This window comes from Sphingopyxis sp. (assembly GCF_050725655.1).
Taxonomy (GTDB): Bacteria; Pseudomonadota; Alphaproteobacteria; order Sphingomonadales; family Sphingomonadaceae; genus Sphingopyxis.
Genome location: NZ_JBOHHT010000020.1, coordinates 1 through 51987, shown reverse-complemented (window position 1 = coordinate 51987; position 51987 = coordinate 1). Strand labels below are relative to the sequence as shown.

Below are 51987 nucleotides of genomic sequence, written 5' to 3'. Positions count from 1 at the left end.
AAGTCTCGCTGCCCTCCCCTGAAGGGGAGGGCGTAGGTTGTTAACCCGGAATGCCGCTGATCGACTTCACTTCCATGAAATCCTTGAGCCCGAACACGCCGCCTTCGCGGCCGTTGCCCGACGCCTTGTAACCGCCGAACGCCGCGCCCGGGCCGGGGCCCCAGGCGTTGACCGCGACCATGCCGGCGCGCAGCTTCGGTGCCACGTCGGCGGCCTTGGCGGGATCGCCCGAGATCACCGCCGACAGGCCATATTCGGTGTCGTTGGCGATATCGACGGCTTCGTCGAGGTCGCCATAGGCCATGATCGTCGCGACGGGGCCGAAGATTTCCTCGTTGGCGATGCGCATGTCGCGGGTGACGCCCGAGAAGACCGTCGGCTTGATATAATAGCCGCGATTGACGTTCGACGGCAGGCCGGTGCCGCCGGTCTCCAGCGTCGCGCCTTCGTCGATCGCCGACTGGATCAGGCTCTGGATCTTGTCGAACTGCGCCTTGTTGACGACGGGGCCGATATGGCCGCCTTCGCTCATCGGATCGCCGACCGAAGTGCCGTCGAACATCGCCTTGATGACGCCGACCGCTTCGGCCTCGCGGTCCTTCTGGACGAGGATGCGCGTCGGCGCGATGCAGCTCTGGCCGGTGTTGACCAGCACGCCTTGTACCGTCGGCGGCAGCACCGCGGCGAAATCGGCGTCGGGCAGGACGATGTTCGGCGACTTGCCGCCGAGTTCCTGATGGACGCGCTTGACCGTGTCGGCCGCCGCCTTGGCGACGAGGATGCCGGCGCGGGTCGAGCCGGTGAAGCTCACCATTTCGATGCCGGGGTGCGCGCTGATCGCGTTGCCGACGGTCGGTCCGTCACCCTGGACCAAGTTGAACACGCCCGGCGGCACGCCGGCGGCGTCGAGGATTTCGGCGAAGATCGTTGCATTGCCGGGGCATTCTTCCGACGGCTTCAGAACCATACAGTTGCCGGCGGCCAGCGCGGGCGCGACCTTGAGCGCGATCTGGTTCAGCGGCCAGTTCCACGGCGTGATCATGCCGACGACGCCGATCGGCTCGTATGCGATGATGCCCGCGGCATATTTTTCGGTGAAGGCGAAGTCCTTCAAAGCCGCGATGGTGCCGAGGAAGCCGCCGATACCCGCGCCGACCTGCGCCGTGCCCGCGAAGCTGACCGGCGCGCCCATTTCCGATGCCATCGATTTGGCGAGGTCGGGTGCGCGTTTCTTATATTCCTCGACGATGCGGTTCAGCAGCGCGAGCCGCTCTTCGCGTGTCGTCTGCGACCAGCTTTTCAGCGCTTCGCGCGCGGCGACGACGGCGTCGTCGACGTCGGCAGCGGTTCCGAGGACGATCGTCGAGGCGGCTTCTTCGGTTGCCGGATTGATGACGTCGTGCGGCTTGCCGCCCTTGCTGTCGACCCACTGGCCGCCGATGTAATTCTGCTTGAGGTGCGTTTCGGTGCTCATGTCCTGTCTCCCATCGGCGGTGGATCCGTCTCGGATTGCTACCTAATCACTGTGCCTGATGAATCAAGCGCGGCCAACTGCCAAAGACGGCAGTTTAGCGCTTTTCAGCAGAAAGCCGTGACATCAGGATGGCAGCGCGCGTTGCTTGGCGCGCGATGCTGGGGATGTCGACCGCTTCGCCCGGCGCATGGTCGCCGGTCGAATGGGGGCCGAGTCCCGCGAGTCCGTCGACGTCGGCTGCAACAAAGCTGATGTCGCCTGCGCCGCGCTTGAGCGGATCGAGCGGCGCCATTTCGGCAAGGCCGAGGTCGCGGTTCACGCCGTTGAGTTTCGTGAGCAGCGCGCGGTTGCCGTCGGTCGGCGCCATCGAGGGATAGCCGCCGGGGTCGAAGGCGATCTTTGCATCGGTGCCGGGGGCATGCTCGGCGACGATCGACGCCATCTTCGCCTTCACCCGCGCGATCTGCTCAGGCGACAGGGCGCGCAGGTCGCCGCGCGCGATCGCGATCGGGGCGATGATGTTGGTCTTGCCATTTACGGTGGCGCGGATGCCGCCCGCGTCGAGCTCGGCCTGTTGCCCGCCGGCGATCAGCCCGACGTTGAAGGTGAGGTTGGGTTCGGGAAGCTCGGTGCGAAAACGCGCGATGATTCGAGTCAATTCATAGATCGCACCGTCGCCCGCAGCGGCGCTGAAGATACCCGAGCTGTGCGCGCTCTTGCCCGTCGCAGTGACCGTCCAGCTGTCGGAAGAGCGCCGCGCGACCGATCCCATGTCGGCCCCCCCCGAATCTCCTGGGCCATCGCGAACGAGCCCCTCGAAATCGAGCGCGACGTCGCTGCGCTTGCCCGCGGCGATCAGGTCGGCGCGCGCTTTCTCGATCGGGCTGCCCGAATCCTCCTCGTCGCCGGTCATGTGGATTTCGATATTGGCGTCCTTCAGCGTCCCCGCCGTCTGCATCGCGCGCAGCGCCGCGACGATCACGACCATGCCGCCCTTGTCGTCGCTCGCGCCGGGCCCCTCTCCCATATCGCCCTTGCGGGTGAATTTCTGAAAGGGCGAGTCGGGTTCGAAGACGGTGTCGAGATGCGCGATCAGAAGCAGGCGCTTGGTGGCGGGGTTGCCGGCATGGGTGGCGATCAGATGGCCCGCGCGGCCGGTATCGGTCATCGGCTTCCACTCGACCTTGAAGCCGAGGGGTTCGAGTTCGGCGCGCATCATCTGCCCGACCTTCTCCACTCCTTCGAGATTGAGCGAGCCGCTGTTCTGGTTGACGAGTTTTTCGAGCAGCGCGAGGCTGCGTGCCTGCTCGGCCGCGACCGTCTTTGCCATGGCGCTTTCAGCCCTGCTGAGCTTCGCCTGCGCGGCGGGCGCGAGTGCGAGATGAAGGGCGACAAGGGCGGCAAGCGGCAACGATTTCATGGGGAAGACTCCTGTGGACATCGCCCTTGTGACGCCTCCACTTCGCTGCCGCAAGCCGTCAACCTGGGTAGGGCGTTTCTTTCAGCGGCCGGGCAAGAAAGCCGCAGCGCGAGGCTCAGGTTCCTTGGCGAACCATGAAAATGTTGCCACCGAGGCCGACGAGGAAGAGGTTGCCCGCGCTGTCCTCTCCGAAGGACGCGACCTGGTTGATCGTCCCGGCGTCGGGCGCGAAATCTTCGTTGCGCCGCGCAAAGCGCGAGGATGCCAGGGTCTGACCCGGGACAAGGCTGGAGAAAGGGACCGTCCAGATGTTGCCAGAGATGAAGTCGGTGAAGACATATTGGCCCTGCAGCGACGCGACCGGCCCGCGGTAGACATAGCCGCCGGTCACGGTGGCGCCCTGGCGCGGGCCGTTGCCGCGGAAATATTCGGCGACCGGATTGGTCAAGCCGCCCGGCGCCGTTCCCGAAAATGCCTGGGTGCCTTCGCGGAACGGCCAGCCGAAGTTCAGCGCCGGCTGCGCCGTCGTCACCATGTCGATCTCTTCGACCGCGTTTTGGCCGACGTCGCCGATCAGCAGCGTCGATCCGTTGAACGACGCCCGGAAGGGATTTCGAAGGCCGTAAGCGTAAATATAGGGGTCGCCGCCGCCCGCAAGGAAAGGGTTTCCGGGCGCCGGGCTATAGCTGCTGCCGCCTGCTCCGACTGCGAAGCGCAATATCTTGCCGAGCCGCGAATTCAGGTCCTGGGCGTTGGCGAGGAGATTGCCGTCGCCCACCGCGACATAGACATGACCATCAGGGCCGTAGCCGATCCAGCCGCCATTGTGATTGTTTCCGCCCGGGTGGGGGATGTTGAGCACCGTGTCGTAGCTGGTCGACGAATTAGGCTGACTGAGCGTGTAACGCCGCACCTGCACCGCGCCGTTCGTAGCGGTTGCGACCGCGAACAGCCGCTGCGATGATGCGTGGTCGGGGTAGGCGACGAGCCCCAGCAGCCCGCGCTCGCCGTCGGTCGAGATGTCGGTGATGTCGAGCACCAGCGTCCGGCTGCCGTTGGCGGGGTCGAAGCGGTACACATTGCCGCCCTTTTCGACGACATAGACACGGCTGTCGCCAGGGATGGGGGCGACGTAGAGTGGCTGGTCGAAGCCGGTGCCGACACGCACCACCGCGATGCCTTCGCGGCTGTTGGTGACGGTGACGTTGACCGTCTGTGTCGCGCTGGCTTGTCCATCGCTGACGCGGAGCTGGACTGCATAGACATTGTCGCCATCGGCGTCGCCGGGCAGGTCGTAATCGGGCGCTTCATTGAAGCGGAGCGCGCCGGCGGCAGTGATCGAGAAGCGCGCCGTGTCGGCGCCACCGTCGATGGAAAAGATCAGCGTGTCGTTATTGGGATCGGTCGCGGTCGCCTGATAGGCGGCGGCGGTGTTCTCGGCGACGCTGGCGGTCTGGAGCGAGGTGAAGGTTGGCGGTGCGTTGTTGGCGGGTGGCGGGGTGCCGCCGCCTCCGCTTCCGCCGCCGCCTCCGCACGAAGCCAGAATCAACGGGGTAAGGGCAGCAAAAACGCGCATCCGCATGAGAAACAAGCCTTTCGAAATCGAAGGGACCCTGCATGCAGCCTGCCATCCATCTGCAGGGTCCGCAACCTCGCTGATTTACCAACATATATATAAGCATTGACGGCCTCAGGCGGGTTCCTTGGCGCCCTGGGAATCGTCGGGTTCGGCCAAGACGTCGCGGGTGATTTTCTGCCGATCAGATGCGCCGCGCGCGGAATTGCCGCCGGAAACCAAAAGAGAAAAGGCGCCCGGTTCCCCCGAACCGGACGCCCTCCCTTGGTGTTGCTGATCCGGTCGGATCAGGCGCTGTAGTACATGTCGAATTCGACCGGGCTCGGGGTCTGTTCGACGCGATAGACTTCGTCCCACTTCAGCTCGACATAGGCTTCGATCTGATCCTTCGAGAACACGTCGCCCTTCAGCAGGAAGTCGTGGTCGGCCATCAGCGAGTCGAGCGCTTCGCGCAACGATGCGCAGACGGTCGGGACTTCGCTCAGTTCCTCGGGCGGCAGGTCGTACAGATTCTTGTCCATCGGGTCGCCCGGATGGATCTTGTTCTGGATGCCGTCGAGCCCCGCCATCAGCAGCGCCGAATAGCAGAGATAGGGGTTCGCCATCGCGTCGGGGAAGCGGAATTCGACGCGCTTCGACTTGGCGCCTGCACCGTACGGGATGCGGCACGACGCCGAACGGTTGCGGCTCGAATAAGCGAGCAGCACCGGGGCTTCGAAGCCGGGGACGAGGCGCTTGTAGCTGTTCGTCGTCGGGTTGGTGAAGGCGTTCAATGCCTTGGCGTGTTTGACGACGCCGCCGATGAAATAGAGGCACATGTCCGAAAGGCCGGCATAGCCGTTGCCGGCGAAGAGCGGCTTGCCCTTTTCCCAGATCGAGATGTGGGTGTGCATGCCGCTGCCGTTGTCGTCCTTGATCGGCTTCGGCATGAAGGTCGCGGTCTTGCCATAAGCATGCGCAACCTGGTGCACGACGTACTTGTAGATCTGCATGCGGTCGGCGGTTTCGGTGAGCGTGCCGAAGGTCAGGCCGAGCTCGTGCTGCGCGGCGGCGACTTCATGGTGATGCTTGTCGCACGGCAGGCCGAGTTCGAGCATCGTCGAGACCATTTCGGCGCGGATGTCGACGGCGCTGTCAACGGGAGCGACGGGGAAATAGCCACCCTTGGCGCGCGGACGATGACCGAGGTTGCCGCCTTCGTAAGCGCGGCCGGTGTTCGTCGGCAGCTCGATGTCGTCGATCTCGAAACCCGACTTGTTGTAGCCGGTTTCGAAGCGGACATCGTCGAACATGAAGAATTCGGCTTCGGGGCCGACATAGACGGTGTCGCCGATGCCGGTCGAGGCGACATAGGCTTCGGCGCGCTTCGCGGTGGTGCGCGGGTCGCGGGCATAGCCTTCGCCGGTCGAGGGTTCGACGATGTCGCAGAAGATGACGAGCATCGGCGTCGCCGAGAAGGGATCGTCATAGACGGCGTCGAGGTCGGGCTTGAGGATCATGTCCGACTCGTTGATCGCCTTCCAGCCTTCGATCGACGAACCATCGAACATCAGGCCGTCTTCGAGCTCGTCCTCGCCGAGGACCGAGGCGACCATCGTCAGATGCTGCCACTTGCCCTTGGGGTCGGTGAAGCGCAGGTCGACCCACTCGATGTCGTTTTCCTTGATCCGCGCGATGATATCCTTGGGCTTCGTAGCCATCGTCTATGCTTCCTTCTTGCGAAATGGTCCGGCGTGCCGGGGATTGTCGGGTTTTCGATAAGTGCGAGCGATTAAAGCGCGTCCTCGTTGCGTTCGCCGGTGCGGATGCGGAGCGCGGTCTCGACCGGCATGACGAAGATCTTGCCGTCGCCGATGCGGCCGGTCTGCGCGGCGGCGGCGATTGCCTCCACGACGCGTTCGGCCATCGAATCCTCGACGATGACCTCAAGCTTCACCTTGGGCAGGAAGTCGACGACATATTCGGCACCGCGATAAAGCTCGGTGTGACCCTTTTGCCGGCCGAAACCCTTGGCTTCGGTGACGGTGATGCCGCTGACACCGACTTCGTGCAGCGCTTCCTTCACTTCGTCGAGCTTGAACGGCTTGATGATCGCCTCAATCTTCTTCACGCTTTTCGTCCCCCTTTGGGCTGGTCGCCGCTCCTTGCGCGTCGAGCCGGATCAGGCGTGCCTGGTCCGGTCTGCCGTCGAGTCGGTGCGATGTCCCGCCATCTTGCACCAATCAAAAGCCGTGCCAATTGGCGAATCGCGGGGTTTTGGTAAGAAATTTGAAACGAAAACCCGCCGCTGCCCAAAGGGTGGGCAGCGGGGCGGTTGTGGTGCCTAAAAAAGCGGCAGGTGGCGGCCGATAAAGCCCCTCCTCTTCAGGGGAGGGGTTGGGGCGGGGGCTCGCGGCGTTGCGCAAGGCCGCTGGCCCCCACCCGCTGCGACTAAGCCAGCAAGCTGGCCAGTCTCGCTGCCCTCCCCTGAAGGGGAGGGCGTAGCAAGGGTTCAGCGCCCCATCGGCGCCGCGGAGTCCGCCAGATTGGCCTTGGTCCAGTTCGACCGCTCGATGACATAGGCGCGAATCGCCTCGGCATCGGCGGGTGTGAGCACGTTGGCAAAGCTCACCATGCCGCGGTCTTTCAGCGCGCCGCCGATGACGACGCCTTTCCACGCATCGGCGTTGGCGAGCGTGCCCGAGACGCGGAGGTCGGGGGTGAAGCCGTTGCCGATCGCGCTGTCGCCGTGACAGACGATGCAATAGCGGCCGAAACTCGCCTTGCCCGCCGCGACCTGCGCCGGCGAGGCGGTCATCGGGGGCGGGTTCCAAGCGAGCGCCGCCGAGGATGGCGGGGCGGGGAGCTTCACCGTGCCGCCGATCTTGAGTACGATGAGGCGCGGGATGTTCGGGATCTTGCGGGTCGCGCCGCCTGCAACCCCGGCGACGAGCGGGAAGGCGCCGCCTTTGCTCGTCTGGAAGGCGATGTACTGCACCCCGCCGACGCGAAAGGTCGAGGGCGCGCTGACGATCCCCGACTGCATATCGAGGTCGAGCAACTGCTTGCCGGTGTCGGCGGTATAGGCGCGGAAGCGGCCGAGGCTGGTGCCCTGGAAGACGAGGTTGCCCGCGGTGGTCATCGTGCCGCCGTTCCATGCGGCGGGATGATCGACCGCCCAGGCGACCTTGCCGGTGCGCGGGTCGAAGGCGACGAGGCGGCCGGTGGTCGCGGCGACCGCGGCGCGGAATGCCGCCTTGTCGTCGGGCAGCATCGTGCCGGTCAGCGTCGTCCCGATGTTGAAGCCGACGACCTTGCGGCGGTCGAGTTCGGTCATGTCGGCGAGATAGCCCTGCGGGATCTGTTGCGCTGGAATGTAGACGAGGCCGGTTGCGGGGTTGTAGCTCATCGGATGCCAATTGTGCGCGCCGAGCGCGCCGGGGATCGCGATGAAGGGTTTGCCGGTCTTGTAGAAGCGCGAATCCGCCGTCTCGATCGGGCGCCCGGTCGCCATGTCGTAACCCGTCGCCCAGTTGATCCCGTCGACGAAGGGTTTGGCGTCGATCAGCTTGCCGTCATTACGGTCGATCGTGAAGAAAAAGCCGTTTTTCGGCGCGTGGTAGAGCACTTTGGTTGGCTTGCCGTTCACCGCCTGCTCGGCGAGGATGATCGGCTGGGTCGCGGTATAATCCCACGTCTCGCCGGGTGTTTCCTGATAGTGCCACTTATACTTGCCGGTCGAGGCATCGAGCGCGACGACGGCGGAGAGGAACCAGTTGTCGCCTTCGCCATTCGAGCGCGTGCCATGGTTCCACGGATTGCCGTTGCCGACCCCCAGATAGACCTGGTCGAGATCCTTGTCGTAGACGATCGCGTCCCACACGGTGCCGCCGCCGCCCGAGGTCTGCCACTCGCCCTTGTCGGACCAGGTCGCGTTGGCCTTGCTCGCGAAGATGGCGTCGGATGCCGCGCCGTCCTTCGCCTTGGTCGGGTTGGGCGCGGTGTAGAAACGCCAGCGCTCCTTGCCGGTGTCGGCATCGTAAGCGGTGACATAGCCGCGCACGCCGAACTCGGCGCCGCCGTTGCCGATCAGCACCATATCCTTCACGACGCGCGGCGCGCCGGTGATCGTATAGGGTTTCGACGTGTCGAAGGTCTGCGTCGACCACAGCTCCTTGCCGGTCTTCTTGTCGAGCGCGATCAGCCGGCCGTCGAGTGCGCCGACGAAAAGCTTGTCGCCCCAGACGGCAACGCCGCGGTTGACGACGTCGCAGCAGGCCGAAACCGCGCGCTCGCCGGGAACCTTGGGGTCGAATTTCCACAAGGATTTGCCGGTCGCGGCGTCCCATGCGCTGACTTTCGACCAGGCGTGGGTGACGTACATCACGCCGTCGACGACCACGGGCGTCGCTTCCTGCCCGCGCGCATCGTCGAGGTCGGCGGTCCAGGCGATGCCGAGGGTGCCGACATTCTTGTCGTCGATGTCGGTGAGCGGGCTGAAGCGCTGTTCGTCGTAACTGTAGCCGATGCCGCCCCAATCGTCGCCGTTGCCGCCGGTCTTGAGCAGGGTCTCGCTGGCTTTCTCGGCATCGTCGAGCGACCCGCCGCCCGATATGCTATCATTCTTCGATGCGTTGCATGAAGCCAGTGCCAGTGCCGCGCAGCCCAGTAGCGCGGCCGTCCAGACCCGTTTCGCCATCCCTTGCTCTCCCGTTCGACGCCTATGCTTGACGTTAACGTCAAGACTGCGCGCGAAGGGGGGCGGGTGCAAGGGGGAATATGGGGGGTGGAGAGGGGGCTTCTATCCTCCCCCTTGATGGGGGAGGCAGCGAGACTTGTCAGCTTGCTGGCTAGTCGCAGCGGTGGGGGTGTGGTCTCGGCATGAAGCGACGATGTTAATGACGCACCATCACCCTCATCCAACTTCGCCTAACCGCTGTGCGATAAGGCTGCGTATCCTTCTCCCATCAAGGGAGAAGGAATTAGTTCCACGGCGGCGCGTTCAATCCTGTCGGGCTGGCGGTGAAAATCTCGCAGCCGGTTTCGGTGATCCCGATGCTGTGCTCGAACTGCGCCGAGAGCGAACGGTCGCGCGTCACCGCGGTCCAGCCGTCGGTTAGCATCTTCACTGCATATTTGCCGGTGTTGATCATCGGTTCGATCGTGAAGAACATTCCGGGGCGCAGTTCGGGCCCCGTGCCGGGGCGGCCGGCGTGGACGACTTCGGGGGCGTCGTGGAACATCTGGCCGAGGCCGTGCCCGCAGAAGTCGCGGACGACCGAATAGCGGTGGCGCTCGGCGTGCGTCTGGATCGCGTGCGCGACGTCGCCCATCCGGTTGCCGGGCTTCGCCTGCTCGATGCCGAGCATCAGGCATTCATAGGTGACTTCGACGAGGCGCTTCGCCTTTACGCCCACGTCGCCGACCAGATACATGCGGCTGGTGTCGCCGTGCCAGCCGTCGATGATCGTCGTCACGTCGATATTGACGATGTCGCCATCGCGCACCGGCTTGTCGTCGGGGATGCCGTGGCAGACGACATGGTTGATGCTGGTGCAGCAGCTATGCGTGAAGCCGCGATAGCCGAGCGTGGCGGGGATGCCGCCGCCGTCGAGCATCATCGCGCGGACCAGGTCGTCGATCGCGGCGGTGGTCACGCCGGGCTGGATGAAAGGGACGAGCGCGTCGAGGATCTCGGCCGACAGCCGCCCCGCCTTGCGCATGCCGGCAAAGCCCGCCTCGTCGTGCAGCTTGATCGTGCCGTCGCGCACGGGGGTGGGGGTCGCCGCATCGCCAGCGGTCACGGATACATAGTCGTACATGGGGTTTATATAGTCCCGGGGCGCCGAAAAAGCGAGGGGGCCTTAAAGCCCCTCCCGCAGGCGGGAGGGGTTTGGGGTGGGCGGCAACGTTGCTAGGCCCACCCCGCTGCGGCTAGCCAGCAAGCTGGCAAGCCTCGCTGCCCCTCCCGCTTGCGGGAGGGGATAACGGGTTACTCCGCGGCCTTTTTCGCCTTGTCGGCTTTCGGCTTGCCTTTGCTTGCCTTGGGCGGAGCCGAGACGATTTCGAAGGCCAACGGGTTGCCGACATGGGCATCGTCGCCGGTCTTCATCTTCACCTTGACCTCGCCGCCATGGACGAGCTTGCCGAAGAGCAGTTCCTCGGCGAGCGGCTGTTTGATCTTTTCCTGGATCAGGCGGCCCATCGGACGCGCGCCATAGAGCTTGTCATAGCCCTTGCCGGTCAGCCATTCGCGCGCCGCGTCGTCGAGCTGGATATGGACGTTGCGGTCGGCGAGCTGGAGTTCGAGTTCGAGGATGAACTTGTCGACGACGCGCGCGACCACTTCGGGCGGCAGATAGCCGAACGGCACGATCGCATCGAGGCGGTTGCGGAATTCGGGGGTGAAGAGATTTTTCACCGCTTCTTCCTGCACATCCTCACGCGTGAACTGGCCGAAACCGATGCCCTCGCGCGCCATGTCGCTGGCGCCGGCATTGGTCGTCATGATCAGGATGACATTGCGGAAATCGACCGTCTTGCCATGATGATCGGTCAGGCGGCCATGGTCCATCACCTGCAACAGGATGTTGAACAGGTCGGGATGCGCCTTTTCGATTTCGTCGAGCAGCAGCACGCAATGCGGGTTCTGGTCGATCGCATCGGTGAGCAGCCCGCCCTGATCATAACCGACATAGCCCGGCGGCGCCCCGATCAGGCGGCTGACCGAATGGCGTTCCATATATTCGGACATGTCGAACCGCTGGAGCGGAATGCCCATGATGAGCGCGAGCTGTTTCGCAACTTCGGTCTTGCCGACGCCGGTGGGGCCCGAGAACAGATAGTTGCCGATCGGCTTTTCGGGATCGCGCAGCCCCGCACGGCTGAGCTTGATCGCCGACGACAGCACCTCGATCGCGGTGTTCTGACCGAACACGACGCGCTTGAGGTCGGTCTCGAGGCTGGCGAGGGTCGCCTTGTCGTCGCTCGACACCGATTTGGGCGGGATGCGCGCCATCGTCGCGATGACCGCCTCGATCTCCTTCGCGGTGATCACTTTCTTGCGCTTCGACGGGGCGACGAGCATCTGCATCGCGCCGACCTCGTCGATCACATCGATCGCCTTGTCGGGCAATTTGCGGTCGTTGATATAGCGTGCCGACAGGTCGACCGCAGCATTGATCGCATCCTGGGTGTAACGCACCTGATGATGCGCCTCGAACGCGCTGCGCAGCCCGGCGAGGATCTTCTTGGTATCTTCCAAGGTCGGTTCGACCACGTCGATCTTCTGGAACCGGCGGAGAAGTGCGCGATCCTTTTCGAAATGGTTGCGGAATTCCTTGTACGTCGTCGACCCGATGCAGCGGATGATGCCGCCCGACAAGGCGGGTTTCAGCAGGTTCGACGCGTCCATCGCGCCGCCGCTCGTCGCGCCGGCGCCAATCACCGTGTGGATTTCGTCGATGAACAGGATCGCGTGCGGCAGCCCTTCGAGTTCGGTGACGACCTGTTTCAGCCGCTCCTCGAAATCGCCGCGGTAGCGCGTGCCCGCAAGCAGCGCGCCCATGTCGAGCGAATAGATCACCGCGGGCAGCAGCACCTCGGGCACGTCGCCCTCGATGATCTTGCGCGCAAGACCTTCGGCGATCGCGGTCTTGCCGACGCCGGGATCGCCGACATAGAGCGGGTTGTTCTTCGACCGGCGGCAGAGAATCTGGATCGTGCGATCGACCTCGGCATTGCGGCCGATCAGCGGGTCGACCTTGCCGATTTTCGCTTTCTCGTTGAGGTTGACGGTGAACTGGTCGAGCGCGGTTTCCTTCTTGTTCTTGCCGCCGCTGTCCTTGTCCTTCGTCTCTTCCTTTTCCTCGGGCTCGGCCTGCGGCGACGGTTTGCCGCCCTTGCCGACGCCGTGGCTGAGGTAGGACACCGCGTCGAGGCGCGTCAGATCTTGCTGCTGGAGGAAATAGACCGCGTAGCTTTCGCGTTCGGAGAACAGCGCGACGAGGACGTTGGCGCCGGTCACCTCATCCTTGCCCGACGACTGGACGTGCAGGATCGCGCGCTGGACGACGCGCTGGAACCCGCTCGTCGGCGACGGGTCGCTGTGCCCCTCGACCTTCAGGCTGTCGAGTTCGGTATCGAGATAATGGACGACCGCCGATTGCAGGTCGTCGAGCGCGACGCCGCAGGCGCGCATCACTTCGGCAGCATGATCGTCGTCGATCAGTGCGTAAAGCAGATGCTCGAGCGTCGCATATTCGTGATGCCGCTCCGAAGCGGCTTTCAACGCATTGTGTAGAGTCTTTTCGAGGCTTTCCGAAAAGGACGGCATGGTCTTCATCTCCTTGCGGGGACCAGGCCGGGGAGAGCGGCCCCCTTAGAAATTCAACGTGGCGATGCCGCCGCCCCACCGCAAGGGAAAAGCGGATAGCTTTGTGAAATTACGATGACGGAGGTTGCATTATGGTTAACGGAGCGTTGAGAATGGCGTTTCCGGGAGCGCAACTTTATTCCAAAGGTCACGAAGGTCACGCTACGTACCCCCTCATTTCGGCACCTCGCTGCGTCCGACGGGGTCAGGTCCGGCGACGATCGGGGGGAGGCGGCGACGGCTGGCATGGCGGGTGAAGGCTATGAGGGCCAGATGATGTAGGACAGCGGTTTTTCGGGTTTGTGCCCGATGGCGGTTTTGGGGTGGGAAGCGGCCGCCAAAATCCTCCCTGTCGCGAAGCGATGGGGAGGGGGACCGCCGCAGCAGGCGGTGGTGGAGGGGCAGCGACGGTGCGCTAACGCCCCTCCGTCAGCGCTTCGCGTTGCCACCTCCCCATGCCTGCGGCACAGGGAGGACCAAGTGTCCGCAACCGGTCGTTAGCGGTCATTCCTCTTCGTTACGCCGGACTTGATCCCGGGTCTAGCCGCCCGATGTTGCAATGGATCCCGGATCAAGTCCGGGATGACGATAAAGGCATGTCGTCTTCTGGTTGTCCGCTGACTTCCGCGCTCAATCCTCCCCCGCGCGGTCCACCATATCCATGAAGTCGCGCGCCGTGTTGCGCTCGCCCTCATCCTTGAACGCGACATCGAGGTCGGGGGCGACGCCGAGCATGTACATCAGCGCCCACAGCGCGAAGCGGCGGCCGGGGTTGGTCTCCAGGCCGAAGTCGACGCGCATGCGTTCGGTGCCCGCGGCGCGCGCCTCGGGGTGGATCGCCGCGAGGTCGGCGGTGCCGAAATAGCGGCGGAGCTGGTCGTCGAAATCCATGCCGTCCTTTTGGCCGCTTCGCGCCGCTTGGCAAGTCGCGCGACAAAAATCGGACGGTGCGAAAGCCCGCCCGGTTGTCATTCGCGGGGGCGCCCGATAGGGCGACGGCTGTGAAGACCAGCATCGAGATCGGAACCGACAGCACCGGGCAGGGCGTGCATATCAACGTCCAGGAACTGCTGGCGACGCGTCTGCTCGTCCAGGGCAATTCGGGGTCGGGCAAGTCGCATCTTTTGCGCCGCATCCTGGAGGAGAGCGCCACGTTAGTGCAGCAGATCGTGATCGATCCCGAGGGCGATTTCGTGACGCTCGCCGACGCGTACAGCCATGTCGTGATCAACGGCGGCGATTATAACGAGCGCGAGATCGCCGCGATGGGCGCGCGCATCCGCGAGCATCGCGCGTCGATCGTCCTCAGCCTCGAATCGCTCGACATCGAGGCGCAGATGACGTGCGCCGCGGCGTTCCTCAATGCGTTGTTCGATGCGCCGCGCGAGCACTGGTTTCCCGCGCTGGTGGTGGTCGACGAGGCACAGATGTTCGCGCCGAGTGTCGCGGGCGATGTCGCCGACACGGTGCGCCGTGCGAGCCTTGGCGCGATGACGAACCTGATGTGCCGCGGACGCAAACGCGGCTTGGCTGGCGCGATCGCGACGCAGCGGCTGGCGAAGCTCGCGAAGAATGTCGCGGCAGAGGCGAGCAATTTTCTGATGGGGCGCACCTTCCTCGACATCGACATGGCGCGCGCCGCCGACCTGCTCGGCATGGAACGGCGGCAGGCGGAAGCGATCCGTGATCTTGAACGCGGGCACTTCCTCGGGCTCGGTCCCGCGATCTCGCGCCGCCCGCTGTCGGTGCGCATCGGCTCGACGCAGACCGCGACGCGGATGGGCACACACAGCCTGATGCCGCTGCCTTCGGCGGGGGGCGAGGACATGCGCTCGATGCTGTTCACCGAGATGGAGGCGCCGGTGGCGCCGCGAGTCTATGCGCCCGAACCCGAGCCGGTTGCGGCGAGCGAATTGCTCGAACGCATCGCAGCAGTGGAGGGGCTCCACGAAGATCTGGACGCCCCGCCCGTGCTCGACATCGTCGCGGCGGCCGAGGAAGCGGGGCACAGCGACGCGGTGGTGATCGCGATGCTCGAAGAGATGCTGTCCGACCCCGACAGCGCCTTCCAGCCCGAAGCCTATCTCTATCAGGATTTTTCGGTGCGCTGCCGGATGCAGAAGCTGAAGAAGGTGCCGCTCGACCTCGCCGCCTTCCGCCGCCGCTTTGCGCTCGCCAAGGGCGGCGTGTTCGATCCGTCCGAGCCGCGCTGGCGCGAGGCGCTGTCGGTCGCCGACCGGTTGCCGCACGACATGTTCGCGCCCTTTCTGCAGATTGCGCGCGCCGCGATGGACGGCGAGCCGTGTCCCGACGACGACATCCTCGGCCGCGCCTATGGCAGCCGCTCGCCGGGGCGCATCCGCCGGCTCGTCGAATATATGGAAAAGCAGGGCGTGATCGTCGTGCGCGCCGATTTCGGCGGGCGGCGCTCGATCGGTATCCCCGAACTCGGGCTGAGCACCGAGGCCGAATAGGGCTTCGGCTCGTCGCGATTCCGCGGCGCTCCGGCAAGTTAAGAGCAAATTAGGCACCTAAAACCTTGGGATCGTGCATCCCGGGGCGCACATCCTTGCCGCAGGTTCGCGCCTAAAACAGCGGATGCCAGCTCTCTTGGTGGGTGGATCGTCCCGAAAAACCCAAAACATCGTTGACCAACAGGAGAGACTGCCATGCCTCGTCACGGCGTATACCCGCGCGACATCGTTCCGCCGCGGTCCAAATATTCCGACGCCGGCCGCTTTGGCCGCATGTTCGGCGAATTGCCGCCCTTTGCCGCCGACACCCCCGATGTGCGCGCCGCGCTGATCGAGATCGGCAAGGTCGGGGGCATCATGGATGCCAAGGACAATCTGACCAAGACCCCGGCCGAACTGATCACCAATCCAGCGCTGTCGGCAAAGAACAGCGACAATCCGACGCTGACTGCGGGCTTCACCTTCCTCGGCCAGTTTCTTGACCATGACATGACCTTCGACCCGACCTCCAGCCTCGAACGGCAGGTCGACCCCGAGCAGATCGCCAATTTCCGCACCCCCAGCCTCGGCCTCGATGTCTATGGCGCGGGACCGGGCGGCAGTCCGCATCTCTATGACACGCAAGGCGGTAAGGGCGGGAAGTTCCTGCTCGAGGCGACAGGCACTGCGAACAAGTTCGACGTGCCGCGCAACAGTCAGAATGTCGCGCTGATCGCCGACCCGCGCGACGACGAAAATCTGATCATCGGCCAGCTTCAGGTCGCCTTCCTGAAGTTTCACAATGAAGTGGTCGAATATGTGAAGACCAAGATCAAGCTGACCGGATCGGACGAGATTTTCGCCGAGGCGCAGCGGATCGTGCGCTGGCATTATCAATGGATCATCGTCCACGAATTCCTGCGCAAGACGTGCGGCGACGCGGTGGTCGACGATGTGCTGACGAACGGCCGCAAATATTACAGCTGGCACAACGAGCCCTATATCCCGGTCGAATTCTCGGTCGCGGCCTATCGTTTCGGGCACAGCCAGGTGCGGCCGTCGTACCGCGCGAATTTCACCGGCAACGGCGGCAATCCCTTTTTCGCGATGATCTTTACCCCGACGCCGTCAGACCCGAACGATCCCGACGACCTGTCGGGCGGCTGCCGCGCGCCGCGGCGTTTCATCGACTGGCCGACTTTCTTCGATTTCAGCGACGGCAATGTGAAGCCGAACAAGAAGATCGACTCCACTTTGTCGACCTCGCTGTTCCGCCTGCCGGGGTCGGTCGTGCCGAACCCCGATCCCAAGACGAATCCGGCCTCGCTGGCGCAGCGCAACCTCCTGCGCCACCTGACCTTCTCGTTGCCGTCGGGCCAGCGGGTAGCGCGCGCGATGAAGCTGCCCGAACTGTCGAAGGGCGATCTGTCCGATCTCAAGCCGCACGGCTTCGACGACCGGACGCCGCTCTGGTTCTATATATTGCGCGAGGCGCAGGTGACGCAGAATGGCGAGCGGCTGGGGCCGGTCGGTGCGCGGATCGTCACCGAAGTGTTCCTCGGGCTGCTGCAGGGCGACAAGGGGTCGTATCTGTCGCAGGATCCCGAATGGCAGCCCTTCCTGCCGACGGTCGACGCGTCGAAGAAGGGCGACGATTTCCGGATGATCGACCTGCTCCGCTACGCAGAGGTCGCGTAGGGGCGATCACCGTCAGCTCTTCCTGAACAGCGCCTCGGCCGCCGCCTTTTGGCCGGTCGCGGCGCTGCGATGCGCCTTGACGCGCTCGATCTCGGCTTCGAGGATTTCGATGCGTTCGCCCAGCTCGTCGACCGACAGCGGATCGAGCGGCTGTTTGGTCAACGCGGTGAGAACATCGTCGCGGCGGCGGGGAAGGTCGTCATCATCCATGGCGCATCCTCCTGGTCCCTAATGTGAATATGGGCGCGCGACTGTTGACCCGTGTCGCGGCACTGTCAATAAGGCGCGGCAGGGAGTAGGGGATGAGGGGACCAGTGGGGGGAATTTCCGAAGTGACCAGCTTGCCAGCGAGCATGACCGCCATCGCCATCAGCGCGCCGGGCGGGCCCGAAGTGTTACAACCGACAACGCGGCCGGTGCCGCAGCCCGGACCGGGCGAGGTGCTGATCCGCGTCGCCGCGGCGGGGGTGAACCGTCCCGACGTGCTGCAACGCATGGGATTCTATCCGCCGCCGCCAGGCGCGTCGGACCTGCCGGGACTCGAAATCGCGGGGACGATTGTCGCGGTCGGTCCTGGCGGCGATGCCGAACTGCTGGGGCAGGCGGTGTGCGCGCTCGTCGCGGGCGGCGGCTATGCCGAATATTGCACCGCGCCGGTCGGAAGCTGCCTGCCGGTGCCGAAGGGTTTTTCGATGGCCGAGGCGGCGGCGCTGCCCGAGGCCGTCTTTACCGTCTGGCACAACCTCTTCGAGCGCGGCTATGTGCGCGACGGCGAAACGGTGCTCGTCCACGGCGGCACCAGCGGCATCGGCACGACCGCGATCGGCCTTTGCAAGCTGTTCGGCATCAAGATTATCGTGACGTGCGGCAGCGCGGACAAATGCGCCGCCGCGACCGCGCTTGGCGCCGATCTGGCGGTCGATTATTCGGCCGGGGATTATGTCGAGGCGGTCAAGGGCTTCACGGGCGGCAAGGGCGTCAACGTCGTGCTCGACATGGTCGGCGGCGACTATCTGCCGCGCAACCTCGCCTGCCTCGCCGAGGACGGGCGCCACGTCACCATCGCGTTCCAGCGCGGCGCGAAGGTCGAGTTCGACATCGCCGATGTGATGCGCCGCCGGCTGACGCTGACCGGATCGACGCTCCGCGCGCGGAGCGCCGACTTCAAGGCGCTGCTCGCCGACGAAATCCATCGCACGCTCTGGCCGCAACTGGCCGAAGGCGGGTGGAAGCCGGCGATGGATCAAGCCTTCCCGCTCGCCGACGCTGCTGCGGCGCACGCGCGGATGCAGGCGGGCGAGCATGTGGGGAAGATCGTGCTCAGCGTGGGATGAGCCGAGGGAACATTCGCTAAGGACCGGCGGTTGAGCGAACGGGGGGCCAATCAAAAGAGGATGATCTCTCCCGATGAAGATGCGTAGCCTGTTCCTTCCCGCCACCGTTCTTTCCTTTGCCCTTGCGGCCTGTTCCGGGCCCACCGAAACCGAAAAAACGCCGACCGCATCCTATGATGGCGACGTCGTGCCCGAGGGCAGGGCGGCCGAACCGGCCGTGCCCGCGATCAAGCCGACCGACATTCCGACGCGCGGCGGCGACGGATCGCCCATCGAACTGGCGGCGCTCACCGAAGCCGATGTCAGTGGCGCCAAGCTGAAGGGCGAACTCGCGTGCAGCTTTGCCGCCGACGAAGCCGCGCAGCCAATCCTGCTCGCGCAGGGCGACGTTGCCTCGGCGGACCCGTCGCGCGGCATCGTGAAGGTCGGCGATACGATCGAAGCCGTGTCGGCGAATGGCGGCTTCGATGCCATGGCAAAGGGCACCAAGTTCTTCAGCAAAGGGCTGCAGCTTCGCGTCGCGCTGGTCGGACCGGCACCGGGTGGCGGCGAGTCGCCGCCGCGGCCCGCGACGCTGACCGCCGACCGCGCCGACGGCGCGCAGCGCGTCTTCGCGGGGCTGTGGCGCTGCGGTCCGTAACGCCTGCTTGCGGGCACCCGCCGATCACCGCATAGAGACGCCGCCGTGTCGGGGGACGGCGGCGACTCACATATGCTTTGGGGGCTGCAATGGGCGACAGGCCGATCCTTCACGAATATGCCGCGAGCGGCAATTGCTACAAGATCCGGCTAACCGCGGCGCTGCTCGAATACCCGATCGAACGGCGCGAGTACGACATCATGAAAGGCGAGACGCGGACGCCCGACTTCCTCGCGAACGTCAACGCCAATGGCCGCATCCCGGTGCTGCAGGTCGAGGGCCGCTTCCTCCCCGAAAGCAATGCGGCCTGCTTCTGGCTCGCCGACGGAACGCACTTGGTGCCCCATGACCGGTTCGAGCGCGCCGACATGCTGCACTGGATGTTCTTCGAGCAATATAATCACGAACCCAATGTCGCGACCTTGCGTTTCTGGATGAAGTGGATCGGCGCCGACAATCTGAGCGATGCGCAGCGGATGCAATTGCCGCTCAAACAGGCCGCAGGCGTCGCGGCGCTGAAGCTGATGGATGAACATCTGGAATCGCGCGACTGGCTCGCGGGGCAGAACCTCTCGCTCGCCGACATCGCGCTCTATGCCTATACGCATGTCGCCGAGGAGGGCGGGTTGTTCGCTTTGTCCGACTATCCCGCCCTGCAACGCTGGATCGCGCGGGTGGAGGCTGAACCCGGCTATATAAGGATGGGATAGCGGTCAGACCGGCAAGCGTTCTTCCAGATCGGCAAGCAACCGGTCCACCAGCGCGTCGACGCGGCTTTCCGCGGCGGCGATCGATCGGGCGAGGCGTTCGTCGGCGAACTCGTCAAATTCGACCGCGATCGAATCCGCATCGCGAAGCCCGATATAGGCAAGCGGCGCTTTCAGGCCGGCCTCGACGAAATTGACGTCGGCCTGGCGCCCGCCCGGATCATAACCATAATCGCCGCGCGCGCCGAGAATGATCAGCCGCTTGCCGGGAGACAGCATCGGCCAATAGGGCTCGCCCGCCCGCGCGCGGTCGAAACCGAAAGTGACACCGACGCGAACGATGTTGTCGAGCCACGCCTTCAGTGGCGCCGGCATGCCGAAATTATACATGGGTGCCCCGACGACGACGAGATCCGCAGCCACCAGTTCGGCGACCAGCCGGTCGCTTTCGGCCAGCCGGGCGCGCTGCTCGTCGCTGCGCCGGCCGGGTGGCGAGAAGGCGGCGGCGATCCAGTCCGCATCGACATGCGACGGCGGGGCAACGCCGACATCGCGGTAGACAACGTCATCCTGTGGTCGCGCGCTCGACCAGCGGCTTGTCAGGCGCGCGCTCAGCCGTCGGCTGTGCGAGCCGTGCCGGTCCTGACCCGAAAGGCTCAGACGCGCGCTGGAATCGATGTGGAGGATGCGAAGACGCGATTTTTCAAGAGCATTCATGGAAGAGTCCAGTTCATTTTATTTGACGACTGAACGCATATATTCCCATATAATTTATGCGGTCGAACGCGAATATTTCAGCCAATGGATCGATTTACCTCATCTATGATACGGAACCGGAAATTGCCGCCGCTGGCGGCGTTGCGCGCCTTTGAGGCGGCGGCGCGTCATCTCAGTTTCCAGAGAGCAGCCGGTGAACTGGCCGTCACGCCGACGGCGATCAGCCACCAGATTCGCCTGCTGGAGGATGTGCTGGGGCTCGCGCTGTTCACTCGTCAGGTGCGGCAGGTCGCGCTGACCGAAGCGGGCGAGCGATTATATCCGACCTTGCGCGACGGATTCGATGCATTCGACCGGGCGCTTGCCGATCTCGCGCCGGGGCCACGGCGTGCGGCGGTGACATTGACCGCGACGATCCAGTTTACGGCGCGCAGGCTTCTGCCCGCGCTCGGCTCGTTTCGCCAACGCTTTCCCGATTTCGACCTGCGGCTGCATTCCTCGAACGAGCCCGTCGATCTGGCTGCGGGACTGGCCGATGTCGCGGTTCGTTATGGTCGCGGGCCCTTTGACGGGCTGGTCGGCCGGCCGCTTTTTTCGGAACGCTTCGGATTGCTTTGCAGTCCGAAGCTGGGCCTCGCCGGGCCACAGGATCTCGCGCGCGCCACTTTGCTGCACGTCGAATGGCGCCAGCCCGCCAACGCGTCCGACTGGCGGCGGTGGGCGCGGCTTGCCGGGATGGAGGGGCTGGCCGTCGATGAAGGGCCGCGTTTCAGTTCGGACGATCACGCCGTGCAGGCGGCGGTCGCAGGGCATGGGGTTATGATCGGAAGCTTGATCCTCGCCCGGCCGGAGATCGATGCGGGGCTGTTGATCCATCCCTTTGGCCCGGTCATCGAAGGGGAGAGCTACCATATGCTTGCGACGCCTGCGAACATGGCCTGTGCCGACGTGCGGGCGGTTTGCGCATGGCTCGTCGAATCTGTCGCGGGGTTCGCCGCCGACGACCACCCCTTGCCCGCAGCCTAAAACAGGTCTACATCAGCCGCTGAACGGCCGCCCCGCGAGGGGCGGCCCTTATTATTTCCGCTTGGAGAGTTTCCGTCATGGCCACCGCCGATGCCACCCCGCTGATGCCGCATGCGACCGCCGCCTGGCTGGTCGACAACACCGGTCTCACCTTCATCCAGATCGCCGAATATTGCGGCATCCACATCCTCGAGGTTCAGGCGATCGCCGACGAGACTGCCGCGACCAAATATACCGGCCGCGACCCCGTCCGCGCGCACGAACTGTCGATGGAAGAGATTGAAAAGGGTCAGAAGGACCCGAATTACAAGCTCAAGATGAGCAAGCAGGCGCAGGACACGATCCGCCGCACGCGCGGCCCGCGCTACACCCCGGTCAGCAAGCGCCAGGACAAGCCCGACGGCATCGCGTGGATCCTGAAGAACCATCCCGAGGTTTCGGACGGCGCGATCGGCAAGCTGATCGGCACGACGCGCAACACCATCGGCGCGATCCGCGACCGCAGCCACTGGAACAGCGCGAACATCGTGCCCAAGGATCCGGTAACGCTCGGCCTCTGCTCGCAGCGCGAACTCGATGCGCTCGTCGCCAAGGCCGCGAAAAAGGCGGGCATCAAGGCTCCCGAGGACAGCCGTTTCGAGGGCGACCGCGAAGCGTTGCTCGAAGAGCTGCGCGCCGAACGCACCGCCGCGAACGAAGCGCGCGCCGCCGAAGAAGCCGAAGCCGACGGCGAAGCCTGAGACATGGCGGGGGCGGACGAGGATAATATTCCGGCGGCCAGCGGCTCGCCGGACGCTTCGCTGACCCAGGACGACAGTTTTACTGCGACGAGCCATGCGGGCCTCACCTATCCGTGGGGCGAAGCCGCGCCCGGACCGGGCGAGACAATCCGCATCGCGAACGGCATCAGCTGGGCGCGCATCCCGATGCCGGGTTCGCTCGGGCATATCAACAGCTGGCTTCTGGATGATGGTGCCAATGGTGAAGAGGGGGGCGTTGCCGTCGTCGATACCGGCATCTGCCTGACGATGTGCTCCGATGCGTGGAAGGCGCTCTATGCCGGCGCGCTGAAGGACAGGCGCATCACGCGCGTCATCGGCACGCACCTCCACCCCGACCATATCGGGCTCGCGGGCTGGATCGCGAAGAAGCAGGACGTGAAACTGTGGATGACGCGCGGCGAGATGCTGACCGCGCGCGCGATCGTCGCCGATTCGTCCGATAGCACGCCCGACGAGGTGCTGACGCAGTCGCGCGCCGCGGGCTGGGACGAGGCGGCGATCGAGGCGCAGCGCGCGCGTGGCTGGAACATGTTCCAGCGCATGATCTTCGCCCTGCCGCGCTCTTATGTGCGGATCGCCGACGGCGACCGGCTCGACATGGGCGCGCACCAGTGGCGCGTCGTCACCGGGTCGGGGCACAGTCCCGAACATGCGTGCCTGTGGAACGAGCGCGAGGGCGTGCTCGTGTCGGGCGACCAGGTGTTGCCGCGGATCAGCTCGAACGTCTCGGTCAACATCACCGAGCCCGACGCCGATCCCTTGGGCGAATGGCTCGCGTCGATCGACAAGCTGCTCGCGACGGTGCCCGCCGACGTCGTCACCTGCCCCGCGCATGGCGAGCCGTTCAAAGGGCTCCACGTCCGCCTGATGGCGCTGCGCGACGAGCATCGCATGCGGCTCTACAATCTGGCCGAGGCGGCGGCGAAGGCGCCGATGCGCGCGGTTGATAGCTTTCCCCTGCTCTTCAACCGCCCGATCGGCGAGCATAATCAGGGGCTCGCAACGGGCGAGGCGTTCGCGCATCTGAAGCGGCTCGAAGTCGAAGGGCGTGTGCAGCGCGAAGACCGCGACGGTGTGTGGTGGTATCACGGGGTAGCCTGATGCGCGCGTTCCGTTTTCTGTTGGGCGTCGCGGTTCTGGCGGCGACGTTCCCCGCTTCGGCGAGCGAACCGCCGGCCACAGATCAGGCGAATGACGAGATCGTCGTCACCGCGCGCCGTTCGGGCGCGCCGATGTGGACGATCCAGACGCGCGCCGGCGTCGTCATCCTCGTCGGCGAGATTGCGGCGGTGCCGAAGGCAACACCGTGGCGGCCCGAGCGGCTGGAGGGCGCGACCGACCGGGCGCAGCGCGTCGTCCTCGGCACCAAGGCGAAAGTGTCGCCGGGCGACATCTTGCGGCTGATCTTCAAGGGCGGCGGGCTCACCAAATTGCCGAAGGGGCGCGTCGCCGCCGACTATCTCGATGCGCGCCAGGTGCAGCGGCTTCATGCGCTTGAGGCGCGCTTCGACCAGGATTATGCGCGCTCGAATTTCCTGATGACGGCGTTCGACCAGCTGTCGAAACGCCTCTCGTTCAACAAGGATAGCGCCGACGACGCATCCGACGTCGTGCGCAAGGCGGCGCGGCAGTCGAAAATTCCGACGCAGCCCGTCGGCGAGGTGCGCGGCGAGGACATGCTCGACAACCTCTTCGCCGCGGCGCCCGAAACACATGTCTCGTGCCTCGAAGCCGCGATGGCGGCGGCCGAGGCGGGCGGCGATGTGGTGATCGAGCGCGGCCGCGCGTGGACCGAATTCGACGTGCCCGCGGTGATGGCGAGCCCGCTCGAGGAAGCGCTCGGGCGCTGTTGGCCGTGGACGAACGACAGCTTCGGCCCCGAACTGCGTCAGACCTGGGTCGGCGCGATCCGCGATGCGACGGCGCAGCCCGGCGTGACGCTGGCGGTCGTTCCGTTGCGCATATTGGCCGAAAAAGACGGCGTGCTCGACCAGCTCAAAGCGCAGGGCCTGCCGATCACCGGTCCCGCCTGGTAGTCACGGCTTACCGCGGTCTTTGCATGATCCAGCTGAACGCCATCGCGTTGAAGATGGTATAGAGGCCATAGAGCATCAGCGCGGTGAACCAGTTCCGCGTCGCGATCGCCATCGCACCGACGAGCAGCAGGAATTCAAAGACATAGGTGATGTTCGGGCCGACCTTGTCCGCGAGCGGTTTGACCATCTGCTGGATCAGCGGATCGTCGCTCTCCATGAAGGCACGGTGCATCGCGAAATTTCCGACGCCGGCACAGAAAATGGCGATGAGCGCGATATACATAGGTTTGCAGATGGGGCAGCCGGGGTGGAAATGCCAGCAACTTTCGGTTTATAGGGGCGCATCGCTCGCGCACCGGCCCCGCGCGAACGATCGAACGAACCCGGCTCCTGCCTCCAGAGAAGGACGTCTTCGGTGACAACTCTCCCCCGCCTGGCCGCGCTTTGCCTGCCGTTTGTTCTAGCCGTTCCGGCGCACGCGGCACAGGAACCGGCAGAGTCGCTACAGCCGAACCCCTTGCTCGTCGATCCGGTGCTGGCCAATCCGATCCCGACGGTGCTTGTGCCGCTCGACCCGCCCTTGCCCGATGCGGTGCGCGTGATGATCGACGCCGCCTTCGCGAGCGGCGAGAATGACGATGTCGAGGCGGTGGTCAAATTCGCGCGAAGGACCAATCCCGGCAACATCGGCGAGATCGACGCGCTGCTCGCCTATTATCGCAGCGGACACCCCCCCGAGACGCCGCCCGATCCGGTGGGCAATATGCTCGCGGCGGCGATGGCGACCGCCAAGGATGCCGATGTCGAGGCGGTGGCAAAGCTCGCGAAGGAAGCCAACCCCGAGAATGCGGTGGAGATCGAGGAACGGTTGCTCGCCTATCGCGCCGGACGCAAGCGGCTGCGGGACGAGGCGGCGGCGGCCGAGCGTGCGAAGCTGGCGGCAGCGAGATTCTGGCAGAACTGGAAAGGCGAAGGGCAGATCGGTGCATCGCAAAGCAGCGGCAACACCGAATCCGTTGGGCTGAGCGCAGGTCTGGCGCTTGCGCGCAAGGGGATCGACTGGACGCACAAGTTTCGCGCGCAGGCCGACTACCAGCGTACCAACGGCAAGACGTCGGTCGAACGCTATCTGGGCGAGTTGGAGCCGCAATACAGGATCAACGAACGGACTTTCGCCTTTGGCCTCGGCCGCTGGGAACATGATCGGATACTCGGGTACGACAGGCGCTGGAGCTTGTCGGGCGGGCTCGGTTACAAGGTGGTCGATACCAAGAAGATGACGCTTAGCCTGAAAGGTGGCCCGGCGTTTCGTCAGACCGACTTCGTGAGCGGCGAAGAGGACACCGAACTTACCGCGCTCGCGGGGCTCGATTTCGGCTGGCAGATATCGCCGACGCTGCGGCTGACGCAGGTCGCTTCGACGATCATCGGCGAGGCCAATGGGTCGACGAGCTCGCAGACCGCGCTCAGTGCCAAGCTGACCGGCGCGCTGTCGGCGCGTATCGCCTATTCGGCGCAGATCGACACGAGCCCGCCGCCAGGCATCGAAAGCGTCGATACACAGACGCGCTTCACCCTGGTGTACGGTTTCTAGTCGAACGCGTCGGCTCTGCCGATCCGCTCGCCTTCGGCAAGCAGGCCGACGCCGGGGACATGGTTGAACTCGATACGAATGCCGTCGGGGTCCTCGAACAGGATCGAATAATAGCCGGGCGCCCAGGGCTCTTCCTGCGGTGCATGGATGATATGGACATCGTCGCGGGCTTTCAAAAACGCACCGACAGCATCGATCGCGGCGCGGTCGCGCATGCGGAAACAGGCGTGGTGCAGCCCCGGCGCGCCCTGATCGAAACGCTTGCCGGCATTTTCCGGGCTGCCGGTGCGGATGCCGATCGCGGTGCGGCCGCCCACGCCATAGAGCATATATTCGCTGTCGAGCACGATCTTGAGATCGAGGTAGCGGATCATCGCGCGCCAGAAGGCCGTCGATCGTGCGAAATCGCCCGCGGTCAGGATGACGTGCGCGACGCCGTTGAGGTCGCTCATTTGCCCCTCGCTATTTGATGCTCGCCAGCACGTAGAGGAATTCGGCAAAGCCCATCGTCGCGTCGACCAGTCCCGCGACCTTGGGATTCGTCGAATCGATGAGGAAATATTCGTCGGGGGCGTGCGCGCCCGACCCGTGACCGATGCCGAAATGCGCTGCGGGGATCGACACCGGCGGCGCGGTGAAGGTCGAGCCCGGCCAGCTTCCCGCCATGCGCGGGTTGAGGCTCGTCGCGATGCCGAGCTTTTTGTATGTCGCGAGTTCCGAGCGGACGAGGCGGCTGTCCTCGGCGACCTCGGTCGGGTCGTAGCCGCCCGACACATTGACCTCGACATCGGTGAAGCCATGCTTGTCGAGATGCGCGCGCAGCTTCTTCTCGGCCTCGGCCCGGGTCTGGTTGGGGACGAGGCGGAGGTCGAGCTTGGCGACCGCCTTGCCGGGAAGGACGGTCTTGCCGCCGGGGCCGGTATAGCCCGCGACAAGGCCCTCGATATTGACTGTCGGTTCCTGCGCGAGGCGGATCAGCGCGTCGTCGTACGACAGGTTGTCGATCCAGTGGGTGACGCCGAGCGCGGCTTTTTGCTGCGCTTCGTCGCCGGCCTTCGCGGCCTCGCGGATCAGCGCCTTTTCGCGGTCGGTGAGCGGGCGGACATTTTCGAACCAGCCCTCGATCGCGGGCTTGTTGCCATCGGGGGTGACCAGTGTCTGCAGCGCCTGAACCAGCCGCCATGCGGGCGAGTCGACCATCGCCTTCAGGCTCGAATGCACGTCGCCCTTCGGCCCGCGGCCCCATTTCGCGCCGCTTGCGATCAGTTCGAGCTCGATGATGCCCTTCGACCCGAGGTTGACCGTGACGTTGCCGGTCTTGCCCTGCGAGGCGAAGGGGATGAAGATGCCTTCGCATTTCTTGAGCGCGGCGAGGATGTTGGGTTTGGTCGCGATCTGGCGGAAGTGCGGCGATCCGATTTCCTCCTCGCCCTCGCAGACGAGGACGATGTTGACGGGCAGTTTGCGCCCTGCGGCGCGGATCGCGTGGAGTGCGGCGAGGAAGGTCGCCTCGGGGCCCTTCTGGTTCACCGCGCCGCGGCCCATGATCGCCTGCCCGAAACCGGGGCGTTCGACCATCTTGCCCTCAAGCGGCGGCGACGACCATTCGGCCGGATCGAACTGCTTCACATCGTACATGAAATAGATGCCGAGCGTGCGCGGTGCGCCGACGTCGATCGTCCCGAACACGCCGGGATGGCCGTCGGTGGGCACGATCTCGACATTGGTGAAACCCGCGTCCCTCGCAAGTTCGGCCATATAGGCGGCGCCCTCGGGCATGCTGCGATTCTCGGCGGCGATCGAGGGCAGCGCGATCCAGTCGCGGATGCGTTTGATCGAGGCGTCCTTGCCCGCCTCGGCGGCCTTGCGGATATCCGTCATCGTCCCCGACTGCGCCCAGAGTGGGACGGGCTGCATGAACGCGGCGCCTGCACCCAGCATTGCGGTGCCGCGCAGCATGTCACGGCGGTTCAGTCGGCTAAGCTCACGAAAATCCATCATGCGTCCCCTGCCTGCTTCGTATGCGAAGCAATGTGCCGGATCGGCCGCGAAACGCAAGCGCGTGTCGGGGACTTACCGTTACAGGGTTGGGCGTAGAGTTCGTAGGATTCCGATTAACATTGTCAGGCCAGCTTCAAGCCGCGTCGCGCACGGCGTATATGGCAGGGCGATAGCGCGGTTCCGGCGGCGTTTCGCCGCGTTCGGCAGATACCTCTAGCCATAAGCGCATAGCGATCTCAATCTCGCGCGCAGCTTCTTCGGCAGTGGCGCCGTGTGCGCTGCAATATTTGAGATCGGGTACATCGGCGATCCAGCAATCGTCCTCTACCGACCAGAACAGGTTGATGTGATAGTGGGTGCTCATGGCTTGGTTATATCCAGTCCGTTGCTGTCGATCATATCAAGCAGTTGCCGGATTTGATAGGGCTTTGCATCCTTGCCGCTCGGCTGGAGGTTCAGATTGCCCGGCACGTCTGGGTGCTGGAAGATATGGTGGCTGCCACTGGTCCGCTTAAGCTCGAACCCGAAGGCTTCGGCGATCCGGCACAACTCCTTGAAACTGGCTCGGCCGTTCATGCGGATGCGTGTGTAGAGCTTGGCGATGCTGGTCATGATGGAGACTCCGAATCACGAGAAGCGAATCAAGTAGCAGACAGGGTAGCGTCTACTCCAAATGACCGTTGTAAGAGCGCGCGATACAAGGAAAGCTCACGCCTTCTCCAGCAACCCTTCGTCCTTGATCCGCTTTTGCCACAGCATCGGCGCGTTGACGTGGACATTCTGGCCTTCGCTGTCGACCGCCACCGTCACCGGGAACTCCTGGACGTCGAATTCGTAGATCGCCTCCATGCCGAGATCGGCGAAACCGACGACCTGGCTGCCCTTGATGGCGCGCGCGACGAGATACGCCGCGCCGCCGACCGCCATCAGATAGGCGCTTTTGTGCTTGGCGATCGATTGGGTCGCGGCGGGGCCGCGTTCGGCCTTGCCGACGCAGGCGAGGAGGCCCTGTTCGAGCATCATGTCCATGAACTTGTCCATGCGCGTCGCGGTGGTCGGGCCCGCGGGGCCGACGATTTCCTCGCCGACCGGATCGACCGGGCCGACGTAGTAGATGACGCGACCCTTGAACTCGACGGGCAGCTCTTCGCCTTTTGCCAGCATGTCGGCGATGCGCTTGTGCGCGGCGTCGCGGCCGGTGAGCATCTTGCCATTGAGGAGGATGCGGTCGCCCTGTTTCCAGCTCGCGACGATTTCGGGGGTGAGGCTGTCGAGGTCGACGCGGATCGCCGCCTTGTCGGGCGCCCAGTCGATCTGCGGATAATCGGCGAGCACGGGCGGTTCAAGGAAGGCCGGGCCGCTGCCGTCGAGGGTGACGTGAGCATGCCTTGTCGCTGCGCAGTTCGGGATCATCGCAACGGGCTTCGACGCCGCGTGGGTCGGCCAGTCGGCGATCTTGACGTCGAGCACGGTCGCGAGGCCGCCGAGCCCCTGCGCGCCGATGCCGAGCGCGTTGACCTTTTCATACAGCTCGATGCGCATCTCTTCCGTCGGGTTCGACGGGCCGCGCGCGAGCAGTTCGGTCATGTCGATCGGGTCCATCAGCGACTGTTTCGCGAGCAGCATCGCCTTTTCGGCGGTGCCGCCGATGCCGATGCCGAGCATGCCCGGCGGGCACCAGCCGGCGCCCATCTGCGGCACGGTTTCGAGCACCCAGTCGACGATCGAGTCCGACGGATTCATCATCTTGAACTTCGACTTGTTCTCGCTGCCGCCGCCCTTCGCGGCGACGTCGATCACGACCTTGGTGCCGGGGACCATTTCGACGTTGAGCACCGAGGGCGTATTGTCCTTGGTGTTCACGCGGCTGAATGCGGGGTCGGCGAGGATCGAGGCGCGGAGCTTGTTGTCGGGGTGCAGGTACGCCTTGCGCACGCCTTCGTCGACGACCTGCTGCAGGCTGCGCGGGCTGTCGAGGCGGCAGTCCATGCCCCATTTGATGAAGACGGTGACGATGCCCGTGTCCTGGCAGATCGGGCGGTGTCCCTCGGCGCACATGCGGCTGTTCGATAGAATCTGCGCCATCGCGTCCTTCGCGGCGGGCGACATTTCGCGTTCGTACGCGGCGCCCAGCGCGCGGATATAGTCCATCGGATGGAAATAGCTGATGTACTGGAGCGCGTCGGCGATCGTTTCGATCAGATCGTCTTCGCGGATGATCACGGTGTTCATGTGCAGCCTTTCGCCCTTTTTGGGGATTCGGGGCTTCCCTAGACCTGCATCGTCGGAGTGGAAAGAGGGGTCAGGTGCGACGGCGGCCGAACATCGGGCGCTTCGGTGCGGCCACCGGGGCCTGTGCCGGTTGAGTGGCGGGCTCGCCCAGATCGACGAGCGGCCGCCTGCGAACCAGCGCATTCCAGCTGCCCGCAACGGCAAGCGCGAGGAGCAGAATCCAACCGCCGCCCGCCGAGGGAAGCAGTGCCCAGGCGAAAGCGGCCGGGGTGATGATCGCCATAACGGTGGGGATGGCCGCGAGGATCGCAAGCGTGCCGAACAGCGCCCACCAACGGCCGATTTGGGTCGCCGCGGCCCCGATGATGACGTTGGTCACCGCGATCAGGAGGAATTTGGCCGCCACAGGGTAGGGCAGGCTGGCCATCGCGGGCGAATAGTCGCCGGCCGTGAATGCCGCCTGGATATCGAGGAGCAGCCAATTCTCGTAAGCGTCGCACAGCGCGGCGGTGATCGGGAGCAGCGCCGCGGCGAGCAGCGCTCTGCGGCGAAGCTCGCGCCACAGCGCGATGCAGCCGGCGGTGAGGAAGCCCGCGTAGAGCAGCATGTAGAGATAGTCCTGCTCGTTACCGGTGCGCATCGCGGCGAGACGCGACACTTGTTGCGGGTCGCTTTCGGGGCCGAAGATCGCGATCAGATCATCTTGGCCGCCAGCGAATTCAAAGGCGAGGAGGGGGGACGTGAATCCCGGCGCGATCGCATGGCCGACCTGCGGAAAGACCCGGGTGAGGTGGACGCTGAACAGCGCAACCGCGATGCCGAGCGCGAGGGTCCAGACCCACGCGCGCATCGGCGCCGGCGAACGTGCCCGCTGTGCTTCGATCCAGTGCTGAAGCCCCCCGATCGGCATCTAACCGTCCGGTGGAGCGCGGCGGCTCACCTTATTGGCACTCGGCACATTTGCCGCGCACCTCGATCACCGGGCGCTCGGCGGCGAAACCCGCCGCCTCGGCCGCGGCGCGGACACCGCCCGAAATCTTGTCGTTATCGACATGCACCGCGCTGCCGCACGTGTCGCAGATCAGGAAAATGCAGTCGTGGAGGCAGCCGGGATGGCTGTTCGCGACAAAGGCGTTCGCGCTTTCGACGCGGCGGACGAGGTTGTTCGCGACGAACAGGTCGAGGATGCGATAGACGCTGTTCGGCGCGACGCGACGCCCACGCTTTTGCGAGACGATGTCGGCGATTTCATAAGCGCTCGCGGGCTTGCCGATTTCGGCGACCGCGTCGAAAATCTGCGCGCGCATGTCGGTCCATGCTTCGCCCGCGCCCTCGAGCGCGCTCTGCGCCGCCTTGGCGAGCGAGGCGCCGCTGGCCTCGACGTGCGGATGGTCATGCTTGCCCATTGGCTGTTCCTCATGCGCGGATAATTCCGCGCTAACTATCGCCACAATGTAGGCTGTTTAGGGGACGCCCGCAAGCGGCGGACCGGTCCGTTTCGGCTGAGCCGTCAGTGCCGCGCGCGGCGGTTGAGGTCGTGACCGAGCGCGACGACCGCGACGCCGATCATCGTCGCGAGCACTTCGCTGCCGTCGTGCGGCCGCGACAGCGCGCCCGCCATCATCCCCAGACCGAAGCTGCCGACCGCGAAGGGCATCATATAGCCATGGCTGAGCACGCCCGAAACGAGCGTGATCAGCGCAAAGCCGATCGCGATGATCAGGCCGATTTCGTGGAACAGATGATTGTCGAGAAAGACCCCGCCGACCGAGGCGATCGACGCGAAGAAGACCGTCGTCGCAAGGCAGTGAACGAGGCAGAGTCCCGACAGCCCCATCGCCAGCTGGTCGCCGCTCAAGGAGGTCAGCGGCCGCGAATCGCGCGCAGCCCGAACCACCGCGACCCACCGCCTTAAGAAAAGGGAAGGGCGCGTCAGGACAGGGACATGGCTGGCGACGTGCGTCACCTGATTCTCCGTTCAACGATTGCAGCGCTTGATATGGCATAACATGACCGAGGTTACAACATCACATAGGCGAATCTTTTTGACTTGCCCTGATGGCAAGGTCAGTCCGTTTCATAAGAAAACCAGTGGGGAGGGTGCGCATGAGCCTTTTGTCGGAACCGCTGACGTTGCCCTGCGGCGCGATATTGCCCAACCGGATCGCCAAGGCGGCGATGACCGAGGGGATGGCGACCCCCGATGGCCGCCCGACCCCGGAACTCGACCGGCTTTACGGCCTGTGGTCCGATGGCGGCGCGGGGCTCTTGATCGGCGGCAATCTGGTGATCGACCGTGATCATCTCGAACGGCCGGGCAATGTCATGATCGAACGCATGCCCGACGCCGACATGCACGAACGCCTCTCCCGCTGGGCTGCTGCCGCAACGCGCGGCGGCAATCATTTCTGGGCGCAGATCAGCCATAGCGGGCGCCAGACGCCGGCGGTGGTCAATCGCCATCCCAAATCGGCGTCGGACGTGAAGCTGGGGCTTCCCGGCGGGCAGTTCGGCCAGCCCGAACCGCTGACGCGCGACGAAATTGTAGAGCTGACGGGCCGCTGGGCGGTCGCGGCAAAGGCGTGCCAGGGCGCGGGCTTCACCGGGGTACAGGTCCACGCCGCGCACGGTTATCTGATGTCGCAATTCCTGAGCCCGCGGTCGAACCGGCGCACCGACGATTATGGGGGCAGCCTCGAAAATCGGGCGCGCCTGCTGCTCGATGTGATCGCGGCGATCCGCGCGGCGACGGGGCCCGCCTTCCCGATCTCGGTCAAGCTCAACAGCGCCGATTTCCAGAAGGGCGGCTTCGCTTTCGAGGACAGCCTGACCGTTGCCGGCTGGCTGGCGGCGGCGAGCGTCGACCTGATCGAGATTTCGGGCGGCACCTATGAACAGCCCAAGCTGCTCGGGATCGAGGGCATGGAGGAAAGCGCGCCGCAGAATGTCGCGCCGTCGACCCTCGCGCGCGAAGCCTATTTCGTTGATTTCGCGCTGGCGATGCAGGCGCGGGTATCGGTGCCGTTGATGGTGACGGGCGGTTTTCGCAGCCGCGCCGCGATGGAGCAGGCACTCGCGGGCGGCGCCGCCGATGTGATCGGGCTCGGCCGGCCGATGTGCCTGATGACCGACGCGCCGCAACGGCTGCTCGCGGGCGCCGAGGCATTGCCGCGCTACGAGGACGGCCTTGGGCTCGTGCCCGGTTGGCTCGGCTTTCTCAAGCGCTTGCAGCTGGTCAAGGCGATCGACGGCTTCGCGGGCATTTACTGGTTCTACCAGCAGCTCTGGCTACTCGGGCATCAGGGGCGGATCGATGAGAGGCTGAGCGTCTTATCGGCCTTCCGCACGCTCGAAGCGCGCAACAAGGCGATCATGAAGGCGCGGAGCTAGCTGCCTGCTTCCTCCGCGCGCAATGCCTTCCGGTCCAGCTTGCCGATCATCGTCTTGGGCAGGTTCAGCCGCACTTCGACCTCGCTCACCCGCTCGTGCTTGCCGAGTTGAGGATTGAGCCACGCGGCAAGCGCTTCGCCGCTCACCTGGAAACCGTCCTCCAGCGTGACGAACGCTTTCGGCGCCTCGCCGCGATAGGCGTCGGGCACGCCGAGCACGATCGCTTCCTTGACCGCGGGATGCTCGTACAGATGCGCCTCGATCACGCTCGGGTAGACCTTGAAGCCGCCGACCGCGATCATGTCCTTCAATCGGTCGACGATGCGGATATAGCCATCGGCTTCGACCACCGCGACGTCGCCGGTGCGCAGCCATCCGTCGTCGGTGAAGCTGTCCTTGTCCGCGTCCGCCCGGTTCCAGTAACCCTGCATGATCTGCGGCCCCTTCACCGCAAGTTCGCCGGGTTCGCCGTCGGGCGCGTCCTTCGACGGATCGTCCTTGTCGAGCAGCCGGATGTGCGTCGCAGGGATCGGCTGGCCGATCGTGCCCGGCTGGACGGGGCCTTCATAGGGGTTGGTCGCGACCACGCCCGAACTTTCGGTCAGGCCGTACCCTTCGACGAGCGAGGCGCCGGTCGCCGCAGCGAATTTTTCGCGCAGCTCGGCGGGCATCGGCGCGCCGCCGGAAATACAGATGCGCAGCGAAGAGAAGTCGGTCTTCGCGAGATCGGGGTGATCGAGCAGCGCCTGATACATCGTCGGCACCCCGGGCAGCGCGGTCGTTTTCGTCCGCGTGATCGCCTGCAGCGCCTGCTTGGCATCGAAGCGCGGCAGCATCGTGATCGAACCGCCGTTAAGGATCGTGCGGTTGAGCACGCAGGTGTTCGCGAAGACGTGGAAGAAGGGGAGGACACCGAGGATGCGATCGTCGGCGTCGTGATCGGGGTCGATCGCATTCACCTGCCGCGCATTGGCGGTGAGATTCTGGTGCGTCAGCTTGGCGCCCTTTGGTGTTCCCGTCGTGCCGCCGGTATATTGGATCAGCGCGATGTCCTTTTCGGCGTCGATCGCGACGGGGTCGGGCCGGCCGTCATTGTCGGTGAGCGCCGAGAAACGGATAACGCGCGGGTCGGTGGGCAGCGCCGCGACCTCGCTGCGCTTGAGCAGGCGATAGAGCACCGACTTAGCCGCGGGCAGCCCGCCCGCGACCGAGCCGACGACGAGCTGTTTGAGGCTCGACCCGTCGAGGACCTTCAAGGCGGTCGGCAGCAGCGCCGCGGCGCTGATGGTGAACAGCGTGTCGGTGCCCGAATCCTCGACCTGCGCCTCCAGCTCGGCGACGGTATAGAGCGGCGAGAAATTGACCACCGTCGCCCCGGCGGCGAGCGCGCCATAATAGGCCGCGACATAATGCGGGACGTTGGGGAGGAAGAGGCCGACGCGGCTGCCCTTGCCGATGCCGCGCTGTTGCAATCCGCGCGCAACGCGCGCCGCGCCGCGCGCGACCTCGGCATAGCCGAACTGGCGGCCGAGGAAATCGAGCATCGGCGCATCGCCGCGTCGCGCCACGCTGGCGGCGAGCATGTCGGGCAGCGATAGCGGCGGAAACTCCTGGTCCCAGGCCGTGGGGTGGCGATAATCGGTCGACCAGGAAAAGCGGCTGTCCATAGGGGATTGAATCCTCTTCGAATATGCGGGGTTCCTTACACTAGGGTCAGTAAGGTGATTTGCAACCGGGCTCGCTTGCGGCGCGCAGTCCGGACGGCTAGGCAGCGCATATTGTCTTCGCCAGGGGTTTTGCCATGCTGCAGCTGTCATCGCGCGTCGCCGCGCCGCTCGTCCTTCTCGCTTGCGCTCTCGCCGTTCCGGTCGCCGCGAAGGACAAGCTACCGCCCGCACAGCCCGCGCAAATCCGGGAACTCTATGCCTGCCGCGACATCGCCGATCCGGCGGCGCGCCTCGCCTGTTTCGACCGCGAGGTCGGCGAGCTGTCGACCGCCGACCAGGCGCGCGAAATCACCTTCACCGACCGCGAGACCGCCAAGAAGGCGCGGCGGGGGCTGTTCGGCTTTTCCTTCCCCAAGCTCGGCGGAATTTTCGGCGGCGACGAGGATGAGGTCAAGGAAATCGAAACGACGATCCGTTCGGTGAGCATGGACCGCTCGGGCAAATATACGCTGGCGATGGAAGACGACGCGGTGTGGGTGCAGATCGACACGACCAAGCTGCCGCGCCAGCCGAAGGCGGGGCAGAAGGTCAAGATCAAGGTCGCGACGATGGGCAGCTATTTCGCGACGATCGATGGCGGCCGCACGATCCGCATGAAGCGCGACCGCTGATCGCCGGCGCGCGACCGGCATTCGTGACACAGCGATGACGATACAGCGATGAGGGGCGGCGACGCGATCCCGCTTCCGGGGCCGGGCTGTCCGCCCTTCGTGCTGCTCGACGATGCGCGCGCCGAGGGCGCGGCGGCGGCGCGGCTGTTCGTCGATCCGGTCGAGGTGCTGACGGTCCATTCCGCGGCCGAGGTTCCGGCGCTGCTTTCGGCGCTCGAAGCGGCGCAGGCGCGCGGGCTCCATGCGGCGGGCTATCTGACTTACGAGGCAGGCAAGGCGCTCGCGCCGGCGTGGCGCGGTGCGGTCGATGCCGAAACGGGCGATGCGCCGCTCGGCTGGTTCGGGCTGTTTCACACGGTCCGGCGGATCGACGCCGACAAGGTCGCGGACCTGCTCCCCGATCCGGCATCGGCGTGGATCGGCAAGGTCGCACCGCGCGTCGCGCGCGCCGATTATCTGGCGGCGGTCGAAGCCGTGCTCGCACTGATTCGCGCGGGCGACATTTATCAGGCGAACTTCACCTTTCGCGCCGACGTGCCCGTGCTCGGCAATCCGCTCGCGGTTCATGCACGGCTGCGGCGCACCGCGCGGGCGGGTTATGGCGGGGTGATCTGGACCGGCGAACAGGCGATCGTGTCGCACTCGCCCGAGCTCTTCTTCGCGCTGCGCGAAGGGCAGGTAATGGCGCGGCCGATGAAAGGGACCGCGGCACGGCTTGCCGATCCCGCGGCAGATGCCGCCGCGGCGCGCGATCTCGCCGACGATCCCAAACAGCGTGCCGAAAATCTGATGATCGTCGACCTGATCCGCAACGACCTGTCGCGCGTCGCGGTGCCGGGATCGGTCGCGGTGCCCGACCTGTTTCGTGTCGAAAGCTTCCCGACGATCCACCAGCTCGTCTCCGATGTCAGCGCGCGCCTGCCCGAAGGCGCCGGGGCGGTCGACGTGTTGCGCGCCGCCTTCCCGTGCGGATCGATTACGGGAGCGCCGAAGGTGCGCGCGATGGAAATCATCGACGAACTGGAGGCGGGCGCACGCGGGCTTTACACGGGCTCGATCGGGTTCATCGAGCCGGGGGGCGATGCGGCGTTCAATGTCGCGATCCGGACCTTGGTGTTACCGCAAAGCGCCTTGCAGGATGGCCCTGCTTGCGCCACGCTGGGATTGGGATCGGGAATTGTCGCCGACAGCGAACCGGCTGAAGAATGGCGCGAATGCCTGGCCAAGGGGGAATTTGTGGGCGCAGCGGGGGAAAGCTTCGACCTCATCGAAACGATGTTCTTCGACCCGGTCGAAGGCGTCCAGCGGCTCGAGGGGCATCTGGCGCGGATGAAGGCGAGCGCCGCGGCTTTGGGTTTCACCTTCGATCGGCATGGTGCGCGCAACAGCCTGCAATCGGCGACCTTCCGCCTGCGCAACGCCGCGCGGGTGCGGATGCGGCTCGCGCCGTCAGGCGCGCTCGCGGTCGAGGTGTCGCCGCTGCCGCGGCTTGCCGAACTGCCGGTGCCCGTGGCGGTGCGGCCCGCGCCGATGGCCGCCGACGATTTCCGCCTGACACACAAGACGAGCCTCCGCGCTGCCTATGACAGCGCGCGGCACGAGAGCGGCACCGCCGAGGTCGTCTTCGTTGACGAACCCGGTTTCGTCACTGAAGGGAGCTGGAGCAATATCTTCGTCGAGCGCGATGGCCAGCTGCTCACGCCGCCGCTTGCGCTGGGGCTGCTTCCCGGGGTGCTGCGCGCCGAACTGATCGACAAGGGCCGCGCGGTCGAATCGCACCTGCGGATCGCCGATCTGGAGAGCGGATTCTTCATCGGCAATTCGCTGCGCGGACTGATCCCGGCGCGGCTGGCGGACGCTGCGGCATCCTCGATAGGCTGACCTGCCTGCTGCATAGGTAAATTATCAAGCTGCGCGCTTGCGAATATCGGTTAGAGGCTTTAGGCGCGGCCGCGCGCAATTTCCTGTCCTTTTGCAGCCGACCGCGCAAGCCACGGAAGATATCGTCATGTCGCTGAAGCCCCATGTCTCCGCCGCCCTCAACCGCATCCAGCCGTCGGCAACGCTCGCGATGACCGCACGCGTGTCGGCGCTGAAAGCCGCGGGCGTCGATGTGATTGGCCTCAGCGCGGGCGAGCCCGATTTCGACACGCCCGATTTCGTCAAGGAAGCGGCGATCGAGGCGATCCGCAACGGGCAAACCAAATATACGCTCGTCGACGGCACCGTCGCGCTGAAGGAAGCGATCCGCGGCAAGTTTCGCCGCGACAACGGCCTCGAATATGGGCTCGACCAGATTTCGGTGAACGTCGGCGGAAAGCATACGCTGTTCAACGCGCTCGTCGCGACCGTGGACAAGGGCGACGAGGTAATCATCCCCGCGCCCTATTGGGTGAGCTATCCCGACATCGTCGCCTTTGCGGGCGGCACGCCGGTGATCATCGAAGGGACGGCGGCGCAGAATTACAAGATCACTCCGGCGCAACTCGACGCCGCGATCACCGCGAAAACACGCTGGGTGATGTTCAACTCGCCGTCGAACCCGTCGGGCGCCGCCTATTCGGGCGAGGAACTCGACGCGCTCGGCGAAGTCATCCGCCGCCATCCGCATGTGATGGTGATGACCGACGATATGTACGAGCATGTCTGGTACGCCGATTTCGCGTTCACGACCTTTGCGGAGCGTTGCCCCGACCTGATCGACCGCATCCTGACGGTGAACGGCTGTTCGAAAGCCTATGCGATGACCGGCTGGCGTATCGGCTACGCCGGCGGCCCGGCATGGATCATCAAGGCGATGGGCAAGCTCCAGTCGCAGTCGACGTCGAACCCCTGCTCGATCGCACAGGCCGCCGCCGCCGCCGCGCTCGGCGGGCCGCAGCAGTTCCTCGACGACCGCAACGCCGCATTCAAAAAGCGCCGCGACGTGGTCGTCGCGATGCTCAACGACGCGCCGGGGCTCAACTGCCCCGTTCCCGACGGCGCCTTCTATGTCTATCCCGACGCGTCGGGCTGCATCGGCAAGAAGACCCCGGGCGGCCTGCTGATCGACAGCGACGAGAAGCTGATCGACTATTTCCTCGACAGCGCCAAGGTCGCGGCGGTTCACGGCGGCGCCTTTGGCCTGTCGCCGGCATTCCGCGTCTCTTACGCGACGTCGGAAGCGGTGCTCAAGGAAGCATGCGTGCGGATCCAGCGGGCGTGTGCCGCGCTGTCCTGATACCGAAAATGTCGACCCGCATAGGAATTCTGTACCGACCGGTCTTGTAATCGGTATGGCAAAGCCTATTTGAACCTGAACGGCGGTTAACCGCCCGGTTCACCGGATAGTAAGTCATCCGCATTAGGGTGACTGCCATCACTGCACGGCTGGTCTGGGCGCTCCATATCGTCGGTGTAACCAAAGCGGTCCAGGCCGCGAACAGACAGATATGAAAAAAAGAGGTCACCATGCTCTCCATGCTCCGCTCCGACTGGTTCCTGACCATGCTCGCTGGCTTCGCGATTGGCGCGACTTATATCGTGCTCAATCAGCCGGCGCTGCCGATCCCGGCGTGACGCCGCTGCGGCGCAGTCTTTCGCTTCGCGCCGTCACGGCGCTGGTTGCAGGCGCGATCGTTGCGCAATGCACCCCGGCGCAGGCCGAAAGCGTCGTCAAGTTGCCCGCCGCGCTGGTCGATCCCGCCGTCAATGCGAAACGCGCCACCGCGGTGCTCGCGGGCGGCTGTTTCTGGGGCGTCGAAGGCGTCTTTTCCAACGTCAAGGGCGTGATTTCGGTCGAATCGGGCTATCATGGCGGCAACGCCGCGACCGCCAAATATGAGCGGACCCACGACGGCAAGTCGGGCCATGCCGAGGCGGTGCGGATCGTCTATGACCCGTCGCAGATCAGCTACGGCAGCCTGCTCCGCATTCTCTTTTCGGTGATCGCCGACCCGACGCTCAAAAATCGCCAGGGCCCCGACACGGGTCCGCAATATCGCGCCGCGATCGTCCCGCTTGACGCCAGCCAGCGCCAGGTCGCGACCGCCTATCTTTCGCAGATCGGCGGCGGCAAATATTTCGCGAAACCGATCGTCGTGCCGGTCGAGGCGTACAAGCGCTTCTATCCCGCCGAGGCGAATCACCAGGATTTCATGCGCCTGAACCCCAAGAACGGCTATATATTGCGCTGGGATGCGCCCAAGCTCGTGGCATTGAAGCGGCTCTATCCCGATATGGTTCGGGCGAAGCCCGCGCCCTGAAACCGCGCGGTTCCGCCATTGGTCGCGGCAGAAGAATCATTCACCGCAAATCGCTGGCCCCTCCCGCGCGCCTGCGTGACGCAGGAAATGCCCGAGAGGGGTCGGGATAATATAAAAGTCGCAAGTGCGGGGTTCGAATGAAGTTCAGGTTATCCGGCAAGCCGCTCCTCGCAGTGTCGATGAGCGCCGCGGTGCTTGCGGGCTGCGTCAGCAGCGCCGCGATCGTTCCGCAGCCACGCGCGCAGCAGCCGGCGGCGGTGCGCGGTCCGTCCGGTTCGGTGACGGTGCCTATCGGCCAACCGGTGCGCTCGCAGATGCCGCGCCCTGCCGGCCCCGTCGATCCCGGCTTCCGCCGCGCCCCCGCGGGTCTCAACGACCGCATCTATGAACTGTGGCGCGCCTTCCCCGGCAAGACCGGCATCGCTGTGCAGCGCATCGACGGCGAATGGGCGCTGGCGCAGCGCGGGCCCGACTTGTTCCCGCAGCAGAGCGTGTCGAAACTTTGGGTGACGCTGTCGGTGCTCGACGCGGTCGACCAGGGGCGTATGAGCATGGACCAGCGCGTGCGTATCGGTCCCGAGGATTTGACGCTCTTTCACCAGCCACTCGCGGCGCGCGTGCGCTCCGAGGGGCCGGTGACGATGAGCGTCCGCGACCTCATCGAGACCGCGATCACCCACAGCGACAACACCGCGAACGACAGCCTGCTGCGTACCGTCGGCGGCCCGAGCGCGGTGCGTGCCTTCGTCGCCAAAAAGGATCTCGGCTCGATCCGCTTCGGCCCCGGCGAACGGCTGTTGCAGGCGGGGACCGCGGGGCTGACGTGGCAGCAAAGCTATTCGGTCGGCCGCAATTTCGAGACCGCGCGCGCGGCGCTGTCGGCCGCGACGCGCCAGGCCGCGATGAACAATTACCTCGCCAATCCGGTCGATGGTGCAAGCCCTGCGGCGATCGCCAGCGCATTGACGCGGCTCGCACGCGGCACCTTGCTTTCTCCCGAATCGACCGAATATCTGCAAGGCGTGATGAGCCGCACGCGGAGCGGGCCGAGGCGGCTGAAGGCGGGGCTGCCGCCGGGTTGGCAGTTCATGCACAAGACCGGAACCGGGCAGAATCTCGGCGGCATGACCGCGGGCTATAACGACATCGGCATCGCCACTGCGCCCGACGGCACGCGCTATGCGATCGTCGTGATGATGGGCAGCACCACCGCGGGCATTCCCGCGCGCATGGCGCTGATGCAGTCGGTCTCGTCGGCCGTCGCCGAATATCACGGAAGGTAATCCAGGATGAAGCTTGCTGCCTTGCCGCTGGTCGTGCTGTCGCTCGCGCTCGCGGGATGCGCGACGCCCGAGACGCGGCTGCGCACCGGGCTCAACAACGCCGGCCTGTCGAAGGCGATGTCGGCGTGCATGGCCGAACGCATGGTCGACCGGCTCTCGCTGGTCCAGCTGCGCCGCCTGTCGGCGCTCGGCAGCCTCAAGGACAAGCGCGTCACCGATCTCTCGCTCGACCAGTTCTTCCACAAGGTCCGCGCGCTCAAGGACCCCGAAATCCTGACGGTGTCGACCAGCTCGGCGGCGCTCTGCGCGCTGCGCTAAACCTCAGTCGCCCGGAAAACGGACGACGAGGTTCGGCGGCGGAAAACTGTCCCGAACGGTTTCGGAACGGTCGACGGGCGGCCATGTCTCGCCGCGGAAAAAGTCGTCGATCGCCCCATATTGCCCCAGCCGCGTAAGCGAGGTGATGACATAGGGCTGCCCCTCGGCGCCAAGGATCGACGCGCGGTCGGCGAGATGGAAGTGCAGGTGCGGCGCGCTCGCCTGTCCGGTGAAGCCGAGGAAGCCGACGACCTGCCCGGCCTTGACGCGATCGCCCACCGCGACCGGCGCGCCCTGCTTCAGATGTTCATAGGTCGCGATGCGCCCACCGCCGATGTCGAGCATGACGAAATTGCCGCTGGCATCGGCGATGCCGGGCCTCGGTCTGCCCGATATGGTGGCGGGGTCGGGGACATCATCGCGCACCGCAACGATCGTGCCGTCGGCGACCGCGAGCACCTCGGCGCCGAAGCCATAGTGGTTCGCCGGAATATTGGCGTCGCCCGACGACAGCTTGCCGCTGGTGTCGATCTTCATCCAGTCGATCGCAAAGCGGCCGGGCAGGGTGGCCGATCCTTCGGTAGCGTAGAAGACGCGGCGATGGCCGCGTTCCATGCCGGGATCGTACACCGCGACCCACGGGCCGTCGCGTAAGGGCGGCGAAAGGCGGGGCAGGGCGGCGGTATCGATCTTCGCGAGTCCGCCCGTCACCGTGAAGATCGCGCCGGTGCCGTCGGCGACGACTTCGCTCAATCTCAGGTCGTGCGTGATTAGGCCGCTGGCGAGACCCGCGGGAGCAGGTGCGTTGACATAGAGGACCGCTCGGCGTCCCGGGGCGATCGTGCGCGTGTCGGTCGTGTCGTTGGGGCCTACGGTCGCGATTGCTGCCGCCAGTTCGTCGCCGGCATAGGTCTTGACCGGCGCGCTGCGCCCGTCCGCCTTGACGATCAGTTCGTCGAGCCGAAGCGGCCGGCTGGAAAAATTCGTCAGGTGGATTTCATAGACGAGCTGGTCGCTTTTGCCGATGCGGACGACATTTGGCGCTCCGGCGACATCGACGTCGATCGCTTGCTGCGCGAGGCCCTCGTCTGAACCTGCGAACGCCAGCAACGCCAAAATCATGACTTTTATCTGCACCTTGGGCTCCCCCGTTTCCGCACGCGCCCTGGCGGGACTATCAGGGAAAGTTTCAGGCGTCACTATCAGGAGCCGGCGGCGTCGGCCCGGTCTGCCGCACCGACCCCGCTAGGGGTAGAATTGCCGCCAAACTTGTGCTTAGGCGGCGCCGATCCTCTCCCCTTCCAGAGTCGAAAGGCCCGGCAGACCTCATGAACATCCACGAATATCAGGCGAAAGAACTGCTCGCGAAATATGGCGTTGCCGTGCCCAAGGGCATTGCCGCGATGACCGTCGAGGAAGCCGTCGCGGCGGCGAAGCAGCTCCCCGGGCCGCTCTATGTCGTGAAGTCGCAGATCCACGCGGGCGGCCGCGGCAAGGGCAAGTTCAAGGAACTCGGCCCCGATGCAAAGGGCGGCGTCCGCCTCGCCAAGACCATCGAGGAAGTCGAAGCGCACGCCAAGGACATGCTCGGCAACACGCTGGTGACGATCCAGACCGGCGACGCCGGCAAGCAGGTCAATCGCCTCTACATCACCGATGGCGCCGACATTAAGCAGGAATTCTACCTGGCGCTGCTCGTCGACCGTGGTTCGAGCCGCATCGCGGTCGTCGCCTCGACCGAAGGCGGCATGGACATCGAAACCGTCGCGCACGACACGCCCGAAAAGATCCACACGATCATCATCGATCCCGCCACGGGCTTGCAGCCGTACCATGGCCGTGCCGTTTCGGCGGCGCTGGGTCTGTCGGGCGATCTCGCCAAGCAAGCCGCCAAGGTTCTTGCAGGGCTTTATGATGCGTTTCTCGGCACCGATGCCGAGCAGATCGAAATCAACCCGCTCGCCGTCTGCGAAGGCGCGAATGGCGACGAACTGCTCGTGCTCGACGCCAAGGTGGCGTTCGACGGCAATGCGATGTTCCGTCACAAGGATCTCGCCGAGCTGCGCGACTTGACCGAAGAAGACCCGGCCGAGGTCGAGGCGTCGGAATATGACCTCGCCTACATCAAGCTCGACGGCAACATCGGCTGCATGGTGAACGGCGCGGGCCTCGCGATGGCGACGATGGACATCATCAAGCTCAACGGCGAATTCCCTGCCAACTTCCTCGACGTCGGTGGCGGCGCTTCGAAGGAAAAGGTCACCGCGGCGTTCAAGATCATCCTCAAGGACCCCGCCGTGAAGGGTATCCTCGTGAACATCTTCGGCGGCATCATGAAGTGCGACATCATCGCCGACGGCATCGTCGCCGCGGCGAAGGAAGTGAACCTCTCGGTTCCGCTCGTCGTCCGCCTCGAAGGCACGAACGTCCAGGAAGGCAAGGACATTCTCGCCAATTCGGGCCTGCCGATCGTTGCGGCCAACGATCTCGGCGACGCGGCAAAGAAAATCGTCGCCGAGGTGAACAAGGCGGCGTGATAGAGAAGTATCCTCTCCCGCTTGCGGGAGAGGATGGGAAGACTCGGCGGCTTGCCGCCTAGTCGGACTTGGTGAGGGCCTGCGACGTCGCGTTGTTGCCCACACCGCTGCGACTAAGCGGACAAAGTCCGCGAGTCTCGCTGCCTCTCCCGCAAGCGGGAGAGGTGGGACTGCCAGTTGACGTTTACGTAAACGCCAATTATGGCGCAGTGCACAATTTTTCGAGAGGAGCTGTCGAAGCTATGAAAATCCTCGTCCCCGTAAAGCGGGTGCTCGATTACAACGTGAAGCCGCGGGTCAAGTCCGACGGCACCGGTGTCGACCTGGCCAATGTCAAAATGTCGATGAACCCGTTCGACGAGATCGGTGTCGAAGAAGCGATTCGCCTTAAGGAAAAGGGCGTCGCGACCGAAATCATCGCCGTCAGCGTCGGCCCGCAAAAGGCGCAGGAAACGCTGCGCACCGCGCTCGCGATGGGTGCCGACCGCGCGATCCTGGTGATGACCGATGACGCCGTCGAGCCGCTCGCGCTCGCGAAGATCTTCAAGGCGATTGCAGACGCCGAACAGCCCGGCCTTGTCATCCTTGGCAAACAGGCGATCGATGACGACAACAACCAGACCGGCCAGATGCTCGCTGCACTGACCGGCTGGGCGCAGGGCACCTTCGCCAGCGCGGTGAACGTCGAAGGCGACAGCGTTAGCGTCACCCGCGAAGTCGACGGCGGCCTCGAAACGGTGAAGCTGAAGCTTCCCGCGATCGTCACCACCGACCTTCGCCTGAACGAGCCGCGCTATGCCTCGCTGCCGAATATCATGAAGGCGAAGGCGAAGCCGCTCGATACCAAGTCGCCCGCCGATTATGGCGTCGACACGACGCCGCGCGTCAAGACGGTCAAGGTTTCGGAACCGCCCGTCCGCGCGGCCGGCGTCAAGGTCGCCGATGTCGATGAACTGGTTGCCAAGCTGAAAGCGCTGGGAGTGCACTCATGAAAACTCTGGTTTGGGTCGAACATGACGGCAAGGTCGTCAAGGACGCCACGCTCGCGGTGGTCACTGCCGCGTCGAAGCTCGGCGAAGTCCATCTGCTCGTCGCCGGTAGCGGCGTCGATGCGGTCGCCAAGGAAGCCGCGGCGATCGCCGGCGTCGGCAAGGTGCATGTCGCCGACAACGCTGCCTTCGGACACAATTTGCCCGAAAATATCGCGCCGCTCGTCGCCGATCTGATGGCCTCGCACGACGCGTTCCTCGCGCCTGCGACCACGACCGGCAAGAATATCGCGCCGCGCGTCGCCGCTTTGCTCGACGTGATGCAGATTTCGGAAATCCTGTCGGTCGAGGGTCCCAAGACCTTCACCCGCCCGATCTACGCCGGCAACGCGATCGCGACTGTCGAATCGTCGGACGCAAAGCTGGTTCTGACCGTTCGCGGCACCGCCTTTGAAAAGGCCGCGACCTCGGGCGGTTCGGGCGCGGTCGAAGCCGTCTCGGCTGGTGGCGACACCGGCATCTCGAGCTTCGTCGGCGCTGAAATCGCCAAGTCGGAGCGTCCCGAACTCACCTCGGCCAAGATCATCGTGTCGGGCGGCCGCGCGCTCGGTTCGAGCGAGAAGTATGAGGAAGTGATCGTGCCGCTCGCTGACAAACTCGGCGCCGCACTCGGTGCTTCGCGCGCCGCGGTCGATGCGGGCTATGTCCCCAACGACTATCAGGTCGGCCAGACCGGCAAGATCGTCGCGCCGCAGGTCTATTTCGCGATCGGCATCTCGGGCGCGATCCAGCATCTCGCCGGCATGAAGGATTCGAAGACGATCGTCGCGATCAACAAGGACGAGGACGCCCCGATCTTCCAGGTCGCCGACTTCGGCCTCGTCGCCGATCTGTTCAACGCCGTTCCCGAACTGACCGGCAAGATCTAAGCGGCAACCGCCGTGGCCGGTAATCATCCCGGAGTGCCCGGACTGGGCGACGCGCCGTTCAACGCCGGCGGTCGCCGCGCGGCGCGGGGCGGCCCGGATCGGAACGAAGAAAATAACGAAGCGGCCGGGGGCGAAGCTCACGGCCGCTCGTTGACTCTGGCGAGCGTCGCGCGCGATGCGCGGCTCGACAGGAAATTCCTGCTGCTGATAATCCTGGCCGCGGCGATCGCGACGCTCGGCCTGCTGCAAAGCTCGACCGCCGTCGTGATCGGCGCGATGCTCGTGTCGCCGCTGATGGGCCCGATCATGGGCGTCGGTTTTGGCCTCGCGACGCTCGAAAGCAATCTGATCCGCCGCTCGCTGGTCACCCTCGCCGCCGGGATGGCGGTGGCCATCCTCGTCGCAATGTTGATCATCTGGTTGTCGCCGATCCGCGACGTCACTCCCGAATTGCGCGCGCGGACGCAGCCGACCTTGCTCGACCTCGGCGTCGCGGTCGTCGGCGGTATCGCCGGCGTCTATGCGATCATGCGCAAGCTGTCGGGGGTGATGGTCGGCGTCGCGATCGCGACGGCGCTGGTGCCGCCGCTGTCGACCGTCGGTTTCGGTCTCGTCACGGGACGGTTCGATTTCGCGCTCGGCGCGGCGCTGCTGTTCCTCACCAACACGCTTGCCATCGCCTTTGCCGCGACCATCGTCGCGCGGCTCAATCACTTCGGCCCGTCACTGACACGGCAGCACACAGCGATGCAGGTCGCCGGGATCGTGGTGACGCTGGGCATTCTTTCGATCCCGCTCGCGCTGACGCTCAACGGCCTCGCGGGCGAGGTGCGGGCGCGGTCGGTGGTGCAAACCGAGCTGCGCTTGCTGCTGGGCGAGGGCGATCGCATCGACAGCCTGAACGTGCGGATGGAGCGCGACGCGGTAGCGGTCGATGGCGTGGTGCTCGTCGATCGTTACGCCGCGCAGCTTGACACCCGGCTTGCCGCGAAGATCCGCGGCGAGCTTGACCGCGAGACCCGCGTCAGCATCGTCCAGCTGCGGCAACAGACCAACGCCGCGGTGCAGGTCGAGGAACAGTTCAATCGCCGCCTCGCCACGCTTGAACAGCGCGAGGAAGATGCCCGCGCGATCCTCGCCGAGCTGATGGTCGGCGGCCTTGTGGTGCGCGAGGCGATCCTGATCGACGCGCAGGCGCGCCGGGTCGTCGTGCAGCGCAATCGCGAACTTGAGCACGAACAGGTGGCGGCGGCGATGGACCGCATCATCGCGTCGGTGCAGACGGGCCATCCGCAATGGCTGATACAGAATGGTAGCCTGACCACCGCAAAGGCGCCCGCGGCGGAAGCTGCCGCGACCGAATAGGCTTGCGCAGACCTATTCTGGTTGACCGGTGGCGCCCGATCCCATGTGATGCGCGCCGAACCCGGCGGCCGGCCGGGCAGGGGAGGGGAGGGGCGATATGCGCGGCAAGCGACTGGCGTTGGCGATGATGATGGCGAGTGCGGGCCTGGCGGCGAGCGCTCCCCCACTGCACGCGCAGACCGCGCCGCTCGAAGTGCTGGCGATCGACAAGGCGCGGATCGATACCGCGCTGAAGGCGATGATCGCCGACGGCCGCGCGGCGGGCACCTCGGCGTTGATCTGGCAGGACGGGCGCGAGGTCTATTTCGGCACTGCGGGAATGGCCGACCGCGAAGCGAAGCGCCCGATGCGCCGCGACACGATCGCGCGAATCTATTCGATGACGAAGCCCGTCACCGGCGTCGCGCTGATGCAGCTGTGGGAGGCGGGCAAGTTCCACCTCGACGATCCGCTCGCCAAATATTTGCCCGAATATGCGAACATGCGCGTCTATGCTGGCAAGGATGCCGCGGGCCAGCCGCGCTACGTTGCCGCCGAACGGCCGATTACGGTGCGCGACATCATGCGCCACACCGCGGGCTTTGCTTATGGTGCCGGGCCGACGCCCGCGCACGACGCCTATGTCGCGGCCGAGCCGCTGGCGCTGACAATCCCGCTTGCCGAGGCAAGCCGACGACTAGCCACGGTGCCTCTGCTGTATCAGCCGGGCACCCAGTGGGAATATAGCATCGCGGTCGATGTGCAGGCGGCGCTGGTAGAGAAGCTCTCGGGCCAGCCCTTCGCCGATTATGTCCGCATCCATATCTTCGAACCGCTCAAAATGCGGGAGACCGCATGGCGCCAGCCCGACGCGCGGCTGCCGCGCTTTGCGGCGATGAATGTGAAGAAGGACGGCAAGCTGACCCAGCAGCCGGCGGCCGAGGCGCAGGTGCTGAATTTCAGGGATCATGCGCTGACCCCCGGGGGCTTCGGCCTCGCCTCGACGCTTGACGATTATCAGCGCTTCGCCCGCATGTTGCTGAACAAGGGGGAACTCGACGGCGCGCGCATCCTCAAACCCTCGACCGTCAAGCTGATGGCGACCGACCAGCTCGACCCGGCGATCACCGAACGCGCGTGGCTCCCCGGCAAGGGCGCGGTCGGCTTCGGTTTCGACTTCGCGGTCCGCAAATCGCCGCCGCAGAACCGCCAGGAAAATCGCGGCGCGACGGGTGAATATTTCTGGGATGGCATGGCATCGACCCTCTTCTGGGTCGATCCGGCGAACAAGCTGACCGCGGTCTTCTTCGTCCAGACCATCCCCTATGACGGCACGCTCCACCGCGATTTCCGCGCCGCGGTTTATGGACTGGATTATAAGGGGCCGACGGGCGACTGAGGGGCGGCCTTGGGGCTGTCATCCTTTTGTCATCGCGATGCCGTTGAGCGGCACGAGGAGTTTATTCGATGTCCCAACCCGATAAACGCACCCTGCTCGCCGAAGGTCTTGCGGCCGGCGAGGACGATGGCGCGCTCCATGCGCGCCTCGCCGCCGCGGGCGTGTCGGCGGCGGCGGCGAAATATGAGGTCGACCGGCTGGCGAAGGATCCGATGGCGGCGATGCTCCGCAGGCAGGCGGCGCGGATGGCGAAACAGGGCTGGGTGCTCGCCAATCAGGAGCGGCTGGCGCGCGAAGCCGACGGCGGCTTCGCGCTCGACACGCTGGCTACCCCCGATGCCGGGCATTTCTACCGCCGCTATTACGAGGTCAACCGGCCCGCAAAGCTGACGGGTATCATCGACCATTGGCCGGCGCTGGCGCGCTGGTCGCTCGACCATTTTGCCGCGGTCGCGGGCGACGCCGTCGTCGAGGCGCAGGTCGAACGCGAACGCGACCCCGATTACGAACTCGTGAAAGATGATCACCGCCGTCCCGTCCGCTTCGCCGAACTGATCGACTGGCTCCGCAAGGGCGAGGCGAGCAACGACATCTACCTCACCGCCTATAACAGCGGCGCCAACGCCGCGGCGCTCGCTCCCTTGTGGGACGATATGGCGCCGATCGCGCTGATCGACGGCACGCGAACGCGCGACGGCTTTTTCTGGCTCGGCCCCAAGGGGACGCTCACCCCATGGCATCACGATCTCACCAACAATCTGCTCGTGCAGGTGATCGGGCGAAAGCGTGTGCGCATGGCGCCGCCGTGGGCGTTCGCGCGGATGCGCAACAGTCGCCACTGCTTTTCCGAGTGGGGCAATGAAGCGCTGCCCGCGGGCGATGGCGATTCGGCCGTACCGCCGGTCCTCGAAACAGTCATCGGGCCGGGCGAGGCCATCTTTTTGCCCGTTGGCTGGTGGCACCAGATCGAAGCGCTCGACCTCTCCGCCAGCATGAGTTTTACAAGCTTTCGCCGGCCCAATGTCCATGTCGAGGATTATGCGTCTTGGGGCGAACTATAGGCAGAAACTCATATAAAATCTTCTTTATATGTGATTTTTTACTTGCGCGATATTTTGACCGGGCCTAACGGCGCACTCCCCCGGCCAGTCGGCGGGGCGGACATCGACGGATCGGGGTTTCGCGAAGCCCGCCCGCATCGACCGGCCCTGCCGGTTCGCTGTACGGATGCCGCCACGTTTGGCCAGGTTTGCGGATGTAGCTCAGCGGGAGAGCGTCGGTCTTCAATGGCCGGAGGTCATAGGTTCGAATCCTGTCGTCTGCACCATTGGTTAGCTCAGTGGGAGAGCACAAGGTTTAGGTCCTTGGTGTCGCGGGTTCGAATCCTGCACCAAAACCGGTCCTTTGCACGACCAACAGCCTGATAAGCTGTAACAGTCTCGAAACTGTCTTTGCAATTAATGGGTTCGGGGACCGGCTTGCCGAAGAGACGGCGCCGCCGTTTGGCCAATGCCTTTGGGCAAAGGTCAGCGTTGGCGTCCAATCCAAAGCCATGCCGGAAAGCTTGGCAGGCGATGAAGGCCGCGCTGCGTTGGCACCGGGTGCCGGGGTTTTCGAACCCCGTCGCTCCGTGTCGTCGCGGCAACGTCCCCTCGCGTCCTTCCCGCTTGCCGCTATGCCGCCGGTCCCCGTGCCTTTGGGCTCGGGGGATTATGCAACCCAAGGAAGAAAGGAAATCGGCGTGCCGTAGCGCAGATTGAGAATGGTGAATGAAATGATGAAGCGATTGATCGATATGCTGATGGGACGGGAAACCGTGCTCATCGACGAAAATGAACGGGCGATCTGGCTCTACAAGGGCGCGGTTCGCGGTATCCTGGGGCCGGGCGAGCATGTGCTGCCGAACCGCAACGGTTCGCTGCGCCTCGAAATCCAGCCCCTGGGTTTGATGCTGTTCAAATCGGCCTATGAGCAAGCGGTGCTCGAAAAACTGCCGGTCGATGCGGCGACGCATCTGACGGTCGTCCGCACGGCCGAGAACGAGGTTGCTGTCATCGAACGCGATGGAATCATCAACACCATTCTTGGTCCCGACGACAAGCTGATCCTGTGGACCGACGCAGGCCCGTGGAAGGCGGCGCATGTTGACATCGCGGACAGCCCGCGGGTCGAGGCGAAGCTGCTCCAGCGGCTGCAGAAGGCCGGCAAGACGCAGCTTGTCACGCGTGTCGAGGTCGACGAGGGCAAGACCGCGCTCGTCAGCATCGACGGGCGGATGACCGATCGGCTCGAACCGGGCGTCTATGGCTACTGGAACCCGGGTCGGAAGATCGCCGCGAAGCTGGTCGACCTGACCCGCCAGGCGCTCGACGTCACGGGACAGGAAGTGCTGACCCGCGACCGCGTGACGCTGCGGATCAACATCAGCGCCGAATACCGCGTTGCCGATCCGCTGCTCGCGGTGTCGAGCGTGAAGGACTTCGCCGATGCGCTCTACCGGGCGCTGCAGCTGGCCTTTCGCAAGACGCTCGGCGCGCTGACGCTCGACCAGATCCTTGAAAACAAGGTGACGGTCGATGCCGAGGCGGCGGACAAGGTCCGTGCCGATATGGCGGCGATCGGGATCGAGGTCTCCGACATCGCGCTCAAGGATGTGATCCTGCCGGGCGAGATGCGCGAGATCCTGAACCGGGTCGTTGCGGTGCAGAAGGAGGCGGAGGCGAATGTCATCCGCCGGCGTGAGGAAACGAACGCGACGCGCTCGCTGCTCAACACGGCGAAGGTCATGGCCGAAAACCCGGTCATGCTCCGCCTGAAGGAGCTCGAGGCGCTGGAAAGCATCGCGGGCAAGGTCGAGCGGCTGACGGTGACGAACGGCACCGAAGGCTTGCTCAACGACCTGGTGCGCCTGCGCGACTGAAGGGGAAGGGGCCGGTGCGAACCGGCCCCTTTTTCGTTATCGGGACCGGAAACCCGATTTCACTTGCTAAATGCCATGGCCGTTTGCTGCACGTTGCGGCGTCATTTTCGCTTTCTTGATCGCCGGCCATCCTGACGCGATTGGCGGCTTGCGCTCGCTGCTCTTAGTCCGCACCATCGTGGCATGACGGCTCATCCTGCCTTGCTCCCTGCGTTGCTGACCCGTGTTGTCGGCGCCGGTGTTTTGTCGGGTC

General features: G+C 65.1%; 47 protein-coding genes and 1 tRNA gene. 25 read left to right on the top strand and 23 right to left on the bottom strand.

The window, feature by feature from the left end:
• Window positions 1-40: 40 nt before the first annotated feature.
• The 9 genes from ACREBX_RS02230 to ACREBX_RS02190 all read right to left on the bottom strand — a co-directional run bounded on the left by ACREBX_RS02230 (window position 41) and on the right by ACREBX_RS02190 (window position 13714).
• Window positions 41-1474 (bottom strand): aldehyde dehydrogenase family protein, encoded by a 1434-nt coding sequence (locus ACREBX_RS02230; protein WP_431560125.1) that lies wholly within the window; start codon window positions 1472-1474, stop codon window positions 41-43.
• Window positions 1475-1568: 94 nt separating this feature from the next.
• On the bottom strand, window positions 1569-2894 hold the full coding sequence (locus tag ACREBX_RS02225; RefSeq protein WP_431560124.1) for a M20/M25/M40 family metallo-hydrolase: 1326 nt from the start codon (window positions 2892-2894) through the stop codon (window positions 1569-1571).
• Window positions 2895-3009: 115 nt separating this feature from the next.
• Window positions 3010-4476: a PQQ-dependent sugar dehydrogenase gene (locus ACREBX_RS02220; RefSeq protein ID WP_431560123.1), complete on the bottom strand. Its 1467-nt coding sequence runs from the start codon at window positions 4474-4476 to the stop codon at window positions 3010-3012.
• A gap of 281 nt (window positions 4477-4757) precedes the next feature.
• Entirely contained in the window at window positions 4758-6170 is a 1413-nt protein-coding gene (gene glnA, locus ACREBX_RS02215; RefSeq protein WP_431560122.1) for a type I glutamate--ammonia ligase, read from the bottom strand.
• Between the two features lie 71 nt (window positions 6171-6241).
• Window positions 6242-6580, bottom strand: coding sequence for a P-II family nitrogen regulator (locus ACREBX_RS02210; RefSeq protein WP_431560121.1), 339 nt, complete (start codon window positions 6578-6580; stop codon window positions 6242-6244).
• Between the two features lie 381 nt (window positions 6581-6961).
• Window positions 6962-9148, bottom strand: a complete 2187-nt coding sequence (locus ACREBX_RS02205; RefSeq protein ID WP_431560120.1) for a PQQ-dependent dehydrogenase, methanol/ethanol family — start codon at window positions 9146-9148, stop codon at window positions 6962-6964.
• A gap of 283 nt (window positions 9149-9431) precedes the next feature.
• Complete coding sequence (gene map, locus ACREBX_RS02200; protein WP_431560119.1) at window positions 9432-10271, bottom strand: type I methionyl aminopeptidase; 840 nt, start codon at window positions 10269-10271, stop codon at window positions 9432-9434.
• 170 nt (window positions 10272-10441) lie between these two features.
• On the bottom strand, window positions 10442-12784 hold the full coding sequence (gene clpA / locus ACREBX_RS02195) for an ATP-dependent Clp protease ATP-binding subunit ClpA (protein WP_431560118.1): 2343 nt from the start codon (window positions 12782-12784) through the stop codon (window positions 10442-10444).
• Between the two features lie 669 nt (window positions 12785-13453).
• On the bottom strand, window positions 13454-13714 hold the full coding sequence (locus ACREBX_RS02190) for a hypothetical protein (protein ID WP_431560117.1): 261 nt from the start codon (window positions 13712-13714) through the stop codon (window positions 13454-13456).
• Between the two features lie 110 nt (window positions 13715-13824).
• Here ACREBX_RS02190 and ACREBX_RS02185 point away from each other — a divergent pair, with 110 nt between their 5' ends.
• Window positions 13825-15297 carry a helicase HerA domain-containing protein gene (locus ACREBX_RS02185; RefSeq protein WP_431560116.1) on the top strand — a complete coding sequence of 491 codons (1473 nt, stop codon included), beginning with the start codon at window positions 13825-13827 and terminating at the stop codon, window positions 15295-15297.
• Window positions 15298-15492: 195 nt separating this feature from the next.
• The gene (locus tag ACREBX_RS02180) at window positions 15493-16974 is read left to right on the top strand and encodes a peroxidase family protein (protein ID WP_431560115.1); all 1482 of its coding nucleotides are present in this window, start codon (window positions 15493-15495) and stop codon (window positions 16972-16974) included.
• A 12-nt stretch (window positions 16975-16986) separates the two neighbouring features.
• Here the strand turns inward: ACREBX_RS02180 and ACREBX_RS02175 are convergent, their stop codons facing one another.
• Entirely contained in the window at window positions 16987-17184 is a 198-nt protein-coding gene (locus tag ACREBX_RS02175) for a DUF1192 domain-containing protein (protein ID WP_431560114.1), read from the bottom strand.
• 122 nt (window positions 17185-17306) lie between these two features.
• Here ACREBX_RS02175 and ACREBX_RS02170 point away from each other — a divergent pair, with 122 nt between their 5' ends.
• The 3 genes from ACREBX_RS02170 to ACREBX_RS02160 all read left to right on the top strand — a co-directional run bounded on the left by ACREBX_RS02170 (window position 17307) and on the right by ACREBX_RS02160 (window position 19658).
• Window positions 17307-18308, top strand: a complete 1002-nt coding sequence (locus ACREBX_RS02170; protein WP_431560113.1) for an NAD(P)H-quinone oxidoreductase — start codon at window positions 17307-17309, stop codon at window positions 18306-18308.
• A gap of 73 nt (window positions 18309-18381) precedes the next feature.
• Entirely contained in the window at window positions 18382-18948 is a 567-nt protein-coding gene (locus tag ACREBX_RS02165; protein ID WP_431560112.1) for a hypothetical protein, read from the top strand.
• An 89-nt stretch (window positions 18949-19037) separates the two neighbouring features.
• On the top strand, window positions 19038-19658 hold the full coding sequence (locus ACREBX_RS02160; RefSeq protein ID WP_431560111.1) for a glutathione S-transferase family protein: 621 nt from the start codon (window positions 19038-19040) through the stop codon (window positions 19656-19658).
• A 3-nt stretch (window positions 19659-19661) separates the two neighbouring features.
• On the opposite strand, the gene ACREBX_RS02155 is transcribed toward ACREBX_RS02160, so the two are convergent.
• The gene (locus tag ACREBX_RS02155; RefSeq protein ID WP_431560110.1) at window positions 19662-20372 is read right to left on the bottom strand and encodes an FMN-dependent NADH-azoreductase; all 711 of its coding nucleotides are present in this window, start codon (window positions 20370-20372) and stop codon (window positions 19662-19664) included.
• 105 nt (window positions 20373-20477) lie between these two features.
• Here ACREBX_RS02155 and ACREBX_RS02150 point away from each other — a divergent pair, with 105 nt between their 5' ends.
• The 4 genes from ACREBX_RS02150 to ACREBX_RS02135 all read left to right on the top strand — a co-directional run bounded on the left by ACREBX_RS02150 (window position 20478) and on the right by ACREBX_RS02135 (window position 24216).
• Complete coding sequence (locus ACREBX_RS02150; RefSeq protein ID WP_431560109.1) at window positions 20478-21398, top strand: LysR substrate-binding domain-containing protein; 921 nt, start codon at window positions 20478-20480, stop codon at window positions 21396-21398.
• A gap of 104 nt (window positions 21399-21502) precedes the next feature.
• Window positions 21503-22138 (top strand): cell cycle transcriptional regulator TrcR, encoded by a 636-nt coding sequence (locus ACREBX_RS02145; RefSeq protein WP_431560127.1) that lies wholly within the window; start codon window positions 21503-21505, stop codon window positions 22136-22138.
• A 3-nt stretch (window positions 22139-22141) separates the two neighbouring features.
• Window positions 22142-23281 (top strand): MBL fold metallo-hydrolase, encoded by a 1140-nt coding sequence (locus ACREBX_RS02140; RefSeq protein WP_431560108.1) that lies wholly within the window; start codon window positions 22142-22144, stop codon window positions 23279-23281.
• Window positions 23281-24216 carry a TraB/GumN family protein gene (locus ACREBX_RS02135; protein WP_431560107.1) on the top strand — a complete coding sequence of 312 codons (936 nt, stop codon included), beginning with the start codon at window positions 23281-23283 and terminating at the stop codon, window positions 24214-24216. The genes ACREBX_RS02140 and ACREBX_RS02135 overlap by 1 nt, the downstream gene beginning before the upstream one ends.
• A gap of 7 nt (window positions 24217-24223) precedes the next feature.
• On the opposite strand, the gene ACREBX_RS02130 is transcribed toward ACREBX_RS02135, so the two are convergent.
• Window positions 24224-24499, bottom strand: coding sequence for a hypothetical protein (locus tag ACREBX_RS02130; protein WP_431560106.1), 276 nt, complete (start codon window positions 24497-24499; stop codon window positions 24224-24226).
• A gap of 132 nt (window positions 24500-24631) precedes the next feature.
• Between ACREBX_RS02130 and ACREBX_RS02125 the strand changes: the two genes are divergently transcribed.
• Window positions 24632-25810, top strand: a complete 1179-nt coding sequence (locus ACREBX_RS02125; protein WP_431560105.1) for a DUF481 domain-containing protein — start codon at window positions 24632-24634, stop codon at window positions 25808-25810.
• Here the strand turns inward: ACREBX_RS02125 and ACREBX_RS02120 are convergent.
• The 8 genes from ACREBX_RS02120 to ACREBX_RS02085 all read right to left on the bottom strand — a co-directional run bounded on the left by ACREBX_RS02120 (window position 25807) and on the right by ACREBX_RS02085 (window position 32009).
• Window positions 25807-26262 carry a VOC family protein gene (locus ACREBX_RS02120; protein WP_431560104.1) on the bottom strand — a complete coding sequence of 152 codons (456 nt, stop codon included), beginning with the start codon at window positions 26260-26262 and terminating at the stop codon, window positions 25807-25809. The genes ACREBX_RS02125 and ACREBX_RS02120 overlap by 4 nt on opposite strands.
• A 10-nt stretch (window positions 26263-26272) precedes the next feature.
• The gene (locus ACREBX_RS02115; protein WP_431560103.1) at window positions 26273-27811 is read right to left on the bottom strand and encodes a M20/M25/M40 family metallo-hydrolase; all 1539 of its coding nucleotides are present in this window, start codon (window positions 27809-27811) and stop codon (window positions 26273-26275) included.
• Window positions 27812-27944: 133 nt separating this feature from the next.
• Window positions 27945-28175 (bottom strand): type II toxin-antitoxin system HicB family antitoxin, encoded by a 231-nt coding sequence (locus ACREBX_RS02110; RefSeq protein ID WP_431560102.1) that lies wholly within the window; start codon window positions 28173-28175, stop codon window positions 27945-27947.
• Window positions 28172-28423 carry a type II toxin-antitoxin system HicA family toxin gene (locus tag ACREBX_RS02105; protein WP_431560101.1) on the bottom strand — a complete coding sequence of 84 codons (252 nt, stop codon included), beginning with the start codon at window positions 28421-28423 and terminating at the stop codon, window positions 28172-28174. The genes ACREBX_RS02110 and ACREBX_RS02105 overlap by 4 nt, the downstream gene beginning before the upstream one ends.
• A gap of 96 nt (window positions 28424-28519) precedes the next feature.
• Window positions 28520-30043 (bottom strand): fumarate hydratase, encoded by a 1524-nt coding sequence (locus ACREBX_RS02100; protein WP_431560100.1) that lies wholly within the window; start codon window positions 30041-30043, stop codon window positions 28520-28522.
• Between the two features lie 70 nt (window positions 30044-30113).
• Window positions 30114-30953: a hypothetical protein gene (locus tag ACREBX_RS02095; RefSeq protein ID WP_431560099.1), complete on the bottom strand. Its 840-nt coding sequence runs from the start codon at window positions 30951-30953 to the stop codon at window positions 30114-30116.
• A gap of 31 nt (window positions 30954-30984) precedes the next feature.
• The gene (locus ACREBX_RS02090; RefSeq protein WP_431560098.1) at window positions 30985-31449 is read right to left on the bottom strand and encodes a Fur family transcriptional regulator; all 465 of its coding nucleotides are present in this window, start codon (window positions 31447-31449) and stop codon (window positions 30985-30987) included.
• A 104-nt stretch (window positions 31450-31553) separates the two neighbouring features.
• Window positions 31554-32009, bottom strand: coding sequence for a MerC domain-containing protein (locus tag ACREBX_RS02085; protein WP_431560097.1), 456 nt, complete (start codon window positions 32007-32009; stop codon window positions 31554-31556).
• Between the two features lie 140 nt (window positions 32010-32149).
• On the opposite strand from ACREBX_RS02085, the gene ACREBX_RS02080 reads away from it, so the two are divergent.
• Entirely contained in the window at window positions 32150-33433 is a 1284-nt protein-coding gene (locus ACREBX_RS02080; protein ID WP_431560096.1) for an NADH:flavin oxidoreductase/NADH oxidase family protein, read from the top strand.
• On the opposite strand, the gene ACREBX_RS02075 is transcribed toward ACREBX_RS02080, so the two are convergent.
• Window positions 33430-35100, bottom strand: coding sequence for an AMP-binding protein (locus tag ACREBX_RS02075; RefSeq protein WP_431560095.1), 1671 nt, complete (start codon window positions 35098-35100; stop codon window positions 33430-33432). The two genes, ACREBX_RS02080 and ACREBX_RS02075, sit on opposite strands and share 4 nt — an antisense overlap.
• 134 nt (window positions 35101-35234) lie before the next feature.
• Between ACREBX_RS02075 and ACREBX_RS02070 the strand changes: the two genes are divergently transcribed.
• From ACREBX_RS02070 to ACREBX_RS02045, 6 genes are all read left to right on the top strand, one after another.
• The gene (locus ACREBX_RS02070; protein ID WP_431560094.1) at window positions 35235-35771 is read left to right on the top strand and encodes a hypothetical protein; all 537 of its coding nucleotides are present in this window, start codon (window positions 35235-35237) and stop codon (window positions 35769-35771) included.
• Between the two features lie 48 nt (window positions 35772-35819).
• Complete coding sequence (gene pabB / locus ACREBX_RS02065; protein ID WP_431560093.1) at window positions 35820-37652, top strand: aminodeoxychorismate synthase component I; 1833 nt, start codon at window positions 35820-35822, stop codon at window positions 37650-37652.
• A 127-nt stretch (window positions 37653-37779) separates the two neighbouring features.
• Window positions 37780-38991 carry a pyridoxal phosphate-dependent aminotransferase gene (locus ACREBX_RS02060; protein WP_431560092.1) on the top strand — a complete coding sequence of 404 codons (1212 nt, stop codon included), beginning with the start codon at window positions 37780-37782 and terminating at the stop codon, window positions 38989-38991.
• 343 nt (window positions 38992-39334) lie between these two features.
• Window positions 39335-40015: a peptide-methionine (S)-S-oxide reductase MsrA gene (gene msrA / locus ACREBX_RS02055; protein ID WP_431560126.1), complete on the top strand. Its 681-nt coding sequence runs from the start codon at window positions 39335-39337 to the stop codon at window positions 40013-40015.
• A gap of 137 nt (window positions 40016-40152) precedes the next feature.
• A complete protein-coding gene (locus tag ACREBX_RS02050) occupies window positions 40153-41298 on the top strand; it encodes a serine hydrolase (RefSeq protein WP_431560091.1) in 1146 nt (381 codons plus the stop codon).
• Window positions 41299-41304: 6 nt separating this feature from the next.
• The gene (locus ACREBX_RS02045; RefSeq protein WP_431560090.1) at window positions 41305-41616 is read left to right on the top strand and encodes a hypothetical protein; all 312 of its coding nucleotides are present in this window, start codon (window positions 41305-41307) and stop codon (window positions 41614-41616) included.
• A gap of 3 nt (window positions 41617-41619) precedes the next feature.
• Here ACREBX_RS02045 and ACREBX_RS02040 read toward each other — a convergent pair whose 3' ends face one another.
• Complete coding sequence (locus tag ACREBX_RS02040) at window positions 41620-42753, bottom strand: M23 family metallopeptidase (RefSeq protein ID WP_431560089.1); 1134 nt, start codon at window positions 42751-42753, stop codon at window positions 41620-41622.
• 191 nt (window positions 42754-42944) lie between these two features.
• Here ACREBX_RS02040 and sucC point away from each other — a divergent pair, with 191 nt between their 5' ends.
• From sucC to ACREBX_RS02000, 8 genes are all read left to right on the top strand, one after another.
• Window positions 42945-44153: an ADP-forming succinate--CoA ligase subunit beta gene (gene sucC / locus ACREBX_RS02035; RefSeq protein ID WP_431560088.1), complete on the top strand. Its 1209-nt coding sequence runs from the start codon at window positions 42945-42947 to the stop codon at window positions 44151-44153.
• Window positions 44154-44395: 242 nt separating this feature from the next.
• Window positions 44396-45145: an electron transfer flavoprotein subunit beta/FixA family protein gene (locus ACREBX_RS02030; protein WP_431560087.1), complete on the top strand. Its 750-nt coding sequence runs from the start codon at window positions 44396-44398 to the stop codon at window positions 45143-45145.
• Window positions 45142-46071, top strand: coding sequence for an electron transfer flavoprotein subunit alpha/FixB family protein (locus ACREBX_RS02025; RefSeq protein ID WP_431560086.1), 930 nt, complete (start codon window positions 45142-45144; stop codon window positions 46069-46071). The genes ACREBX_RS02030 and ACREBX_RS02025 overlap by 4 nt, the downstream gene beginning before the upstream one ends.
• A 12-nt stretch (window positions 46072-46083) precedes the next feature.
• Window positions 46084-47436, top strand: a complete 1353-nt coding sequence (locus ACREBX_RS02020) for a DUF389 domain-containing protein (RefSeq protein WP_431560085.1) — start codon at window positions 46084-46086, stop codon at window positions 47434-47436.
• A 97-nt stretch (window positions 47437-47533) separates the two neighbouring features.
• Window positions 47534-48814 carry a serine hydrolase domain-containing protein gene (locus ACREBX_RS02015; RefSeq protein ID WP_431560084.1) on the top strand — a complete coding sequence of 427 codons (1281 nt, stop codon included), beginning with the start codon at window positions 47534-47536 and terminating at the stop codon, window positions 48812-48814.
• Between the two features lie 68 nt (window positions 48815-48882).
• On the top strand, window positions 48883-49875 hold the full coding sequence (locus ACREBX_RS02010; protein ID WP_431560083.1) for a cupin-like domain-containing protein: 993 nt from the start codon (window positions 48883-48885) through the stop codon (window positions 49873-49875).
• 264 nt (window positions 49876-50139) lie between these two features.
• Window positions 50140-50210, top strand: a tRNA-Leu gene (locus ACREBX_RS02005).
• 378 nt (window positions 50211-50588) lie between these two features.
• The gene (locus ACREBX_RS02000) at window positions 50589-51734 is read left to right on the top strand and encodes a slipin family protein (RefSeq protein WP_431560082.1); all 1146 of its coding nucleotides are present in this window, start codon (window positions 50589-50591) and stop codon (window positions 51732-51734) included.
• 66 nt (window positions 51735-51800) lie between these two features.
• Here the strand turns inward: ACREBX_RS02000 and ACREBX_RS01995 are convergent.
• Window positions 51801-51987: hypothetical protein (locus ACREBX_RS01995; RefSeq protein ID WP_431560081.1), on the bottom strand; the 187-nt coding region annotated here is incomplete at its 5' end.

Coding starts and splice junctions, on each gene's coding strand:
- ACREBX_RS02110 (WP_431560102.1), bottom strand. CDS start 28,175: ATGAGCACCCACTATCACATCAACCTGTTCTGGTCGGTAGAGGACGAT.
- ACREBX_RS02165 (WP_431560112.1), top strand. CDS start 18,382: ATGAAGATGCGTAGCCTGTTCCTTCCCGCCACCGTTCTTTCCTTTGCC.
- sucC (WP_431560088.1), top strand. CDS start 42,945: ATGAACATCCACGAATATCAGGCGAAAGAACTGCTCGCGAAATATGGC.
- ACREBX_RS02190 (WP_431560117.1), bottom strand. CDS start 13,714: ATGGATTTCGACGACCAGCTCCGCCGCTATTTCGGCACCGCCGACCTC.
- ACREBX_RS02230 (WP_431560125.1), bottom strand. CDS start 1,474: ATGAGCACCGAAACGCACCTCAAGCAGAATTACATCGGCGGCCAGTGG.
- ACREBX_RS02155 (WP_431560110.1), bottom strand. CDS start 20,372: ATGAATGCTCTTGAAAAATCGCGTCTTCGCATCCTCCACATCGATTCC.
- glnA (WP_431560122.1), bottom strand. CDS start 6,170: ATGGCTACGAAGCCCAAGGATATCATCGCGCGGATCAAGGAAAACGAC.
- ACREBX_RS02180 (WP_431560115.1), top strand. CDS start 15,493: ATGCCTCGTCACGGCGTATACCCGCGCGACATCGTTCCGCCGCGGTCC.
- ACREBX_RS02015 (WP_431560084.1), top strand. CDS start 47,534: ATGCGCGGCAAGCGACTGGCGTTGGCGATGATGATGGCGAGTGCGGGC.
- ACREBX_RS02145 (WP_431560127.1), top strand. CDS start 21,503: ATGCCGCATGCGACCGCCGCCTGGCTGGTCGACAACACCGGTCTCACC.
- ACREBX_RS02220 (WP_431560123.1), bottom strand. CDS start 4,476: ATGCGGATGCGCGTTTTTGCTGCCCTTACCCCGTTGATTCTGGCTTCG.
- map (WP_431560119.1), bottom strand. CDS start 10,271: ATGTACGACTATGTATCCGTGACCGCTGGCGATGCGGCGACCCCCACC.
- ACREBX_RS02045 (WP_431560090.1), top strand. CDS start 41,305: ATGAAGCTTGCTGCCTTGCCGCTGGTCGTGCTGTCGCTCGCGCTCGCG.
- ACREBX_RS02060 (WP_431560092.1), top strand. CDS start 37,780: ATGTCGCTGAAGCCCCATGTCTCCGCCGCCCTCAACCGCATCCAGCCG.
- ACREBX_RS02075 (WP_431560095.1), bottom strand. CDS start 35,100: ATGGACAGCCGCTTTTCCTGGTCGACCGATTATCGCCACCCCACGGCC.
- ACREBX_RS02175 (WP_431560114.1), bottom strand. CDS start 17,184: ATGGATGATGACGACCTTCCCCGCCGCCGCGACGATGTTCTCACCGCG.
- ACREBX_RS02225 (WP_431560124.1), bottom strand. CDS start 2,894: ATGAAATCGTTGCCGCTTGCCGCCCTTGTCGCCCTTCATCTCGCACTC.
- ACREBX_RS02140 (WP_431560108.1), top strand. CDS start 22,142: ATGGCGGGGGCGGACGAGGATAATATTCCGGCGGCCAGCGGCTCGCCG.
- ACREBX_RS02095 (WP_431560099.1), bottom strand. CDS start 30,953: ATGCCGATCGGGGGGCTTCAGCACTGGATCGAAGCACAGCGGGCACGT.
- ACREBX_RS02080 (WP_431560096.1), top strand. CDS start 32,150: ATGAGCCTTTTGTCGGAACCGCTGACGTTGCCCTGCGGCGCGATATTG.
- ACREBX_RS02090 (WP_431560098.1), bottom strand. CDS start 31,449: ATGGGCAAGCATGACCATCCGCACGTCGAGGCCAGCGGCGCCTCGCTC.
- ACREBX_RS02070 (WP_431560094.1), top strand. CDS start 35,235: ATGCTGCAGCTGTCATCGCGCGTCGCCGCGCCGCTCGTCCTTCTCGCT.
- ACREBX_RS02160 (WP_431560111.1), top strand. CDS start 19,038: ATGGGCGACAGGCCGATCCTTCACGAATATGCCGCGAGCGGCAATTGC.
- clpA (WP_431560118.1), bottom strand. CDS start 12,784: ATGCCGTCCTTTTCGGAAAGCCTCGAAAAGACTCTACACAATGCGTTG.
- ACREBX_RS02135 (WP_431560107.1), top strand. CDS start 23,281: ATGCGCGCGTTCCGTTTTCTGTTGGGCGTCGCGGTTCTGGCGGCGACG.
- ACREBX_RS02120 (WP_431560104.1), bottom strand. CDS start 26,262: ATGAGCGACCTCAACGGCGTCGCGCACGTCATCCTGACCGCGGGCGAT.
- ACREBX_RS02000 (WP_431560082.1), top strand. CDS start 50,589: ATGATGAAGCGATTGATCGATATGCTGATGGGACGGGAAACCGTGCTC.
- ACREBX_RS02130 (WP_431560106.1), bottom strand. CDS start 24,499: ATGTATATCGCGCTCATCGCCATTTTCTGTGCCGGCGTCGGAAATTTC.
- ACREBX_RS02010 (WP_431560083.1), top strand. CDS start 48,883: ATGTCCCAACCCGATAAACGCACCCTGCTCGCCGAAGGTCTTGCGGCC.
- ACREBX_RS02115 (WP_431560103.1), bottom strand. CDS start 27,811: ATGATGGATTTTCGTGAGCTTAGCCGACTGAACCGCCGTGACATGCTG.
- ACREBX_RS02100 (WP_431560100.1), bottom strand. CDS start 30,043: ATGAACACCGTGATCATCCGCGAAGACGATCTGATCGAAACGATCGCC.
- ACREBX_RS02050 (WP_431560091.1), top strand. CDS start 40,153: ATGAAGTTCAGGTTATCCGGCAAGCCGCTCCTCGCAGTGTCGATGAGC.
- ACREBX_RS02025 (WP_431560086.1), top strand. CDS start 45,142: ATGAAAACTCTGGTTTGGGTCGAACATGACGGCAAGGTCGTCAAGGAC.
- ACREBX_RS02030 (WP_431560087.1), top strand. CDS start 44,396: ATGAAAATCCTCGTCCCCGTAAAGCGGGTGCTCGATTACAACGTGAAG.
- ACREBX_RS02150 (WP_431560109.1), top strand. CDS start 20,478: ATGATACGGAACCGGAAATTGCCGCCGCTGGCGGCGTTGCGCGCCTTT.
- ACREBX_RS02105 (WP_431560101.1), bottom strand. CDS start 28,423: ATGACCAGCATCGCCAAGCTCTACACACGCATCCGCATGAACGGCCGA.
- ACREBX_RS02205 (WP_431560120.1), bottom strand. CDS start 9,148: ATGGCGAAACGGGTCTGGACGGCCGCGCTACTGGGCTGCGCGGCACTG.
- pabB (WP_431560093.1), top strand. CDS start 35,820: ATGAGGGGCGGCGACGCGATCCCGCTTCCGGGGCCGGGCTGTCCGCCC.